We start from the raw sequence: 54,250 nt of genomic DNA, 5'->3' as shown, positions 1-54,250 counted from the left end.
AACTGCCCCTGCGGATTGACCAGCACTATGGAGGCTGAGTGATCAATGAGGTAATCCTTCTCCCCTTGATCGGCGATGGAGTAGATGAGGCCGAGGTTGCGCACGAAGGGGAACAGGTCAGCATGGGGGGCGGTGGCCGCCTTAAACTCGGGCTGAAAGAAGGCGACATAACTCTTCAGACGCTCCGGGGTATCCCGCTGGGGATCCGCCGAGATGAATACCACTTGGCTACGGGCATCCAGCGCCTTCAAATCGGGATAGATGGACCTCAGGTCAGCTAGCGTGGTGGGACAGACATCGGGGCAAAAGGTGTAGCCAACAAACAGGAAACTCCAATGTCCCTGCAGACTGGCTGGCGTGAAGGGCTGGCCATCAGCATCGGTCAGGGTGAAGGTACCGAGATCACGTCCGACCGGATAGTAGGTCGCCAGCTCAGGCTCTTGGGGTTTATGGATAAACCAGGCGGTGGAAACGCCCGCAACAAATACCAGCAACAACAGGGAAAAACGCCACTTAGCCATAGTCAATCCAGTGATCCGCCAACAAGACAACGAAGAGTACCATCAGGTGTGTGATGGAAAATTTGAAGCAGTGTATCGCAGTCTGTGCATCCGGCGAGAACTTGAGGCGCCAGGCCCAGTGTATAAATCGCAGGTTGAGGCAGACACTTCCGAGCAGATATCCCCACCCCGCCATGCCAACCACCCAGGGCAAGAGGCAGATCAGGGTAAGCAGCAGGGTATAGAGCAACACACAGGTCTTGGTAAACTCGATGCCATGGGTCACCGGCAACATAGGGATATTCGCTCGCGCATAGTCATCGCGCCGGTGAATGGCCAAGGCCCAAAAATGCGGGGGTGTCCAAGTAAAGATGATGGCCACCAGCAGCAGGGCATGGGGATCCAGTGCCCCCGTGACCGCCGTCCAGCCAAGCAGAGGAGGCATGGCTCCCGCCAAGCCGCCGATCACTATGTTCTGCGGTGTCGCCCTCTTGAGCCAGACAGTGTAGACCACGGCATACCCTATCAAGGAGCAGGCCGTCAGCCAGGCGGTGAGGCCATTGACCCCAAGCCAGAGAGTGGTGATACCGCCAGTGCACAGCAGGAGCGCGAAGGTCATCGCATGGTGTGTCTCTATCCGACCCCGCGCCACCGGCCTATGCTGGGTGCGAGCCATGCGCAAGTCGATGTGCCTGTCCAGCACATGATTGATTGCCGCCGCTCCTCCCGCCGCCAGTCCGATCCCGGTCAGCGCCAGAAGCACCCGACTCAGGCTCGGCACCTGACCCGTGAGATACATGCCCACCAACGCCGTCAGTAACAGGAGAGCAACCACCTTGGGTTTGGTAAGCATCAGATAATCTTGCCAACGCAACCAGGCCGTGGCGTACAACCCATGGGTTCGAATCATCTCACGTCTCCCTTATCCGGGCTGACTGGCGACCGAGTGCAAACCAGATGGTCACCATGGTGAGTAGCAACAAGGCGGCAACCCCATGATGGGCCAGTGCAACGGGCAGGGGCAGCAACAAACCAATGTTGCTCACCCCCAAGACTATTTGCAGCAATACCAGAGCTGCCAACACCAATCCCAAACCAACCAACCCCTCTCGGCCAATACGCCATGCCAGCAGCAGCAGGGTAAGCCCTGTAACGACGGCCCAACTCCTGTGGGTCAGCTGTATCGTCATGCGAGCACCATATGGCAATACGCCAAATTGATAACTGTCGCTAGGTGGCGGAACGGGATCGAAGGCCTGGATAAAATCGAGCCAGCGCCACCAGGGCCCATCGCACCAGGGCAGCTGATGGCAGGTGAGCGCCGCATAGTTGGCCGAAGTCCAGCCACCCAGTGCTATCTGCATTACCAACACCCCTAAACCAATTCGGGTCAGCCAGAGAGTGCGGAAGGGATAGAGGATCGGGATCACTGACTCGGTAGCCACTGACCAATGCCTCAAGTTAGCCAGCCAGAGCAACGCCAATATGGTCATCCCTCCTAGCAGATGGCCCATCACCACCAGAGGGAAGAGATTCATGGTTACCGTCAGCATACCAAGCGAGGCCTGTCCCAGTACCAAGCCAAATGTCAGGCAGGCTAGCAGTCGGCCCTGCCGTCGAAGGAAGGAGACCAGCACCATGGCCAAGATCACGAGACCAAGCATCCCGGCACAATAGCGATGGAGCATCTCATTCCAGGCAAGGTGTGGTTGTAGTGGAGTATCAGGAAAACGATGCTCGGCCAATGCAACTTCATGGCTCTGGCTGGGCACCATATGAAAGCCATAACATCCTGGCCAGTCCGGACAGCCGAGACCGGCCTCCGTCAGCCGGGTATAAGCACCGAGTACTACCACTACGGCAGCGAGCAACAAGGCACACAGACTGATCCAGCGCATATCCCCCCCAAGACCCTATGGGCCAGATGGTTTATTGTTCTTATCCTATTCTTGATAATTTCAATAGCTTGCGAAGGTCAGCCAGCATAGCCTCCCCGGCCGACAGTTCATCTCCCGAGGTAAGGGTAATGGGATAACGTAAGACCAGCTGTCCTCTGGGATCCGCGATATAGATGTAGCCCTGTGCCAGCCCGGTTTGATTCACCGCCGCCTTGATCAGTGGATCCAGACTCTCGCTGCCCAGGCGCATGGGAACCACCCGATCCCGCTCCTGACCCAGCGCTAGCCAGCTTTGGTGCAACAGATAGACACCCGCCTTGCAGCGAACATCACAAGTGGCATCTGTTGGCAATAACAGATGCCACCGGCCCTGTTGGGGCACCTGACCCTGTACCCACTCTCCCTGAGCTGTCGCCCCCCCCTGAAACCAGTGCTGGCTAAGCACCAGCCAAGCAATGGCAGGAGACGCCAAGAACACCAGCAGCAGCCCCAATAGTGGCATCACCTTCATTTCGCCTCCTTCTCTCTGTGCACATGTTCAGCCTCAACCTCGTGGGTTGTCTTGCACCACCACCAAGCAGTCAGTCCGATCAGGGTCAATGCCATGACAAACCACTGCACGGCATAACCTATGTGTCGGGATGGGGCCATCGGCATCTCAGGTTGGCGATGGATTAACTCAGGCCAGGCTCCTCCTTCCTCTAGCACCAGCACGAAGGGCAAAACTGGTTGGTGCCACTGCTTCGCCAACCAGGGGGTATCTATCGTCTGGAGCCGATGTGGCCACTCTTCCTCCGCGTTGCCGAGGTGCAGAGGGGGATGATAGGGGCGAGCCACCCGTCCTCGAACTCGGTACTCTCCTGCCGGTTGTGAAACAGCTGGTATAACCTGACGATCTTGTCCTTGGGGCAACCAACCCAAATCGACCAGCAATAACCCCTGTGCCGTAACCATAGGGCGTAAAACCTGGTAACCCGGCCGCCCTTGATAAACCTGGTTATCGAGGAAGAGGGTGACCCCTGGGGCAAATCCCCCTTCCATTGAGAGCTGATAGCCATACCTGTCCTCCTTGACCAACAGGTCCTGCAGACTCAGTTCGACTTGGCCACGCTGATGCATCTGGTCAAGCAACTGGCGCTTTTGCGCGGCACGAGTCAGCTGCCAGCTGCCGAGCCAGACCATGAGCAACGCCATGGCACAGGCCAGTACCAGTAGACCAACTCTTCCTTTTGCCCCTGCAAAGCCACCTATAATCACGTCATCGCCCGGAGAGTAACGACCATGATCATCAAGTTTTTCCTGTTATTGCTGCTCGCCATGGTACTGATTTCCCTGTTCAGGGCCCTGTTCCAACTGGTCAGGGGCCAGACTCACCTACCAGCGAGTCACTACCTGGGGCGCAGAGTGATCTTCTCAGTGCTGCTAGTCGCCTTGTTACTGCTAGCCATGCTGAGCGGCCTGTTGACCATTAACCCTTCACCTTTCTGAGCGCTCTCTAAAGGATATAGACGAAAACAAACAAGCAGAGCCAGACCACATCAACAAAATGCCAGTACCAGGCGCTAGCCAGAAAGGCAAAGTGTTGATGTGCATCGAAATGCCCTTTCATCACCCTGAGCCACATAATGGAAAGCATCAGAGAGCCTAGGAATACGTGCATCCCGTGAAAGCCGGTCAGCATAAAGAAGGTGTTGCCATAGATGCCGGACTTAAGCGTCAGCCCCATTTCTGTATAGGCATGGTGGTATTCGAATACCTGTAATGAAAGGAAAAGCAAACCAAGTAAGACTGTGCTGCCGAGCAGTACCTTGACCCGGCTCCTATGCCCCTGTTCCAGGGCCTGGTGGGCAAATTGCAACGTCACCGATGAACTGAGCAGCAATAGCGTATTGGCAAGCGGTAGTCCTTGCCAGGGCATCGCCTCGGTACGGATGCCAGCGGGCGTGGTAACCAGCGGCCATATCGCCTTGAAATCAGGCCAGAGAACCTCATGGGTGCTGAGGTGATGAAAATGCTCCCCGCCCAGCCAGGGAACCGACAGCACCCTGGCATAGAAAAGAGCGCCGAAGAAAGCGCCGAAGAACATCACCTCGGAGAAGATGAACCAACTCATTCCCTGACGAAAAGATCTGTCCATCTGCTCGCTGTAGAGCCCGCGCATGGATTCATTGATGACGTGGCCAAACCAGCCAAACAGCATGGTGATGATGGTCAGGATCCCCGCCAATAACAGCCACCCTCCCGGACTGCCATGACTGATCAAGGTACCGGCTCCGAATGCCATCAGGAACAGGCCCACAGCCCCCATGATGGGCCAAGGACTTTGCGCGGGCACATAGTAACTCGAACTATTCGCCATACTCGCCTCCGATACGGGGCTCGATGCCTCGTCATGTGAGATCCGTTCAGCCACTCTGACCGCCCTGACTCGTCGCCTTGGTCACGTCATACAAGGTGTATGAGAGTGTCAGGGTATGCATTTCGGCTGGCAGGGCCTGATCTATATAGAAGCGCAGCGGTAACTCCGCTTTCTCCCCGATGGCCAAGTGTTGTTGTTGAAAACAGAAACACTCTGTCTTGTGCAGATAACGGGCGCCCAGCCCGGGGGTCACTGAGGGCACGGCTTGCAAAACCCTGGCACTACCTGCCAGATTCTCGACCATGAAATGGGTACTGCTCAACTCGCCAGGATGTACCTCTATCCGTTGGACGACCGGGGCAAACTTACCCTCAAAGCCTGGGAAGGGATAGGCCACAAGTTCCAGCGTCACAGTGCGGGATCTGTCGACCTCTCCTGTGGCAGCCGCAGCCGCCACAGGCTCCGTCTTGCCATTAATCCCCGTGATCTGGCACAAAACGTCATACAAAGGCACCAGCGCATAGCCAAACCCGAACATCAGCAGAGTGATCAGCATCAGCTTGAGGGTGAGCTTTGCGTGCATCTCACTGCACCTCGGGTGGGGTGGTGAAGGTGTGATAGGGCGCTGGCGACGGCACTTCCCACTCCAGACCCTGGGCACCATCCCAAGGTTTGGCTGGTGCGGCGGCGCCACCTCGGATGCATTTGATCACCACGTAGAGAAAGATGAATTGGGACAGACCGAATGCAAATCCCCCCAGACTGACGATGCTGTTCACATCGGCAAATTGGATTGAATAATCAGGGATCCGCCGTGGCATGCCTGCCAGACCGAGGAAGTGCATCGGGAAGAACAAAACATTGACCGAGATGACGGAACACCAGAAATGCCACTGGCCGAGCCGCTCGTCATACATGTGCCCTGTCCATTTAGGGAGCCAGTAATACGCCGCAGCCATGATGGAGAAAATGGCTCCCGTCACCAGTACATAGTGAAAATGTGCCACCACGAAATAGGTGTCGTGATACTGAAAGTCCGCCGGTGTGATGGCCAGCATCAGCCCGGAGAATCCCCCCATGGTAAACAGCACTATGAAGGCAATGGCGAACAGCATGGGCACCTCAAAGCTGAGCGACCCGCGCCACATGGTAGCCACCCAGTTGAATACCTTCACACCTGTCGGCACCGAAATGAGCATGGTGCAATACATGACGAAGAGTTCGGCGAACACCGGCATGCCGGTGGTGAACATATGATGAGCCCACACCAGGAAGCTCAGCCCGGCGATCGAGGCGGTGGCATAGACCATGGAGCTATAGCCAAACAGTGGCTTGCGAGAGAAGGTGGGGACTATGGCAGAGATGATGCCGAAACTCGGCAATATCATGATGTAGACCTCGGGATGACCGAAGAACCAGAAAATGTGCTGGAACATGACGGGATCCCCGCCTCCGGCAGCATCGAAGAAACTGGTACCGAAGTATTTGTCGGTCAGCACCATGGTCACCACTCCGGCCAGCACGGGCATGACGGCGATCAATAAGAACGCTGTCACCAACCAGGTCCAGACGAACAGAGGAAGTTTCATCCAGGTCATGCCTGGCGCCCTCAGGTTACAGATAGTCACTATGACATTAATGGCCCCCATGATGGAGCTGATCCCCATGATGTGGATGGAAAAGACAAACAGGGCCGTGCTGTCAGGAGAGTAGTGGGTCGAGAGCGGTGCATAGAAGGTCCAACCGAAGTTGGGCCCACCTCCCTCTGTGAACAGCGACCCCAGCAGGATCAGAAAAGCGAATGGCAGTATCCAGAAGCTCCAGTTGTTCATGCGGGGCAGCGCCATGTCCGGTGCCCCGATCATCATTGGGATCATCCAGTTGGCCAGCCCGGTGAACGCAGGCATGACGGCGCCAAATACCATCACCAGGCCGTGAACCGTGGTCATCTGGTTGAAGAAGGCGGGTTCAACGAGCTGTAATCCCGGCTGAAACAGCTCGGCCCGGATCACCATGGCCATGGCTCCCCCGGTCAAAAACATGGTGAAACTAAACCAGAGATAGAGGGTTCCAATATCCTTGTGATTGGTTGTCAGCAACCAGCGCAGCAAGCCCCTGGGCTTGTAGCCATGTTCTGTCTGATGATCGACATCCGTGACGACACTCATCTTGCTCTCTCCTACCTGGATTTTTCCTTGAGGAAGGCATCTATATCCTTGGCCTGCACCTCATCGCCCTTGTTATTGCCCCAGGCGTTGCGCTCATAGGTGATCACGGCTGACAGCTCCTGCAGGCTTAGCTGGTTGGCAAAGGCCTGCATGGCCGTTCCTGGTTTGCCGTGCAACACTCGCTCCAAATGGTCTGCCTTGGGTCCCATGGCAATCGGACTGCCTTTAAGAGAGGGGAAGGCGCCCGGTACCCCCTCGCCATTGGCCTGGTGACAGGCGGCGCAGTGACCGATATAAATCTTCTCGCCAAGCTTCATCAATTCGTCCCGACTCATGGTCATGGCCAGCAGTTTCTGCTCCTGCTCTTTGGCCGCCAGCTGCTCGGTTCGGGTCTTGCTCAACCACTGATTAAACTCGTCCTCAGGCTTGGCGATCACCACTATGGGCATGAAACCATGTCCCTTGCCGCACAACTCGGCACATTGGCCGCGATAGATACCGGGTTCATCAATACGGGTCCATGCCTCGTTGATGAAGCCTGGGTTGGCATCCTTCTTCACCGCGAAAGCGGGCACCCACCAGGAGTGGATCACATCCTGAGAGGTGATGAGAAAACGTACCTTCTTGCCAGTGGGCAGCACCAGGGGGCGATCCACCTCGAGCAAATAGTTCTCCCCCTTGCTGCGCTTGCTGTCGATCTGCGCCTGGGGTGTCGCCAGCAAGCTGTAATACTCGACCTCGTCATCGAAGTAGCGATAGTGCCACTTCCATTGCGACCCCGTGACCTGCACCGTCAGGTCGGCATCCGCTGTGTCTTCCATCGCGATCAAGGTGCGGGTGGCCGGAATGGCCATGCCAATAAGGATAAGGAAAGGGATCAAGGTCCAGAGGATCTCGACCTTGGTACTCTCGTGAAAGTGGGCGGCTTTAGCGCCTTTATCCTGCCGGTGGTGCCAGATGGCCCAAAACATGACGCCGAAGACTATCAAGCCTATCAAGGCACAGATGATGAGAATGGTCATGTGCAGATCATAAACGTTGCGACTGACGGCGCTGACGCCTTCCGTCATGTTGAAGCGCATGCTATTGCCGAGCGCAACACCGCTCCAGACACATAGAAAGATTGAGAGAGTAATCAGGACTCTTTTCACTCTGCCCCCATTTTTAGCGCTGCCCTGTCGGGCATTTCTTCCCTGAGATTGGTCTTTGGTGCCAATCAACAGGTTAAGTAAAGCAGCAAATGAGGATGTGTGAAAAAAGTGTTAAAAAAGAATTTAAGAAAACAGGCGGGAATAACAAGGCCCCTCGACGGGGCCCGGGGCTACATCCAGTCGGCGTTGCGGATCACGCCAACTGCCAACCCCTCTATGGTGAGATGTTGGCTCGCCAGATCGACGGCGATAGGTTGCAGCTCTTCATTTTCGGGGAGCAGCCACACCTGGCTACCTTTGCGCTGGAAACGCTTGACGGTGACATCCTCATCAAGACGCGCCACGACTACTTGACCGTTGCGTACCTCTTGGGTCTTGTGTACTGCGAGCAGATCACCGTCCATGATACCTATGTTCTTCATACTCATGCCCTGCACGCGCAGCAGGAAGTCGGCTCTTGGGTGAAACAGGGCGGGATCGACTTGATAGTGACTCTCGATATGCTCCTGAGCCAGGATGGGTTCACCCGCGGCCACCTTACCGATGAGCGGTAGACCCTGATCTTCGTTCGCCGCCGCCTCAACATCGTCGAGCAAAAGACGAATGCCACGGGAAGTGCCAGGTAGTATCTCTATGGCTCCCTTCTTGGCCAAGGCTTTTAGATGCTCTTCAGCAGCATTGGCCGACTTGAAGCCGAGTTTCTGGGCGATCTCGGCGCGCGTCGGCGGCATGCCGGTCTCGCTCATGTTGGCCTTGATGAGATCCAGCACCTGAGCCTGGCGGGGAGTAAGGGGTTTCATAAGATTGGCACCTGTTTTTTTATACAGCACACTGGCAGTATATACAGTGTGTTGACCAAGGCAAGGTTCGACTGACAATTGTCGCACTCTCGACCTAAATAACCCGGTTCCCGCCCTCGGACGTGGACTCATCGTACCTCTCGGCGACAAGCACAACATGATTTGCTATGCTCACGCCGCCTTTTTTTGGAGAGCAGACGCATATGTCCCTTGGGCAGAGAATTTCCAGAGCCATACTGCAATGGCCGGTCAGTGGCTTGGTCAATCACAAGAGCCTGCCGGAAAACCCCATCACAGAGCTCGACCTGGACCCGGCCAGACCCATAGTCTATGCCCTGAAAACCAGTTCAATTACCGATCTGCTGACGCTTCAGCAGTGCTGTGAAGATCTCGGCCTGCCAGGCCCCTTCACTCCCCTTGCTTTGGGAGGAAAAACCGTCCCTCGTTACGTCTGCCTCGACCGGCCACCGCCTCTGTTTGGCGCACGCAGCAAGCCACTTCCCTTCCTGCAAGAGTTTCAGCAGTTGCTGGATCTGCACAAGCTTGATAGCGGGCTGGACGTGCAGATAGTGCCCATCACCCTGTTCTGGGGCCGTGCCCCGGGCCGTGAAGGAGAGGAAGCCTCCGGCTGGAACATCATCAGTAGCCTGGCGCCCAACCGGCTCAAGAAGGCGCTGATCGTGATCCTCAAGGGCCGGGAAAACCTGGTGCGCTTCTCGCCACCGCTCTCCCTGCGCCAGATGGCTGACAAACATGGAACTGATGAGGCCATCGCCCACAAGCTGGCGCGTGTCGCTCGCATCCACTTCAGTCGCCAGCAACTGGCTGCGACCGGCCCCAAGTTGCCTAATCGCACCCTGTTATTCAGACAGCTACTGGACTCCGGGGTCATCCAGCAAGCCATAGAGGAAGAGGCCGAGCGCGATAATATCAGCCTCGACAAGGCGCAGAAACGCGCCCATGACTACATGGATGAAATTGCCTCTGACTTCTCTTATCGGCTAATCCGGTTGGGGGAGAGCTTCCTCGGCTGGTTGTGGAACAAGCTCTACCGCGGCCTTTCGGTCAATGGCGCTGAAAAGGTGCGTCAACTGGCCCAGGAGGGTCATGAGATTGTCTACGTACCCTGCCATCGCAGTCACATGGACTATCTGCTGCTCTCCTATGTCATCTACCACCAGGGCATGGTGCCGCCTCATATCGCCGCCGGCATCAACCTCAACTTCTGGCCGGCGGGTCCCTTGTTCCGACGTGGCGGCGCCTTCTTCATTCGCCGTACCTTCAAGGGCAACCCCCTCTACAGCACAGTGTTCCGTGAATACCTCAATCTGCTGTTTGCCAAGGGCTATTCGGTGGAATTCTTCACTGAGGGCGGACGTTCGCGCACAGGTCGCCTGCTGCCCCCCAAGACAGGCATGCTGGCTATGACGCTGCAAGCCATGATGCGTGGCCTGGACAGGCCGGTGACCCTGGTGCCCGTCTATCTTGGCTACGAGCATGTGATGGAGGTAAATACCTACCATAACGAGCTCAAGGGCAGTCGCAAGGAGAAGGAGAGCTTCCTGCAAGTGCTGGGCATACTGCGCAAGCTGCGCAATTATGGTCGCGGCTTCGTCAACTTTGGCGAACCACTGACCCTCAATGGCTATCTCAACGAGCATGTGCCCGAATGGAAGGCTGACATTGGCCAGGAAGAACGCCCAGACTGGATGGCACCCACTGTCACCCAGCTGGCCGATTTACTGATGATCCGCATCAATGATGCCGCCGCGGTCAATGGTCTGACACTGAGCGCCTTGGCGCTGCTCGCCGCAGAGCGCCACGCCCTGACCCGCGACGAGTTGCAGGCCCAGCTCAATACCTATCTGGACCTGCTCAAACAGGTGCCCTACAGCGAGCACAGCACGCTGCCGGAAGCAGATGCCAAGGATTTGCTGGATCAGGCCATGGAGCTCAACAAGTTTCAGATCAGCGAAGACAAGCTGGGCCAGATCATCAGCCTGGACCGCTATCAGGCGATCCTGCTGACCTACTACCGCAACAATATCTTGCACCTGTTCGCCCTGCCCTCACTGGTGGCGGCGTTGATCGAGCGTTGCGAGGGGATCTCCCGCAACGAGATAGTGGCGCGCTGCATCGACATTTATCCCCTGCTCAAGACAGAGTTGTTCCTGCGCTATGAAGAGGAGGAGCTACCCGACTTGGTTGATGCCCTGCTGGCCGAGCTGCAGCGCCAGCAACTCATCGAAGTGCGCGATGGCGGTCACTGGGTCAATCTCGGCAACCAGATGCGCCTGCTGCTGCTGGCCGAGAGCATCCAGGAGACCCTGCAACGCTATGCCATAGTGCTGACTCGCATGCTGGCCCAGCCCAGCATAGAGGCTGAACAACTGGAGGCTGACGGCCTCATGATGGCTGAGCGACTCGGCACTTTGCATGGTATCAATGCCCCCGAGTTCTTCGACCAGAAGCTGTTCAGCACCCTGATCCATACCCTGCGCAGCGAAGGGTACCTGGACTCGGGCAGCAAACCCGATCTCGGTCGCTTCCAGGCTCTGGCCGACAACATACTGCCCCTACTCAGCAACAAGATCCGGCGCACCATACAGGCTGGCAATCAATAGCTCATCAAGCCAAGACCGCGCCATGCGAGTGAGCCGTCAATCGCTCCCCGCAACCACCAAAGGGCCGCATCATGCGGCCCTTTCTCTATTCGCCCCACCATGAACTGGCATCAACTTTCCACACCAATACGATAAAGGCCGCATAGCGCGGCCTTTATCGAGATCCATTCTCCTGGTTCTACAAGTAGTGCAACACCAGACCTGCAAACACCAAGGCACCGGCATAGTTGTTATTGAGGAATGCCTGGAAGCAGGCCTCGCGGTCACGTTCGCGAATAAGCCGCTGCTGGTAGACGAACAGGATGGCGGCGCCGAGCAGGCACCAGTAATAGCTGGCGCCAAGCATCATCATTTGCCCTACGCCCAGCAAGATCAGCAGGGTGGCCAGTTGCAGCAATCCGATGATCAACTTGTCGAAGCGGCCAAACAGGATGGCGCTCGACTTGATGCCGAGCCGCAGATCATCATCCCTGTCGACCATGGCGTACTGAGTGTCATAGGCGATGGTCCACAACAGGTTGGCCAGAAAGATGAGCCAGGCCACCGGCGGCAAGGCATCCGCCGCCGCCGCATAGGCCATGGGAATAGACCATGAGAAAGCCAGACCGAGCACCAGCTGGGGAATGGAGATGAAACGCTTCATGAAGGGGTAGCAGACAGCCAGCAGCAGACCGGCAAACGACAGACCTATGGTGAGTGCATTCTGGGTCAGCACCAGGACAAAGGAGAGTAGCGCCAACACGGCAAACAGCAACAGCGCCTCTTTTGGGCTCACCTTCCCCATGGGCAGAGGCCGGCCCGCCGTACGCTTCACATGGCCATCAAAATTGCGATCTGCGTAGTCGTTGATGACACATCCCGCCGAGCGCATGGAGAAGACCCCGATCACGAACACCAGCAAGGTTCCGAGATTGGGCAGGCCGCCTGCCGCCAACCAGAGCGCCCACAGGGTCGGCCAGAGCAGCAACAGAGTGCCGATCGGCTTGTCGAGCCGGGCCAGCTGGGCATAGGCCAGGCCACGCTCCTTGGTCAATACAATCACAGCAACTCCTTGTATAAATTCGGGAAGATCAAGGCCGATAGAGAGAAGCAGCCCGAGGGCTGACACTGACGCCTCCGATCATGGAATAACTGGTGGTATCTCCATCACGCCAGTGGTCGGAGCTATGATTGGCTCGAGCGTGCCAGCCCTGGCAACAACACCTCGTGCACCAGCAGAGGCCAGCCATTGAGATAGAGGCGTGAGCGCCGTCCCCAGACCGCGCTGGACTCACCCATCCCATCGACCAGCTCGAAGCGGGCCAGCTGCAGGCAATCCCGCGGAGCGGGGGCCGCCCCGAAGATACGCTCGCCCAGGGGTTGCTCACCCAGCTGGTCGAGTGCGGCCCCGGCCAGGGCCTCGTCGGCGAACAGGGTCCAGCCCAGCACGGCAGGCCCGCCATCCCCATGCAGGATCACCTCCCGCCGCAGTCCGGTTACGACACCGAGCAGAGCCTGTTCATCCGGCGTCAATGCCTGCTGGTGATGACCGAGCAGCTCCAGGGAGAAGTGATCATTATGGCGACGCAGGCGCGCCGTCATGGACCCGGTGTCGAACAACCAGGGCGCCAGCTCAGCTGGCGGCATGGCACTGGCTGGAGCCAGCCAGTCGCTAATCCGCATGAGGGGAACAGTCAGCTCGGATTTCACCGCATCACCATCCAGAGAGTTCCGTTATCAGGTTAAAATCCGGTTTATTATCCGTAAATCGATCGAAAAATGTAAGGAAATCCGTGCTTGACGCCCCAGCAGGCAACATCAAAAATGGGACACCTCACCAGTCTGAGTCCCCGACCATGCCCTATGCACTGAAACACGCTCGCCAGTTCGCCATTTTGCTGCTTGCCCTGCTGACCAGCCCGGCTTGGGCAGAAGAGTCCGCCGATGCCGCCGCCCAACAGGATGGGGTTGCCTACCATCCCCTTGAACCGGATATCATCACCAACTACCTGAGCGAGGGCAAGACCCTGGGCTATGTGCGGGTCACCGTCGAGCTGATGGCTGAAAACCACGGGAACCTCAAATTGCTGGAGACTCATGATCCCTTAATCCGCGACGCCATCATACGTCTGATGGGCAGCAAGACGGCCGAACAGATCAAGTCGCTCGCCAGTCGCGAAGAGCTGCGCAAAGAGTGCGAGGCCAAAGTCAATGAACTGCTGGTCCGTGAGACAGGCAAGAAAGCGGTCAAGGAGCTGATCTTCACCAAATTCCTCTACCAGTGACCCGCTACGAGCACACTGTATTAGTAATGCAAATCGATTAGAATACGGCGACACAACAGCCAAGGTGGTCGGATCGTATGGGTAACAAGACCCTGTGTGAATGGCGCCGCCAAGAGATCCCCTTCGATCTCAAGGCCCTGCGCAAGATAGTGCGCAAACCCAAGTTTATCTGTGGCAAATGCGCCCGCAGTGCCAATGACAAGAGCTACCTCTGTCAACCGCTGCGCCTCAAGGAGAAGTAGGACCACAGGCGCTGGCCTCGTCACAAGACCATTGCGATAAGGGTGTGTCTCCCGCGCACAGCCGCCTTACTGATCCGTCCAGCCCTGGCGCCCCTGCGCGAACAGCTTGCGCGCTTGAGCATCATTCGGGCAGACCCCGCGATACTCCTCACCTGAGCGACCGGCCAGATAGAGATGCTCGGGGCGGCAATACCAGGCCAGCCCCCTCTTGCGACCTTGCTCCCAGAGTGCTTCATCGACCTTGATACCGCACTGGGTCTGATGAAACTCGACCCTCTGTTCGGTAAACCCCAACTTGCCATCGGCCTCGCCAACCTGATCCCACAGCTTTTCACAGGGGTCATCCGAGTTGGAAACACAACCGCCAAGCAGGCTGGCGCAGAGTATGAGTAATAGGCGCATCTTCATCCTTGAGCGTCATTCGGGCTTTCATTCTAACGAGCAGATGTCCCGCCACCAAGCCCGCTTTGCGATAGCCAAACAAATCAGGCGGGCCCTTGGCCCGCCTGAACTTGTACTACTCGGTCTCATTGGTCGTCTAAGTCGTCATCAAACTGCCAACTGTCGTCGTCCAACTCCTCCAACTGCTCTTCCCAGGATTCCGGCTCCCAGTCATCGTCGAGCTCGTAATCCGGCTTGTGTCCACCCATGCTCGTTCTCCTTGGATAGTGCACCCGCCCTCAAAGTCTATCCAGAAAAATGGGGCTCGCCAGTCAAGGCAGGATCAAAGTTTGACCAGAGTGCGGCCCGCAATCCGGCCTGGTGTGATGGCTTGGGCAGCTTCCACCACCGGCTCCAGCCCGATCTCGGTGGCCGCCGATGAGAAGCAGCTGGCGAACAGATCCCGCGCCAGTCGCTACCACGCCAATTGGCGGCACACCAGTGGGCACAGCGCAATATTCCCCTTGCAACCGCATATGGCGCAGTATGAAGGCCATGACGCTGGTCGGCAGATCGAAACCGCCCGCCAGCATGGCTGGTGAGACTAGCGGTACCGATGCACATGACCTGGCGCTCAGCCAGCTAGGCCCGGCAGCCGACTCTCAGCCAGCCGGGTCAGAGTTGCCGTGGTCTGCCATCTTGATTGCCCAGTAGCAGTACCTTGAACATGGTTGCCTGTCGAGATGGTGGCGTCACCCGTCAGCTGCTTTGACGTTTCTGCAGTTGAAAATCCAGGGTCAGGGCGGCGCCCATGACAGGTTCGCCAGCCAGCTGGCGCAAGATAAGCTCGGCAGCCTCCTGCCCCATTTTGCGATAGGGGATCCGGACCGAGGTGAGCGCCGGATAGCAGGCGCGCGCCACATCCAGATCGTCGAATCCGGCGATGGCGAGCTTGCCAGGCACGCTCAGGTGACGACGCTGGCACTCGAACAACACCCCCGCCGCCAGCTCGTCGTTGACGCACACCAGTGCATCCAGCTCGGGCCAGCGCAACAAAAACTCCCCCAGCATGGCGGCCCCGGTGCTGAAACTCGGCAGCTCAGAGGTGTTGATGATGGCATCGGGGGAGAGGTAGTTGTCCAGCAGTGCCTTCTGCCAGCCCTGCATGCGCTGTTGCAGCATCCACTGTTCCTGGCGGGCACAAAGAAAGCCGATGTTGCGATAGCCGCGCTCGATGAGATGACGGGTCAGCTGATAACCGGCATCGAAGTTGGAGACCCCTACATTCATGTCGACAGGGTTGCGCGCCATGGCGCCCACCTCCACGACCGGCAGGCGGGATGCTTTCAGGCGGGCACGGATGGTCTCACCGGGATCGCCACCAAACAGCACAACAGCAGCCGGGTTATGCTGCAAAAAGCTGGTCAGCAGGCTCTCTTCCTGCTGCTTCAGGTGCTGGGCATCCCCCAGCATTATCTGGTAGCCCTCATCGAGCAGGGTCTGCTGCAGCCCGGCGATCACGTCGCCGCAACCGCGCTCGGTCAGGCTGGGCACTATCACCACTATGGTCTGGGAGGTGGCGGAAGCGAGCGCACCCGCCGCCCGGTTGGGAATGTAGCCGAGTTCATCCACGGCGGCGTCGATGCGCTCGCGCATCTTGTCTGACACCAGCTCGGGGGTGCGCAGGGCACGGGACACCGTCATGGCACCCACTCCGGCCAGCTGGGCCACATCGTTGAGGGTCACCCGACCCGTGCTACGGCGCTTCTTCGCTTCTGACATCCCTTCCCTTCCTCGACATACGGGTGCTCACTTTAAGGCAAAAGTGCGGCACTGACTATTTGCTCAAACCGGATTTTACCCCCTTTGAGCGAGTGACGGGGCAAGATGAATCCCACTCATGGCATAAATGATAGCGCTATCACAATTTCATGTTAGCGCTATCTGGTAGCGCTAACTTTCGGGATCAGGCTCACAGTTATCGCGGGGCAAGATCGCTAGATTGGCGCCATCTCATCCAGCCGGATCATTGCCATGCTGACTCAACTGCTGACCGAAGAGGTCATTTCCATCGAAACGGGAGCCCGCGACTGGCGTCATGCCATCGAGCTCGCCACCGCTCCCCTGCTGGCCAACGGCACCATAGAGCCCTCCTATGTGGCGGCGCTGTTTCGCTCCCACGAGGAGCTCGGCCCCTACTATGTGCTGGGCCCGGGTCTGGCCATGCCCCACGCCCGCCCGGAAGATGGCGTCAATCGTCTCGGCCTTGGGCTGACAGTGCTGAAAACCGGGGTCAATTTCGGCTCCGAGGGCAATGACCCGATCCGGCTGCTCATCACCCTGGCCGCCAGCGACAGCAACTCCCACGTGGAGACCATCGCCCAGCTGGCCGAGCTGTTCATGAACGAAGAGGACGTGGCGGCCATCATGGCGGCCGACACCAAAGACGACATTTTGCGCATTCTGGCACGTTACTGAGCGGCGCCCTGCGCCCGACAAAGGAAGAGACGATGAAAATTCTGGTTGTATGCGGACACGGCCTGGGCACCAGCCTGATGATGGAGATGAGCATCAAGAGCATCCTCAAGGAGCTGGCAGTCACTGCCGAAGTGGATCACAGGGATCTCGCCTCCGCCAGCAGCGAAACCGCCGAGATGTTCGTGGCTACCCGCGACATCGCCGAGCAGCTCATCAGCATGGGGGTCAACGGCCGGCTGGTGTCCCTGGACAACATGGTCGACAAGGCCGCCATGAAAGAGAAACTCTCCATCGCACTGCGCGAACTGGGCGCTCTCTGACCACCTGACTTCGCGGCCTGCGGGCCGCCTCTTCCATCTGATTGGAGCTGACCATGGAATTTTTCAATTTTCTGATGTTTGACGTGCTGTCCGAGCCGGCCGTGCTGGTCGGCCTGATCGCGCTCATCGGCCTGATTGCCCAGAAGAAACCGGTGACCGAGTGCATCAAGGGCACGGTCAAGACCATAATGGGCTTCGTCATCCTGGGGGCCGGTGCCACTCTGGTGGTGAACTCGCTGGGCGATTTTGCCACCATCTTCCAGCACGCCTTCGGCATCAAGGGCGTGGTTCCCAACAATGAAGCCATCGTCTCCATCGCCCAGCAGTCGTTCGGCAAAGAGATGGCGATGATCATGTTCTTCGCCATGCTGGTGAACATACTGATCGCCCGCCTCACCCCGTGGAAATTCATCTTCCTGACCGGCCACCACACCCTCTTCATGTCCATGATGGTGGCGGCGATCCTCTCCGCTGGCGGCATGAGCGGCATTCCGCTGATCGCGGTCGGCAGCCTGGTGGTTGGCGTGACCATGGTGCTGTTCCCGGCCCTCGCTCACCCCTACATGAAGCAGATCACCGGCTCGGACGAGGTGGCTCTCGGCCACTTCTCCACCATCTCCTATGTGCTGGCCGGCTGGATCGGCGCCAAGTTCGGCAACAAGGCCCACAGCAGTGAAGAGGTGCAGGTGCCCAAGAGCCTGCTGTTCCTGCGCGATACTCCTGTGGCCATCTCCTTCACCATGGGCATCATCTTCCTCATCACCTCCGCCTTTGCCGGGCCCGAGTTCGTCACCAGCGTTGCCAAGGGCAAGCACTGGTTCATGTTCTCCCTGATGCAGTCCATCACTTTCGCCGCCGGCGTCTACGTGATCTTGCAGGGGGTGCGCATGGTCATCGCCGAAATCGTGCCGGCCTTCAAGGGGATCTCCGACAAGCTGGTCCCGAACGCCAAACCTGCGCTCGACTGCCCCATCGTCTTCCCCTACGCCCCCAACGCCGTGCTGATCGGCTTCCTGTCGAGCTTCACCGCCGGTTTGGTGGGCATGGTGTTGCTCTACCTGCTGGGGCTCACCGTCATCATCCCTGGCGTGGTACCGCACTTCTTCGTCGGCGCGGCGGCCGGGGTGTTCGGCAACGCTACCGGTGGTCGCCGCGGTGCCCTGCTTGGTGCCTTCGCCAACGGGCTGCTGATCACCTTCCTGCCGGTGTTTCTGCTGCCTGTGCTGGGGGATCTCGGCTTTGCCAACACCACCTTCAGCGATGCCGACTTCGGTGTGGTGGGCATACTGCTCGGCCTGATAGTGCGCTAATCCTCAGCCCGCACGACAAACAAAAACGGAGCGCCATGCGCTCCGTTTTTTATGTCCGTCTGCCCGGATTCAGTCGTTCTCCAGGCTGGCGAGGCTGTGAGACAAGGTGCGCGCCAGCGCCCCCTGATTGCGCAGCACCACGGCGCGGGCCTGCTCGCCCATCTCCCGGCACCGGCTCTCGTCGGCCAGCAGCGCGCTCACCTGCTCCCCCAGCGCGGCGGCATCCATCACCAGGGCCGCGCCACCCTGGGCCACCAGCTGGCGGGTGATATCGCTAAAATTGAAGTAGGCGGGGCCGCTCAGGCAGGGTTTGCCGAGCGCCGCCGGCTCCAGCAGGTTGTGACCGCCGACCTTCACCAGACTGCCGCCGACGAAGGCCACATCGGCCGCCGCCAGCATCAGCGGCAACTCGCCCATGGTATCGCCGAGATAGACCTTGTCCGTCTCGCGGATCGGGTCGCCGCCGGTGCGCCGCACACAGCCGTAAGGAACGCACAGCTCGGCCACCCGATCGAAGCGCTCGGGGTGGCGCGGCACCAGGATCAGCAAGGCCCGGGGGTGACGTTGCAGCACTAGGTCAAACGCCGCCAATACCTGCTCATCCTCACCCTGATGGGTACTGGCGGCGATCCAGACCGGCCGATCTACGCCCAGGGCAAGGCGCAATGCATGTCCCTTGGCCTGCACCTCGTCACCCAGCTGGATATCGAATTTTATGGAACCGGTCACCGCCAGCCGCCCCCGACCTATGCCAAGCCGCGCAAAGCGATCCGCATCGTCCTGATGCTGGCAAAGCAGATGGGTCAGCGGTCGGCTGAGGGTATCGAACGCCCCCTGAAAACGGGCATAGCGCTGGCAGGAGCGTTCCGAGAGACGGGCATTGATGATGGTCACCGGCAGATGGCGCGCCTCGCAGGCCGCCAGCCAGTTCGGCCACAGCTCTGTCTCCATCACCCAGAGGGCGCGAGGCTGGATGCACTTGAGAAAAGCGGCCACCGCCCAGGGGTAATCGAGGGGGGCGTAGCGATGCACCACCAGATCGCCGAGCTTGGCCGCCTGCTCGGCGCCGGTGCGGGTGGTGGTGGTGAGCAGGATCGGCAAATCCGGCCGCTCGGCCTTGAGTGCACGGATGAAGGGACTGATGGCCAGGGTTTCACCCACGCTGACCGCATGGATCCAGAGCGGCGCCTCCTGCCCACTGGCCGGCGTCCGCCCCAGATGCTCGGCCCAGCGCGCACCAAAACCAGGCTTGCCTCTCTTCGGTTTGTAAAGCGCCAGCAGCGCCAGCGGCAAGCCCAGGTGGATCAGCAGGTTGTAGAGCAGCCGATAGCCCATGTTATTTCGGCTCCGACCGCTTGCTCGCACTGGCAACAAAATTCGGCGGATCGACCGGTTGCAATGCGATCAAGCGATCCGGCGACTCGCTGTACTCCAGGCGCTTGCCCGCCTCTATCACCTGTTCAGGCATCAGCTCGATCAGGCACTTTAGGTGGCCGAACTTGCAAGTGCGCTTGAAACAGGGGCGGCACTCGATGTCGGTGTGCACTATCTCGACCCTGTCCGCCAGCGGCGGCGTGTAGAGCGGCGAGGTAGAGCCATAGACGCCGATCAACGGCCGGTTGAGGGCGGCGGCTATGTGCATCAGGCCGGAGTCATTGGAGATGACCCGCCCGGCCAGCGCCATCAGATCGATCGCCTCATACAGGTTGGTCTTGCCCGCCAGCACGTGGCAGTTAGGGCGCGACAGCGGATTGATCCGCTCGCGTATGGTGTTGGCTACGGGCACATCCTTGCCGGAGCCGAAGATCCACACCTGCCAGCCCTCATCCAGATACTTCTGCGCCACCACGGCGTAGTGCCCTTCCGGCCAGCGCTTGGCCGGGCCGAACTCGGCCCCCGGACAGAGCACCAGCACGGGGCGAGCGACATTGAGCCCCAATCGCTCCAAGGCCTTGCCCTGATTAATCAGGTCAACGTTGAGCGAGGGGTGGGGAATGGCGGGAATATCGGCCCGACTCTTCATCTGCGCCTTGGGATAGGCCAGCGCCAGATAGGCTTCCACCATCAGCGGAAAGGCAGACTTGTTGCTGCGCATGTCGTTGAGCAGACCGAAGCGGTGCTCCCCCTTCCAGCCGGTGCGCACCGGTATCCTGGCGAACCAGGGGATCAGTGCCGACTTCATGGAGTTGGGCTGGATGATGGCCTGATCGTACTTCTCGGCAGCCAGCAGCTTGCCGAGCCGACGCCGCTCCCCCAACTTGAAGTCACCGTGGCCAAGGGGCATGGGCACCGCCTTGTCCACCTCGGGCATCCGCTCGAGCAGGGCGCCGCACCAGGCCGGCGCCATCACGTGCAGCTCACAATCCGGGTGGTTGGTCTTGATCGCCTTGTAGAGGCTCTGGGACATCACCATGTCGCCGACCCAGGAGGGGCCGATCACCAATATCTTCATGCTTGTTCTGTTCCTGCGTCTTGCAACATGCCGCTCACGAAGTCGTCGCCGGATACCCAGCTGAACACCTCATGAGCCTTGATGTGAGTCTGAAAATAGCTGTGCAGGCCATAGTGGTGATAACCATCTCGTCTGACGGTACGGCCCCACCAACGTTTAAGGCGCTTCTCCAGCCTGTCTTTGGCATGCAGATCGTGCATCGTCTCCATGGCAACCACTTTCTCCTTCTGCCGCGCCAACGACAGAGGGTGGCTGTAACAGTGCCAAGACCCCAGCCTGGAGTGTTCGCTGTGCCAAGGGGGCAAGGTGGTGCCCGCATGCTCGGGGCCATAAGGGAAATCATGGACCCGGCGCAGGTGATTCGCATAGAGCAGCACCCGGGCAGGGCAGTACCCGCTCTGCTGGATTGCCAGCGCCAGCGCCTGGGCGGTGGCGACATGATCCCCATGGGGATCTACCTCGGGGTGGGTCACCAAGACGCTGCTCGGCCTTACCCGCGCCAGCAGCGCCGCGAGATCCGCCACCAGCAACCGGCCACTGTTGGCTGCCTGCTCGTCCCCCGGCAACGACTGGGGATTCCAGCGTCGAAACGGCGCCGGCGTCAGCTCTGGCAACTGGGCATGGGCGACCAGGCTGTCCGGTTCGGCCACCAGCCTGGCCAGGCTGTCATTGAAGTAACCCAGACAGAACAGGCGAGCGGCACTGACTCCGGCCAGCAGCGGCGTAGTCACACTGTTCCAGGCTCGGATCGCCCCCTTGCGTGCCGAGGCGCTCGGCAAATCGCGGTCAAGGCCAGGAATGTACTGGCGATCCAGTCGGTTGAGCTTCTCCCCCGCACTCAGGGTCACTATCCAGCTGCGCTCGGCATGGTCACTGTAGAGACCAAAAGCGGCCAGCTCGGCATCGTCCGGATGGGGAGAGAGGATGAGCAGGGGGCCATCTTCCAGCGCCGGGTTGGCGAAGGCCAGCAGGCGGGCCTCTGCTTGCCAGCGACAATCCCGGCCCCGCAGTTGTATTTCGTCCAGGCGGGTCAAGCCAGTCAGATTGAGGAAGCGTCGGCCACGCTGATTTGCCTCGAAGAACTGCTCCTGACTCACCCCTTCTCCAACGATGCCGATGCACCCCTGGCGACGTTTGTGAGTCGCTTCGTAGCCAAATTCCAGCAACAGGGTGTGATTGGCGAGTTCGCCAGGGACGACGGCCTCCAACCGACCATCAGGTAGCACATTGACGGGGGAAACCCAGCTTGGGGCCAGGGGGTAACTGTGATCCAGGATCGTCATGATTTAATCCTCAATGAGGGCGAGGAAACGGCGGGCTATCTCGCCATCGTCGAATCGGTCAACCCAGTGGGGCAGGATCTGGACAGGGTCAGCCAGCGCTTCACGCATCTTGGCGGCCAGTGCGGCCTCATCATGAGCGGCCAACAAGCGGGTCTGCTCTTCGATCAGCACCTCGCGAATGCCACCCGGCACATCGGTAGCGACGGCCTGAGTGCCGCAGGCCAGGGCTTCAATAAGCACCAACCCTAGCCCCTCGGTTCTGGAGCTGAGTATGAAAGCTTCAGCCCCTGCCACCCAGGGATAGGGATTGGCTTGATGACCGAGCAGTATCACTCGCTCATCCAGTTCCAGCGTCTGTATCAGCCGCTCCAGCACGGTCCGTTCGCTGCCCTCCCCGATAATCACCAGCTTGCAGTCGAGTTCCGCCCGTTTGAACGCCCGCAGCAGCAGAGTCTGATCCTTCACCGGCACCAGACGCGCCACGTGAACCAGGAAGGGCACCGTAATGGGGGGATCTTGGGCAAGCTGCGCCAGCTGACGTACCCGTGCCAGGGGGACACCATTGTGGATCACCGTCTGGCGGGTCGGCCGGACCGAGAAGTGTGACAGCATCTGCTGCAGCACCTCGGCGATCCCCTGGGAAACGCAGATCACCTGCTTGTCCTGGAACAGCTTGGCGGCGAGCCAACCGCCGAATCGATAGTGGCGCAACTTGGAAGAAGGTCCCTCGACCAGTTGCCAGCAGCGTGGGTCATGCAAATCCCACAGCAACTCGAATGCCCCCTGGCCCCGGATCAGGATCTGATCGAAAGCACCATACTGCGACTCCCACTCGGCGATCCGCGCCTTGGCCAAGGCACTGGTGCGCCAGCCGGTCCACACAAAACCTGAGCCTGGCACCAGGTGTTTAAGCAGGCCCCGTCCCAGCAGATCGCAACTCGACCCCAGCAAGCCACGCCGGGCTTCCCGCTCGATGTCGCCGCCCGCATGCAGATGCACAGCAGGGTCCGGTGTCAGTCTGGCATCGCCACGCAGTACCCAGACATGCACTTCATGGCCCTGGGCTGCCATGGCGTTAGCCAGGGTAATAGTGGCCTGCTCTATCCCCCCGGCTTGCAAGCGACGCAATATGATGAGGATGCGTCTCATAGGGCCCTGTCCGCCCACCCTTGCGGGTAGCGGCGGCGCCAGCAGAGGGTGATCAGACCGCCGAGAATGATGTTGAACACGAAAGTGCCGGTACCAAACGACATGTAGGACTCAAAGTTGTTCACAATGATCCAGAAGACAAAGAAGCAGAAGCCAAACACCAACACATCGGTCGGCATCAGCTTCGCCCGCCACGCAAGCCAACAGTCACGACCGATGACAATGGCCAGGGCAAGCAGCATGAAGGAGCCAGCCAACCCATAGCTGAGCTGAATTTCAAGGAAATAGTTGTGCAGATGACCAAACTGCTGTTTGACCCAGTCGGGCAGCACGGCGGAATGGCTGATTACCCGGCTGCGAGCCTGGGATCCCCAACCAAACCAGGGGCGCTCAGCTATCTTGTTGGCGGCAACCTTCCAGGTGTTGGCACGTATTCCGACGCTGGTGTAGGGAATATTGTCCCAGTCGCCGTGCAGCAGTTGCTGGATGACAGGCGCTTCTTGCTGATATCGCTGCTCAACATGGGCGAGACCACGCTGACCCAAGGTGAAGAACAGCAGCGTAGTACCTGCGATCAGGAGGCCGAGCAGCCACCAGCGTGGACGCTTGAGCCAGACCCAGAATACCAAGGCCAGCAGCAGGGCCGCAAAAATCGCAATAAAAATGGCACGGGTCTGGGTCACCATAATCCCCAATACCGCCACACAAAGAACCCCTGACCAGAGTGGCAGCCGCCACCAGCGCTGTGGCCCCACCGATAACCAACGCTGGCTAAAGCAGAGGCAACCCAGCATCAGGGTACCGAAGTACATGGCAATATGCTGGGCGTTGCGGATGCCAAAATCGACTCGCAGCCCTGACAAGCCTTGTTGCCAAGTGGTCCAGTCGGCAGGCGACCCTAGCACAGTGGCCAGCAGTCCCAAGGCGGCGATGCCCCACAGCCAGAAGACATTGCGCAATCTGCCGGCCAGCAGCACGGCGGTGGCGAAGAAGAAGAAGATCTTAGTCAACCGATCGAGATGAGGGTTCGAGCTGGTGATGACGGTCGGTTCCAGCAGGCCCAATAGCCAAGGGATCAGCTGCACCAACAACGCCAGCCACACAAACTTGAAGTAGATGTCCAGCCCCATGCGTCTGTGGGAAGTCAGCATCAGCAGCAACGTCATGGCAAGAAAGCCTGCCTCCATCGCCTTGCCGACGCCACCAAACCAGATACGGCAGAGGGCATACAGCAGCAGGCAGGCTACCCCCAGCATCCTCAAATAGGGCGTTATTCCTGCTCCAGCGACACCGCTCCAGCGCACATCCATGTTTTTTATTATGTTGTTATTCAATTTATGGTGCTCGTTCTGCTAGTGACAGGGCCTCGAACTGCGGTAACACGCTCTCGGCGAGGAAAGCCTGGTAATAGTCGGCAGTAATAGTCACAGGAGAGGCATCCATCCGGGCGATGGCATCGGCCAGCGCGGCTTCATCCTGCAGTGGCACCAAGAAGGCAGCCAGCTCACCGGTCAAGATCTCTTTCGGACCTGACGGACAATCGACACTCACTATGGGAGTGCCGAGGAAGAGCGATTCGATCAACACCCTTGGCAAGCCTTCACCATCCGAGGTCAGGATCAACGCCTTGGCCTGCTTGATATAAGGGTAGGGATTGGTCTGATAGCCGGGCAGGATCACCTGCGCCTCAAGATCCAGCTCACGAATGAGCGTACGCAATCGTGCTTCCTCCTCCGGCTTGCCCTTGCCCAGCAGCAGCAAAGGAGTGCTGACGCCACTGGCTTTATAGGCACGCAACAGCCGATCATGACGCTTGCGATGCTCAAAGGTGCCTACGTTGATCAAGTATTCCCCCCTTGGTACCTCGGCGGGTTCGGCAGCCATGCGCACGAAGCCATCTCGCTCATAGGGGTTGTAGATGGCCAGGATCCGCTCAGGTTTGAGCTCGGCATCCTGCAACAAGCCATCTACCACCCCCTGGGAGCAACCAATCACCTTGCGACCATTGTAGAAACGCTGCAACTTGGCCTTTGCCTTCGCTTTGCTCTGGGGGGTATAGCGGGAAGCGAGCATGTTGCTCTTCACCCAGAACCAGAGGTTGGGGTGCCTGATATGGCGAGTGATCTTGTCGCAGGAGCAGGAGAGCACCACATGGGGATCCAGGCGACGAATGGCTCGGGCGATGAACCAGGCCTGCCCTTTTTCCAGCAGCACATTGGAGATGGCCTTGGTGACACCATTGACCAGCGCCAAGTTGATCACCTCGAGGCCGGGAGGAAGACGATGCTCGATCAGGTCACGCAATATGAAGACAGTCACCTGATGGCCGCGCTGGCGCAGCCCTTCCGCCGTATTGATGAGAGACTTCTGCGCGCCGCCACCATACAAATCTTCAATCACGAATACGAAACGCTTGGAGTTCATGCATCATCTCATCAAGAAATAACATCGGTAACCGAGTGGGTTGCCGGTCGACCCGCCCGCCATGACCAACACCCAGCGATGCTAGCTGACGGGTGAGTACTGTAGGGGTGAGTAACACCCTAGTCTGGGTGAATATTCATCCTGGCTGCCAATAAATTAATCGTAACAGCCATAAATCTGCACAACTCACGGTTAGCGAGCAAATCATATCCGGGGATTTTCCGTGACCCCCTGCGGCAAGTCAAACTTTGCCCACCAAACTTGAATCAGGATAGAATGGGGCTCACCTCCCTTTGCCGGTTATTTCCATGGAACAACAAGAAGCTGTCACCCTGGCGGTGGCCCTGACCACCTTTAACAGCATGCGCTGCCTGCCTATGGTGCTGGACAGCGTGCAAGGGCTGGCACAGCGTATCGTGATTGTCGACTCGGGCTCCACCGATGGCACCCGCGAGTACGCGGCCGAGCGCGGTTGCATCGTCATCGAACGCCCCTGGCCAGGTCCGCTCAAGCAGAAAGTCTTCGCCATGGAACAGTGCGCCCCGGCCAAGTGGATACTGCTGCTTGATTCTGACGAATCCCTCGAACCGGAGCTGAGAAGCGACATGGAGCGAGTGCTGCAAGAAGATGACCCCAGCATCAGTGCCTGGGAGTTCCAGCGCAAGATCTGGTTCCTCGGCGGCTGGCTGCATCACATGTATCAACCGGAATGGCGCCTGCGCCTGGTGCGCAGCGATCAGTGGCGAATGGAGGGCAAGATGGACCTCTATCACGACAAACTGGTCACTGATGGCAAGGTCGGCAAGCTCAAGGGCATCTGCCGCCATGACTCCTATGCCGACATCAAAGATGCCGTGATGCGTGCCCAGCGCTACGCCGAACGCGCCGTCGGCCGGGAAATGAAAGGAGGCCGCTGGTATGACTTCGCCTGGTGCATCGTCGATGTGCTATGGCGTCACGGCATTCGGCAGCGCGCCTTCCTCGATGGCAAACGCGGCCTCATCATGCTCGGCATTACCATGGCCTCCAAGCTGATCCGTCAGGCCTACTTCTGCCAGCAGCGCCTGCAGCCGCCCAAGAAAGATTGGGAAAACCCGGTCGTCTAACGCGACGCGCTTGACCAACACGTTATCATCAGGGCCCATAATGGGCCCTGAATCATTTGTGTCACCGGTCAGCTCGCCTGCCAGAGCGGCTTGCCCCATTGGGCAATGGCACTGGCCATGGTCTTGGGATCGAGCTGACTCATGTCCTCCGGATGGTCACTGTCCTCCGGCGGGCTGAAGGCCAGGTGGCGTCCCTCCTGGTTGAGCGGGCGCCAGCGCAGCGGCGTGGCAGAGCGATGGGCCGGGAAGAAGCCCACAGTCGGCACATCCAGGGCCGCCGCTATGTGCAGGGGGCCCGTGCTACCGGCCATGAACAGAGCGGCATTGGCCAGCACTTGGCAAAACTTTGGCAAGCCTTCATCCGAGCGATAGATCCAGCCATTGCCGCCATGGGCCAGCAATTCGGCCGCCAACTGCTCCGCCTTACTCTCCTCCCCCGGACCCGCGGTCAGTACACACTGCAGCTCGGGACAACCCTGGTTGAGTTTGATGATGAGCCGGGCGTACTGCTCGATGGAGAGGTTATTGGCCGAGCCACCACTGCCGGCATGAACCATCAACCAGGGGCGTGTCTCATCGAGACCAAGCTTGTGCGCCGTCTGGGTACGTACCTCGGCAAGAGATTGGCTATCGAAGCTCAGATAAGGCGCTTGTGGCTCAATCACTGTCGCCTGTTGATCGGTCAGGAAGTGACGGATCAAGTCGAGATTGTACTCATACTCCGGCTTCTGGGAGCGGGAGCGGCGTTGCACCAGCCGCTGGTTGTAGAGCACCTGGGCCAGCTTGGTCGCCGGTGCCAGCCGATAAGGGATATGGGCTTTCCACACCAACTTGGCGTTACGGGTATTGGAAAAGAGGCAGATGGAGGCATCGAAGGCGGCCGCCTTGACACGTGCCAGCAGGGCACGTTGTTGCTCCTTGTCGGCGTGAGCGCCCGGATCCAGGATCACCTCGTCAATCCAGGGGCAAAGCCGGGCCAGCGGCGCCGTGTAGCCTGGAACCAGGGCAGTCACATGGCAATTCATGGAGTGCTTGAGCATGGCGAAACTTGGCCAGGCCAGCATGAAGTCACCAATCTTGTCATTGCGAACGACCAGAATGCGTTTCATAAGAGATCCCTTTGCTCCCCACCATCAAGAGGGGGAGGCTGAATGCGCGATGGGGGTATTCTTGCCTGATGCACTGCTATTCTCAAGCGACGACCTTATAATGCGACCAATTTTCCGGTTGCAGGACGCCAATACATGAGCACCAGGGTTATCTATCCGGGGACTTTTGATCCCATCACCAATGGCCACACCGATCTGGTAGGTCGTGCCGCCCAGCTGTTTGACGAGGTCGTGGTCGGCGTGGCCAACAGTCCCAGCAAGCGACCACTGTTCGATCTGGCCGAGCGGGTCGCTCTCGCCCGCGAGGTCACGTCTCATCTGGGCAACGTCACTGTGGTCGGTTTCTCCGGCTTGCTGGTCAATTTTGCCCGGGAGCAACATGCCAATGTGCTGATCCGTGGCTTGCGTGCTGTTTCCGACTTCGAATACGAATTCCAGCTAGCCAACATGAATCGGCGGCTAATGCCCGAGCTGGAGAGCGTCTTTCTGACCCCGGCCGAGGAGAACTCCTTCATCTCCTCCAGCCTGGTGAAAGAAGTCGCCCTGCACGGCGGTGACATTCACCAATTTGTCGATCCCAGAGTCTGTCTGGCGATCGCCGCCAAACTCGCCAAGCCATGAACCACGGGCGCATCAAACCAAGACTCATCGAAAAAGAGCAGGCCTTGGCCTGCTCTTTTTCATTTGGCCCGGTTAAACCGCACCCGACTGGATAACGCCAGGGTATCGAGCCACTCATAGCGGCGCCGATACATGGCCCGCTTCTTCGAGGCTATCTCTTCCAATGGCTTGCGCCCGACCGGCATCAGGCTAACGAAGTTATCATCCAGCTCCTGCGCCCCAAACTCCTGCCACAGCTCGTCATAGTCCGCCTGCAAGTTTGCCTTCTGCTTGCTGCTGTAGCGTTTGGCCTGAAACACATGGGCTCGCTTACGCACCGCATCGACTCGCACAGCCCCCATTGCCTCGGCCAACCCGAGCACCAGTATCACCACCAGTGACTTGGGCCTCAGACCATGACCCTCCTTGGTCAAGTCGCGCACCCTCTCCTGTGCCTGGGCAACCCCGGGTTCGGGGCCCTGCACCGAGCCAATCACCAGACGCAGGGCGTCGGGTTGTCCGGCAAAAGAGAAGGCGCAGCTATAGAGTCGCTGCCCCTGCTCATCAATAATGGAAACCACCAACTCGGCCTCGCGCCTGAAGGTACCATCGTGACGCAATACGATGCGGTAGCCACTCTGGGGATAAAGACCCAGCTCAATTCCCTCAGCCAGATAGAGGGGGGCAATCAGCTCGGGATAGTAATGTTGCAACAAGCGGTAGTGTTCGACCAGCATGGCGGCCCGCTGGCGGGCATTGGATCGGGCAAAGCGATAGGGACGCAGCGGCTTGTCGAGCAGTTCGGGGTACTGAATTGGCAGCGCCTTGAGCTGGTCGCTGCAAAACAGTTCGAATACCTGGGCCATGGACCTGCGATAGAGCAGACTGCGCAGCACAAACTTGCCACGCTTGAAGAACAAGCGACTGCCTCCATCCGGGTAGAGGTAACGCGCCATGGCGAGTGCGCCATAATGGGGTTGACGGGAGAGTTGCTCCCAACCGAACGAGTTGCTCGTCATATCCTGCTCCTGCCGCCTGAATGGGGGGCGATCCTAGGAGTGACGAGCGCTCACTGCAATCGGCTGGCAACACTTGCTTACAACTTACCCAAATAAGTCTCTTGTCAGTATTGGCAGTGGCTGCAAAACACCGTGGTACGCTGGCCGATACGGATCTCGGTCAGCGGCAACTGGCATTGATAGCAAGGCTGGCCGCCCCGGCCATAGACCTGCAACTGCTGCACGAAATAGCCTGGCTTGCCATCGGCACTGGTGAAATCCTTGAGGGTGGTACCACCCTGGTGGATCGCCTCGGCCAATACTCGCTTGATCTCGGCCACCAGGGTCCCCAACCGCTCGCCACTCACCTCGCCTGCCGCCCGCTTGGGGTTAATACCAGCGGCAAACAACGCCTCATTGGCGTAGATGTTGCCAACACCGACCACCACATGGTTATCCATCAGGAAGGTCTTGATCGCTATGCTGCGCCCCTTGGCCCGGCCCTGCAGATACTCGGCATTGAAGGCCTCGGTGAGCGGTTCCGGGCCCAGCTTGGCGAGCAGGGCATGGGCCTCGGCGGGCTCGCGGGTCCACAGCAGCGCCCCGAAACGGCGTGGGTCGTTGAGGCGCAACAGCTTGCCATTGGCCAGCTCGATATCCACATGGTCGTGTTTCTCGGCCGGGGTGCCGATGTTGAGCACCCGCAGGCTGCCGGACATCCCCAGATGCAGGATGGCGGTGCCAAAGTCAGTCTCCAGCAGCAGGTATTTGGCGCGGCGACTGACCCTGCGGATAGTGAGATTGACCAGTTCCTGGATCTCACCCGGAATGGGCCAGCGCAGACGACCATCGCGCACCACCACGCGGGTCACTTCGATGCCGGTAAGCCAGGGGGAGATGCCCTGGCGGCTGACTTCAACTTCGGGTAACTCGGGCATCTTATCCTCGCAGACTCAGGGTGTGGGTTTGAGCAGGGCGCGATACTGCTCTGTGCTAAGCGTCAGCCAGCGATCCTGGCCCAGGCGAACGGCATAACGGCCATTATCCTGATAAAGCGCCAGGCTCAGAGGCTCCCCCTGCCCGGCCAGCCAGAGTCTGAACTCGACCGGGGTACCACGCAGCGGTTCACTCGGCAACAACTGCCAGCCTTGCCACTGCTCAACTTGGCGGCTCAGAGCTGCGTTGTCTAGCCCCAGATCCGGCACAGTGCGCCAGCCTTGCCCCATTCGCTCCAGGGTCCAGCTCGGTCCTTGCCAAGTCAGCACCACGGCGCCCTCCGGCAACAAGCCATGCAAACGCTGGGCGCTGTTCGCTTGTTGGGCCTGCTCAAGGCGATGCAGCAGCACTATCACCACCAATACCGCTATGATGATGACGTTGTTCCAGCCTTTACGGCTCAGTTTTACCATGACAAGCCTCCGTTCGAGTCGGCAGTGTACTGAATTTGAGCCATAAAAAAACCCGGCACGAAGCCGGGTTTTTGAGACAAATTCAAGTGGTTACTTGATTTTGCCTTCTTTGTAGATCACATGCTGACGAATAACGGGATCAAATTTCTTGATCTCCATTTTTTCGGGCATGGTGCGCTTGTTCTTGGTAGTGGTATAGAAGTGACCAGTACCGGCGCTGGAGTTCAGACGAATTTTATCGCGAATACCTTTAGCCATGATCTAATTCCTTATACCTTAACGCCGCTGGCACGCAGTTCAGCCAGAACCACTTCAACGCCGCGCTTGTCGATGATACGCATGCCTTTTGCGGATACGCGCAGGCTCACGAAGCGTTTTTCACCCTCAACCCAAAAACGGTGAGTGTGCAGGTTCGGCAGGAAACGACGCTTGGTAGCGTTGTTAGCGTGCGAACGGTTGTTACCAACTGCCGGGCGCTTGCCGGTTACTTGGCATACTCTAGACATGTCAGTCTCTCCAAATCTTACTTCATTGCTCGAGCAAATATCTGCCCCGCTGGCCTTCGATTGCGGGGCAAACAGAAGGCGGCATTTTATACAGCATCCGTGATCAAAGATCAACTAATACAGAGCCAGAGCCCGGTTATAACCAACCACGCTCTGCAAAAGAAACCGTGATGCCGTCACCGATCACCAAGTGATCCAGCACTCTGATATCGATCAGGGCCAAGGCGGCCATGATACGATCTGTGATCTGACGGTCGGCCCTGCTGGGCTCGGCCACGCCAGACGGGTGATTATGCGCCAGAATCACGGCCGCTGCATTATGTTTGAGTGCTATCTGCACGATTTCTCTGGGCCAGACGCTCGCCGAATCCAGGGTGCCGTAGAAAAGTTCGACAAACTTGATCACCCTATGCTGATTGTCGAGCAGCAGCAACGCAAACACTTCCCGCGGCCTGTCCCGCAGCTGGGCCTGCAAATAGTCCCGGGTCAGCTGGGGCGAGGTGAGCGCATCCCCCCGTTGCAGCTGCTCGGCCAGATGACGTTTACTCATCTCCAGCACCGCCTGCAATTGGGCATATTTTGCCGGCCCCAGGCCATGGGCGGCGCAAAAAGCCTGCTGATCTGCACCGAGCAGGGCCCGCAGTGAACCAAACTCCCGCAATAATTGCCGGGCCAGATCCACGGCGCTCAGGCCGTTGACGCCGGTGCGCAGGAAGATGGCAAGCAATTCGGCATCGGACAGACCCACCGCCCCCTGCAGCAGCAATTTTTCGCGGGGACGCTCTCCCGCCGGCCATTCCTTGATACTCATATGTTTCCCAATTAAATCTACTGACAGAAAACATAGCAAAGATTGACGAGAGCCTGACCACAAGTCACCCATGACAGCCTCTGTCGTCACCCTCAGGCTGTGCTATCTTAGCCGACCAGTCAGAACGAGCCGGAAGCAAAGCAGATGAGATTGGCCGACAAACGCATCCTGTTGGGTGTCAGCGGTGGTATCGCCGCCTATAAAAGCGCCGAATTGGTGCGCCGTCTGAAAGAGCAGGGTGCCGAGGTGCGGGTGGTGATGACCCGTTCCGCCAAGGAATTTATTACCCCGTTGACCCTGCAGGCGGTCTCCGGTAATCCTGTCGCCGATAGTCTGCTGGATCCCGCAGCCGAAGCTGGCATGGGCCATATCGAGCTGGCCAAATGGGCGGATCTGGTACTTATCGCCCCCGCCAGCGCCAATCTGATGGCACGCATGGCCGCTGGCATGGCCGACGAACTGCTGACCACTCTCTGCCTGGCAACCCCCGCCCAGGTGGTTGTCGCCCCCGCCATGAATCAGCAGATGTATCTCAACGCGGCCACTCAGGCCAATCTCCAGACCCTCGCCAGCCGCGGCATTCTGCTATGGGGACCGGATTCCGGTAGCCAGGCCTGTGGCGACGTGGGCCCCGGTCGCATGCTGGATCCTCTCGACCTGGTCGAGCGCTGCTGCCAGCAGTTAACCGCCGCCCCCCTGCTCGCCGGCGTCAGACTATTGCTCACTGCCGGACCGACTCGCGAGGCACTGGATCCGGTGCGCTTTATCAGCAACCACAGCTCCGGCAAGATGGGTTACGCCATCGCCCGCGCCGCCCGTGAAGCGGGGGCCGACGTGACGCTGGTCAGCGGCCCGGTCGCCCTGGCTGCCCCTCAAGGGGTGGCGCGAGTCGATGTGGAGAGCGCCCTGCAGATGCATCAGGCGGTGATGAACCGGGTCGACGAGTGCGATCTCTTCATCGGCTGCGCCGCCGTGGCCGACTATCGTCCCACCCAGGTCGCCAGCCAGAAGATCAAGAAAACCGGTGACAATGACCAGATGGTGCTGACCTTGGTCAAGAATCCCGACATCATCGCTGAAGTGGGGGCGCTGCCGAACAAACCCTTCACGGTCGGATTTGCCGCCGAAACCGTGGATGTGGAACAATATGCCCTCGGTAAATTGCAGCGAAAGCGGCTGGACATGATAGCCGCCAACGATGTATCCCAGTCCGGGCAAGGCTTCAACGCCGATGACAACGCCCTTACCGTCTTCTGGCAAGGGGGTCAAGCTACCCTGCCACTGGCCGATAAGCTGACGCTGGCTCGTCATCTTGTCGCCCTTATTGCGCGCCACTATCGACCCTGAGTCCCCAAACTTGGGGCCATTCCAACTGACGAAAGATCCATGAACACACAAATAGAACTGAAAATCCTGGATGCCCGCATCGGCACCGAATTCCCCCTGCCTGCCTACGCCACGCCGGGCTCGGCCGGCATGGATCTGCGCGCCCTGCTCAACCAGGCCATCACCCTGGCACCAGGTGAAACCACGCTCGTCCCCACCGGCCTTGCCATCCATATTCAGGATCCGGGCTTGTGCGCCACTATATTGCCCCGCTCCGGTCTGGGTCATAAGCACGGCATAGTGCTCGGCAATCTGGTCGGCCTCATCGACTCCGACTACCAGGGTCAGCTGATGATCTCGGTCTGGAACCGTGGCAGTGACAGCTTCACCGTTCAGCCAGGTGAGCGCATCGCCCAGCTAGTGATCATGCCCGTGGTGCAAGCCAGCTTCCAGCTCGTTGAAGAGTTTGATCAGAGCGAACGGGGTGAAGGTGGGTTTGGTTCTTCTGGTCGTAAATAACAAGACCCAGCGCAGCCCTGGCTGCGTGGCTAATAACAGAATCAAGCCATTGTTTTTTTTAGGGGAATCCATGGCAAGCAGTAATCAGAAACAGAGTCGGCGCGACCAGATCCTGCAGGCGCTGGCCCATATGCTGGAAACCAGCCCGGGTCAGCGTATCACCACGGCCCGACTCGCGGCCGAGGTTGGCGTTTCGGAAGCGGCCCTCTATCGTCACTTTCCCAGCAAAGCACGGATGTTTGAGGGACTGATCGACTTTATCGAGGATTCCCTGCTGTCACGGGTCAACATGATCCTGGCCGACGAGAAAGACACCATGACCCGCTGCCATCACATCTTGCAGCTGCTGTTGGTGTTTGCGGAGCGCAACCCCGGTATCACCCGTATCCTCAACGGCGATGCGCTGCTGGGTGAGCATGACAGGCTGCGGGATCGCATCAGCATCTTGTTTGACAAGCTGGAGACCCAGCTCAAGCAGGTGCTACGCGAGAAGCGGTTGCGAGAAGGCCAGGGGTTCCAGCTCGACGAAACCATGTTGGCCAATCTGCTGCTGGCCTATGCCGAGGGGCGGATCAGCCAGTTTGTCCGCTCCGAGTTCAAGCTCAAACCGACTGCAGATTTTGAAGACCAATGGCAGTTTATTCGCAGCCAGCTGCTGCAGAGTTGACCCCAAATAGACGAGGAGGCACTTGGCCTCCTCCGTTTTTTATGGCAAAAATTAACATCTCACGAACCACAACGACCCAAACTGTCGCAATGCGCTGTTATAGTCCGTGGTTTTGATTAATTCGCCCAACAGGAAGTGTTATGGAACCCGAAATGCTCACCAGTGCTCAGACTTGGCTCGTCAACAATCAGGGACTGCTGCTCGAGTATGGTGTCAATATCACCGCAGCACTGATCACCCTGCTGCTCGGTTATATTGCCACCAACCTCATCAGTGGTGGTGTCGAGAAGGTCATGAAGGCCCGCAACCTCGACGCCACTATCACCCACTTCGTCGGCAGCGTACTCAAGTACGGCCTTCTGGTATTCGTGGTGCTCGCCGCCTTGGGTCGTGTCGGGGTCCAGACCACCTCCTTCATCGCCATCATTGGTGCCGCCGGTCTGGCCATAGGCCTGGCGCTGCAAGGCTCACTCTCCAACTTCGCCGCCGGTTTCCTGCTGATTATCTTCCGCCCCATCAAGTCCGGGGAATTCATCGAAGTGGCAGGGACTTCTGGTGTGGTGCAATCGGTACAGCTGTTCACCACCACGCTCACTTCCGCTGACAACAAGATGGTAGTGGTGCCCAATTCCGCCATCCTCAACGGCAACATCATCAACTACTCGCGCATGGACACCCGTCGGGTCGACATGACCTTCGGCATCGGCTACGGCTCTGACTTGCGCAAAGCCAAGTTGGTACTGGAGCGTCTGGTCAACGAAGAGCCACGCATCCTGAAAGAGCCGGCGGTCACTATTGCCGTTGCCGCTCTGCTCGACTCCTCGGTCAGCATAGTAGTGCGCCCCTGGGTCAAGACCGGCGACTACTGGGGTGTCTGGTTTGACTTCCACGAGCGGGTGAAGCTCGCCTTCGACGCCGAAGGCATCGAGATCCCCTTCCCGCAGATGGCATTGCACATGCACAAGCCGCAAGCCTGATTGGCTGGCAACAAAAAAGCCGCTCATTGAGCGGCTTTTTTGTTGGGCAATGCTGCGCCGCTGTCGACTCAGATGCCGTACTGAGCACGGTAGGCTCGCATCGCAGTCAACTGTTCGGCCAGTTCCGGCTGCTCGGCCTGCTTCTCTTCCAGATACTTGATCAGATCGCTCATCTGGATGATGGCGATGATGTGGGCACCGTAGTCGCGCTCTACCTCCTGAATGGCGGAGAGCTCGCCCTTGCCCTTCTCCTGACGGTCCAGGGCGATCAGCACGCCAGCCAGGGATGCACCGTTTGCCTGGATGAGATCCATGGATTCGCGGATGGCGGTACCGGCGGTGATGACATCATCCACCAGCATGATGCGGCCCTTGAGCGGGCTGCCCACCAGATTGCCGCCCTCGCCGTGATCCTTGGCCTCCTTGCGGTTGAAGCACCAAGGCACATCCACATCATGCTGCTCGACCAGCTGCACCGCGGTGGCGGAAGCAATCGGGATCCCCTTGTAGGCCGGACCAAACAATACATCGAACTCGATGCCGGCATCCATCAGGGCGGCCGCATAGAAGCGGCCGAGGCGGGCCAGATCGCGGCCGCTGTTGAACAGACCGGCGTTGAAGAAATAGGGGCTCTTGCGACCGGATTTCAGGGTGAACTCACCGAATTTGAGGACCTGTTTCTCCAGGGCGAACTCGATAAATTGACGCTGGTAGGCTTTCATTCTGGCTCCTTGCGGGTGTCGTCTTTGCACATTATCGGGATAAAAATCGGGCACATAAAAAACGCGGCCAATGCCGCGTTTTCAAAATCAGGAGAGCGACTGCTTCTGCAGCGCGATGATGTCGTCGATGCCGCCCTTGGCGAGGGCCAGCATGGTCAGCAGCTCCTCGTGGGTGAAGGGTTCACCCTCGGCGGTGCCCTGCACCTCTATGATGCGACCATCCTCGGTCATCACCACGTTCATGTCGGTCTCGGCGGCGGAGTCTTCGAGATACTCCAGATCGCAGATGGCTTCCCCTTTGAAGATGCCGACGGAAACAGCCGCGATCATGTGCTTGAGCGGGCTCTTCTTGATCATGCCCTGGGCCACCATCCAGTTCAGCGCGTCCACCAGCGCCACGCAGGCACCGGTGATGGCCGCGGTACGGGTGCCACCGTCAGCCTGCAGCACGTCGCAATCGACGGTGATGGAGTGCTCACCCAGTGCAGTCAGGTCCACGGCAGCGCGCAGGGAGCGGGCGATCAGGCGGGAGATTTCCAGGGTGCGGCCACTCTGCTTGCCGGCGGCGGCTTCACGGTTCATGCGCGAATGGGTAGAACGCGGCAGCATGCCGTATTCAGCGGTAACCCAGCCCTGGCCCTTGCCTTTCAGGAAGCGAGGCACGCTGGTATCGACGCTGGCGGTGCAGAGCACGCGAGTGCTGCCGAACTCCACCAGCACCGAGCCTTCTGCGTGTTTGGTGAAGTTGCGGGTGATGGTAACCGGACGCACTTGTGCGGCACTGCGATCGCTGGGACGTGACATGGAACTGACCTCTGGGCTGGCTCAAATTGGCGAAGGAGTATAAGCGATTGCGCCCCAAATATCAGCCGCTAAGAAACCGTCATGCTTGGTCGCGAACCATCATCTCAACGGTGAGGAGCCGCATCGAAACCGGCGTCCATCACCTACAAGAGCCGGGGCCGTGGCGGACCGGGGCCCCGCCACAGCCGGAACAGGTTCTAAGAGCCATCGCTGTGGCTGACGGAACAAGCCTGGCTGAGTATACTGGCCGCACACTTCATCAAGCCCGGAACAATCAATGATTCACAGCATGACCGCCTACGCCCGCAAGGAATTCAAGGGCGACTGGGGCACAGCCGTTTGGGAAATTCGTTCGGTCAACCAGCGCTATCTGGAAACCTACATCCGTCTGCCGGAGCAGCTGCGCAGCCTGGAGCCGGTCCTGCGTGAGCGTTTCCGTGCCAAGCTGCAGCGCGGCAAGGTGGAGTGCAACCTGCGTTTCGAGGCCGCTCAGGCTGCCGCCAGCCAGCTGCACATCAATGAAGATCTGGCCAGGCTCATCATCGACAGTGCCAACTGGGTAATGAAAGAGGCCGGTCAAGGCCAGCTCAACCCGGTCGACGTACTGCGCTGGCCCGGTGTCATGGCCGCCGCCGAGCAGGATATGGACGCGGTCGCCACCGAGCTGCTCGGTGGTTTCGATCAGACCATGGAAGATTTTCTTGCCTCCCGCGCCAGCGAAGGAAGCAACCTCAAGGCGCTGATCCAGCAGCGTCTGGATGGCATCCAGGTGGAAGTGAAGAAGGTTCGGGTGCATCTGCCCTTGATCCTCGAGTGGCAGCGCCAGAAGCTCACCGATCGCCTGGCCGAGGCCAAGGTGGAGCTGGATCCGGCCCGCATCGAGCAGGAAATCGTGCTGCTCGCCCAGAAAATCGACGTGGCCGAAGAGCTGGATCGCCTGGAGATGCATATCAGCGAAACCATCAAGATCATGAAGAAGGGGGGCGCCTGTGGCCGTCGCCTCGACTTCATGATGCAGGAGTTCAACCGCGAGTCGAACACGCTCGGCTCCAAGTCCATCAACGCCGAAGTGACCCAATCCGCGGTCGAGCTGAAAGTGCTGATAGAACAGATGCGCGAGCAGATCCAAAATATTGAATAACAGTTCACGTCATAGCACTCAATATCAAAAACCCTTATAGCCCGCACAGTTGCGGGCTATTTCGTTTGCATGGCATCTCATTCCATATCATAGTGTTTCACAGAATCAGTGTACCCATGGGTGTACCTAAAGCGGTTTTGGTACATCGCTTTGGGTACACCCCCCTTATCAATGGCTCAGGCGGAACGATGGCCAAGTTTCAAGACAAGCAGATACGGGCATGGATCAAGGATGGAGAACGGTTTGAGGGACGCTCAGACGGCAACGGGCTCTATCTGAGATATCGAGCAGGGGACAGAGTCCCCACATGGCGTTTCAGGTATAAGCTCGCGGGAAAATCGCGGGTGATGAACATGGGCTCCTATGGTGACCTGTCGCTTGCCAAGGCACGGGAAACCGCCCGCCAGCTGGCTGCCCGTGTGGCACTTGGGCATGACGTGGCCGGTGAGAAGCAGGAGCGCAAGGCCGAAGCCCTTGAGAAGATGGAGGCGGAGAGGAACGCGCTGAGGGTATCGGCATTGGCCGCCGAGTATTTCGAGCGCCAAATCCTTGGCCGCTGGAAGCATCCTGACATCTTGCGCCGCCGTATCGACAAAGACATAAACCCTAACATCGGCCACCTGAAGGTGGAGGATGTGAAGCCGCGCCACATAGATGACATGCTGCAAAAGATCGTTGCCCGTGGTGCGCCGACCATCGCCAACGATGTGTTGCGATGGACGCGCCGGATATTCGATTACGCCATCAAGCGCCACATGCTTGAGGTGAACCCCGTCAATGCCTTTGAAATCGCCGATGCTGGCGGACAGGAAAAAAGCCGCGACCGCTGGTTAACCCGTGACGAGCTGATCCGGTTCTTTCAGGCCATGCGCACGGCCAAGGGGTTCAGCCGAGAGAACGAGCTGACCATGAAGCTCATTCTTGCCCTGTGTTGCCGCAAAATGGAGCTGTGCGGTGCACAGTGGGCCGAATTTGACTTGGAGGCGGCGGTCTGGCACTTGCCCGCCGAGCGGGTGAAGAATGGCGACGCCATCGACATCCCGTTACCCCCCCCGGCAGTGGAATGGTTGCAGGAACTGCACCGCATTTCGAGCGGTAGCCGCTGGGTGCTGCCCGCCCGCAAGATGCAGCACCGCATGATCCCGCATATTCAGGAAAGCACTCTGCCGGTTGCCCTGGCTAAGGTGAAGCGCGAAATGCCGGGCGTGGCGAACTTCACCATCCACGACTTTCGCCGAACTGGACGCACACATTTGGCGGAGCTGGGGGTCGATCCTGTCGTGGCCGAACGCTGCCTTAACCACCGAATCAGAGGCGTGGAAGGCATTTACAACCGCCACCAGTATTTTGATGAGCGCCGGGCAGGGTTGGTGCTCTGGGGGGAACTGTTGGTGTCACTGGAGTTGGGCGTCAAAGACAAAGTAGCCCCCATCTGAAATACAAAAAATGAAGGTTAACGACTTTGCTGGGTCTATCTCGACGGAGAGAAAAGCGGGATGCCTTGCCCGCCTGACCCGGCAATCCATACAAGGTGAGCGTACAGAGGCAACGCCATGACGAATAAAAATCAAACCCCACCCAAAATACCACCATTGATCCCGCTGGAATATTGCAGTCCGGAACGGGCCGCCAAGCTATTGGGGTGTGATGTTGAGGATATATTTCACTGGGTAGCGACAGAGGCAATAAAATTATTTGCAGAGTTCAGTCTATATAAAGTTGATAATCTAGATGTTGATTATTTTTCTGATCACGAATGGTATGAAGATTTTTCAAACAATGAAGGCGTTTATTTTAGCTTCAATGGTCCAAGTGTAAGCGGTGAAAAACCTTACTCGCCTTGTATTCACCGATTTGAACCAGATGACTCTTCGAAAGAACATGAAAGTTATATCTCTGGGCTTTGGCATCTTGAATATGATCTTAATTCTGCAACATATGTGCAATCCAGAATAAAGGAAGAAACGCCGTACAATCTAACCATTGTTTTTCAAGAATATAATGATTCCGTTCCTTTTAAACAGTACGCGACACTTCATCATGTCTTAGTGTCTGATATGCCTGATCGTTTACGAATAAGACGAGATGATATATTAAAAATTCAGAAGCACATCATTTCTGGTGAGGTGATGAAGAGAACATCCAATAGGCCAATGCCTGAAAAGAAAAGCCCTCCCGCCGATATTGGCCCCCACCCTACAGCAGAGCGCAAAGCCGCCACCCGGGAAAGAGTATGGGCTGCCGCGATCTATGCCCGCGAACAGTGGCCAGACGACTGCAAGACTGCTAGCGCCTGGGCATCGACCATCGACAATCACTCACTCAAGCTATTCGATGCGGACAAGGCTCCCTTAAGCCAAGAAATAATGGCACGCATGTTGGGTAAGGCAATGAAGGAGGGGATACCCTACAAAAAAAGTTAACCTAGCTTACTGGCCGGTAGCTTCTACCGGCCGGGAGGTAGCGCCTACCGGACAATGAAAATCCGCATTTCTGTGTTGTGATTGCCCTTGCTACGAAAAGAAACGTAATGGAGCAATCACAGCATGAAGACAAAAACCGCTATTGAGTTACCGCAAGAAGGGTTTATTCGGGCAGGCACCCTGGCCAAGGTATTGGGCGTCGCCGTGGTCACGGTTTGGCGTTGGTCGGCCAAAGGCACATTTCCACAACCGGTCAAATTATCCATGCGGGTCACCGCTTGGCGGGCCGAAGAAGTGAGGGCGTGGATGAATGCCCAAAGGGCGGCATAGGGAATATGGATCAAAAAGAAAGGGCCATTCCGCAACACGGAACAGCCCAAATAAATATCCACCGCTCGATCATATCAGCAGCCTCACCGATGAGCCAGCCAGAGAAGCGCAGTTGATCGTGCTCTAAGCCCAAGAGCTGCCCGCGTCAGAACGGCAGCCTAAGGAATAATTCCCATGTACCAAAAACAACAAGGGTGCCACGCCCAGGGCGAAGCCTTGCCAAAAATCCTCGATTGGGTCGCCAGAATAATATTGCATGACACGATCCGACAGGGTACGCTCTCATCCGTTGGGGCTACTAACCCCAACAGTACTACTTCCGACAGCGGTCACCCGCAGCCGACAATTAGCGGTTTTTTTGTGCCTGCCATTTGGGCTACTACCCCAGGCAATTGCACAGATGAACTTCACATTCACGCCGATCACGGCGGGAGTGTACCCGCTTTTGCGGTATGGTTGAGAGGCCCCAATAAGCCCGCAAGGGTGAATAAGGCCCGCCTTCTGTCGGAGGTAGTTGACGCCATGCCGCATCCCCATTTGCAGCATGGCCGACTCACTAAACCGACAGAGAGTACAGGCCATGATCTACACCTTCCTGATCCAGCATTCCCGTACCTGCCGTTTGGCAGACCTACGCCGTATCCGCACCATTTCCGCCGTTGCCAACAACGAAGCACAAGCTCGTTCTGCGCTGGCCGGTCTACCCCTGGTGTTTTTGTCCCGCACCCCGAGCAAGGGGGTTGCAGCATGAAACAGCCCATTCGATCCCGTCAGGTTATCCAAGCTCAGGCTCTGTTTGAGCAAGCCGCCCTGTTCACTTCTGCGCTGTGCCACGCCTGCGACGCCAATACTGAAACAATGCTCTATTTGGAGCTCTCTGAGCTGCTGCGACCCTTACAAATACAGCTTGATGAGCTGGAGGTTGGGTGCGTGCGGACACCGCTAGCGGCGCCTTCTGAGCGGATCAATCGCTATGTCACCATGCTGCTCAAAGTGATTGAGGGAAATCAATCTCACACCGAGCCCTGTGAGCTCAGCGTATTGCTTGCACCGGTCATGGCCGAGTTTGAAGCTGTTGAGCTGGCCCAGCTCAGGGAGGGTGTATGACCTATTACGCCTGGGCTCCAGCAGCCCAACAACCCACGTTCATTGGCCCAGCCAACCCCAAGACCGGCAAACGTTCACAAGCGGGTAGCCTGAGCGCCTTTGCCTGCAGTCAGCAGCGTGATGCCTTCATTGCCAGCACCAACGGTATGGCGAGGGTCGTTACTGCCACACAGGCCCGCCAGCTAAAGGCTGGTTTGGACGAGCGGGCTTTCAACCAGTTGGTGGTCTTGTCGGTGGGGGATGAAGAGTGAGCACACACGAGATGAACGAGATGAGTGAACTGGTGCGCCGGGTGGCGCTGGCCTTTGTGGCCGAATGCGGGCCCTACTTCCTGAGTGAGGGGCACCAGCGGGCGCCCAATATCGCCCTGCCGCTGACGCTGGAGAAGCTGTCGGAGACGCTGCACAACATGGTGGTGGAGCAGGCTGGCTCGGTGTACGGGGAGGCGTTCTCCCTGACCGTGCTGTGCAACAGTCTGGATGGGGACGCGCTGAGCGACACCGGGTTTAGCCTGGTGTGCGCCCTGTTGGAGGAGGTGTGCGACGACCTGCGGCAGATGCTCGCCGAGGGGAAAGATCTCGAGGTGGAAATTGCCCGGATGCGCCGCGAACGGGAAGCGGGGGCCACATCATGAGCACGATCAGCAAGCAGGAGGGCGCTGGCCCCCATCTGGTGACGGATGTGAAGACCGCCGCCAACGGACATTGGCCGGAGGTGCTGGCCAGCTTGGGGGTCGTGGTGCCACCGCGCAAGCAGCATGGGCCTTGCCCAGTTTGTGGTGGTAAAGACCGTTTTAGGTTCGATGACAAAGGGGGAGACGGGAGATGGATCTGCGGTCAGGGTGGTTGTGACAAGGCCGGGGACGGGTTGGATCTGGTGGTGCGCGTCACCGGTCAGCCAGTCGCGCAGGCCGCCCGTCTGGTGGCGGGGGCGCTGGGGCTTTCCCATGTTGCCATAGATCCCGCCGAGCGGGAGCGACTGCGCCAACAGCAACAGGCCCGTGCCGAGCAAGAGCAACAGCGGGTGGCGCTACAGCGCCGCAAGGCTGCCAGCAAGGCCGCCCGCATCATGGCGGACTGTCAGCAGGGGGTGAGCCCCTACCTGGAGGGTAAAGGGCTGCAGGGCGTGGCGGTGGCGCTCTCCCAGCGTGTGATCGCGGTGGGTGAGCTGACCTTCCCGCCCGGTTCCCTGGTGGTGCCGCTCTATGCCGACATCGGCGGCGAGCTGGTGAACGTTCAACTTATCGACGAGCAGGGGCGCAAGAGCTATCTGGCGGGCGGGCAGATGGCCGGGGCCTGCCACCGGATTGCGGGGAGCGAGTGGGTGGCAGTCTGTGAGGGCTACGCCACCGGCCTGAGTATTCACCTTGCCACCGGGGCGAGCGTCTATTGCGCCATGAATGCGGGCAATCTGCTGGCGGTGGCGCAACGGGTGCGGGGGATGGATGACCCCTTGCAACCGTGCCGGGTGATCCTCTGCGCCGACAACGACGCCAACACCCCGGGCAACCCCGGCAAGAGCAAGGCCGAGCAGGCCGCCAGCGCCATCGGTGCCAGGGTGGCGCTGCCGCCCGAGGCGGGCGATTGGAACGACTACCACCAAGCCCACGGGCTGACTGCAGTAAGGAATCAGATCATGGGCCAGATTGAGCAGAGCCAACACCCGTACACCGACCCGTACTCTGACCAGCACCAAGAGCGGCAAGAGCAAGGCGCCAGCCAGGAAGAAGGGGGTCGGGCCGAGGTGATACCGCTGCGGGCAAGGCAGAGTAACCAGGGGGTGGAGATCGGCAAGATGGCGGCCAGCCAACGCGCCGAACTGCTGGCGGAGCGCTTGGGGGATGTCGCCGTTAACATGGTGGCCGCCGCCGTGTACCGCTACACCGGCAGCCTGTGGGAGCATCTGCCAGATGGCGTGCTGATCCGTGAGATGGGGGCGATCTTCACCGAACATGGCGCGACATACAGCAGCAAGTTATTGAGTGGCGCCGTCGATACCATGAAGGTGATGCTCCCGCTGATGGCCACGACCCGGGACGACCTGATCGGCTTTGCCAACGGGGTCTACGACATGACCGCCCGCGCGTTTCGGCCCCATTCGCCCGCCGATGGCCTGCTGAGTCATAACGGGATCACCTATGGAGAACCGCAACCAGGGGAGACGCTGGAGGAGTGCGCCCCCCACTTCACTAAGTGGCTGACCCATGCCGCCGACAGTGACGCCACCAAGATGGAGCACATCAAGGCGGCCCTGTTCATGGTGTTGGCGAACCGCTACGACTGGCAGCTATTCCTTGAGGTCACGGGTGAAGGGGGGAGCGGCAAATCGGTGATGGCGAACCTGTGCGAATTGCTGGTCGGTAGTCGCAACGTGGGCAGCAGCTCGATGAAGCGGCTGGAGAGTGATTTCGGCCTTGAGAGTGTATGGGACAAGCGCTTGATCCTGCTGCCAGACCAGCCCCGCTACATCGGCGACGGCGCCACCCTCAAGGCGATCACCGGCGGTGATGAGGTGTCGATTAACCAGAAGGGGAAGGCGATGTTCAGCGCCAAAGTGCGGGCCGTGGTGCTGGCGACCAACAACGCCGCCATGGTGATGACCGAACGCAATGGCGGCATGTCGCGGCGCCGGGTGATCTTCGCCTTCAACAAGGTGGTGGCCGAGGCCGACAGAGATCCCCAACTGGGGGAGAAGATCGCCGCCGAACTGCCGGTGATCATCCGCCACCTGCTGGCCCGGTTTGCTGACCCCGAGGAGGCCAAAGCCCTGCTGCTGGCACAGCGTAACTCTGCCGACGCCATCGCGGTCAAGCGGGCGGCGGATCCCCTGTTTGACCTGTGCGCCATGATGAAATTCATTGATGTGCCCAATGGGCTGCGCATGGGTGGCAAAACGGACATCGTTCGTAATCCGCGCCGCTTCTTCTACCACGCCTATCTGCATTATCTGGAGTATCAAGGCCTAGATCGACCGCAGTCAGTTAATGCGGTCAGCCGGGCACTTAAGCAGATGGCGAAAGAGCTTGGCGGCGAGTACAGAACGAGAACCAGCAACGGCACCGTCACCAACATTGTGTTGACCGATGAGGTAGAGGAATTCATGCCCAAGGCGGTGATCGTAGAGCCATAAACGCCTGCCAGAAGGAACAAGGGGTCGCCAGGGTGCGGCCCTTTTTTTATCCGGTGGTTTGGGTGATGACTTAAGCCGCAAAAAAAAACACTTCCAACACTTCCAATTCCTCTGAAAGCCTTGCTGTACAAGGGATATAGATATGGAAGTATTTTTTTAAATACTTCCAAATAGTTCCAATGATTCCAACCTCGTAGGGGTCACCTGCTTAGTTAATTGTTTCACTCATGTTTCTGGTCGGATGTGTTGTGGTGAGGCGGTATAGCCCATTTTGGAGGAATTCAGGAACGATTTGGAGGCGTTTGGAGGCAGGAAAAAACATACTTCCACCGCTGTAAGCCACGTCATTACTGACCTGTAGCAATGTGGAAGCATTGGAGCTATTTTCTAAACTTCCATGGTGCACCCTGCTCTGAGCGGTATTTTTGCCATGATTGTTGCTCGCATGTAACAACACTACCAACCCATCGGCAGGGGAACCTTTTCTTTCCTGGCTGGCCTCTTTGGTCTGTGGCGGGGTGGTCGGCCCGGCGGCAGGCTCGATCATCGTTAACCGCTGAATCGGCCTATCCCTCAATCCCGTTGAAACCTCCCCCCGCCAGTGTGCCAGCGCCGCACACACTGGCCGCTGCTCGTCTCCCTGCGTAAACCGTTGCAACCTCTATAAAGTAACCAACAGCAGGAGAGCATGATGACCCATTCAGTGTTCATTGAGCGTAAACGGCTGACCGTGTTGATCGGCTGTCGCTACGACACGATTGACCGCATGGTTGAACGGGGCGATCTGCCCCGCCCGATCCGTCTGGGCCGAAATGGCCGTTACCGCTTTATCCGGGCTGAGATTGAGCCCGCCTTGAAACGGCACGGGATCGATCTGGCCAAGCTGGAAGCGGCCCATGCCATGGCCACCACCTGAGCATGCACATGGTCAACATACCGACCAACCCTATTCCTGATGGAGAAACACCATGACCAAGCAACTTAACCACGGCGCGATTTGCGGCCGAATTTTTGCTCACATGCTCAACCATCCGGCAAAGCCCAAAGTGTCCGAGCAACAAGAAGTAATCTTGCTGGATATGCTGGACGGCCTGACCCTGGAAGACCTGCGTAAATACGCAGGCAAGGCAGACGAGTTGGTAAAACTGCCCCTCAGCCCGCGCGATGAACAGCAATTGCTGCTCTTGTCGGGGGCGTTGGGGCTGCTGACCCTCGGACAGACCGGGGTGATGAACTTCGCCACCAAGAGCAATAGCCCACTGCAAACCGCTCTGGCCCACCTGACCGAAACCGACTGCTAAGGAGTCACACAATGGAACCCACCCAGACCACCGAATCTCATAACAACGGCGAGATCACCCTGCAGCAGGCCATCGACCAAGCACGGGCCGCACGGGCGGCCTTTGATGAATGGGATCAAGGCGAGCGCCAGCGCCTGCTAGAGATATCCCCGGCCAGAGAGAAGGAGTTGCTGGATGAACTGGCACGATTGTCTGAGCTGAGAATGACCGGAAGGGCCAGTGGATCTCTATCGGCAAAAGAATATCGCGACCTCATCAGCCGGACTGGCGAGATCCAGATCGAGCTGGACGACATCGCGTTGTTCAAGAAACAGGAACTGATGATCGGGCATGTGCAGCAGGGCAAGGGCTGGCCGCTCTATTGTGATGAGGTGAGATCCCGTACTCGCATCGTTGCCTTGCTGTTCAAGAACGCCCAGGCGTCATTCAAGCAGCGAGCAGAAGAACTGCTCGGCGAGCTGTGTCAGCACCTTGCGCAACTGCACCGGTATGAATCTATTCTCGATAATGCATGCCGTAACGAGGTCTCGCTGGGGTTTGATACCCAAGTCGCCTACCAGTTTACCCTTGGCGCACAACCAGCCATTCGACCATCGGAAGCGTTCATCAAGAGCGTGGTGGCACAACTGGAGAGCCGCGATGGAGTGAGCTGGGAAGGGGATGAAGAGGCGCTGAGTGCCGTCATGAATCGCCCGCCGATTGTTAGGCTGTCCAAGTCCTGGGGCAGCCCTTCTTCGCGCCATTCACTGAATCACCAGATCAAGCTAGCCAAAGCCGAACTTGAGCGGCTACAGCAAGAAGAACTTCAACGGATCCGGACTGCTGCTGCGCGTGAAGTCTGAAACCGATGAAGCCACCGGGAGCGGTGGCTTCATGTTTTCTGCATCTGGTCGTGAGGCTTTCCCCGCATAGAGATCGCGTTGAATCACTCCTGGTCATCCCATCCCGTAGCCATGGCTCTGCCTGGGTATCAGCTCCATCACCGCTTCCGGTAACTGCTGGCGTAACTCTTTGCGGAGCTTGCTGAGCAGGATAGGAAGTCGCTCTGCACGCTCAACCCGCGCCTTCAGGGCCTTCTCCCGATCCTGGCTTTCCTCCAGCCTACGTCTTGCGAGCGCCAGCTTGGCCTCCGCCTCTGTCAGAGGTTCCCGTTGCTGTTCGGTGAGTTGCACCGCCCAAGCCTGAAGCTGCTGTTCCTGGCCGGCCACAGCACTCTCGCGAGCTTTCAGCGCGGCCTCCTGTTCTGCCAGGTGAGCCTGGATGTTCTTCGAATCGTCCTCAATCTTGAGGATGTTTTCGCTGACAAAAATCCGACGTTCCGCCACGATCTTCGCGGCTTCGCCCTGCCTGCCCATCTGCACAGTGATCCCCTCGGCAAAGGCCCGGTCGCGTACCCTGTCCAGCTCTGCCCTGTCGTAAAGCCGCTGCTTGCGTAGGAGACCGACCTCGCGTCCCTCGATGTGCAGCATGACCCTGGCTTGCTGCTGCTTTGATAACACGGCCTCTGCCTTCGCCGCCCGCTCTGCCACGAGGATAGCCTGCTGGGCCGCTTGCTGGGCTTTCCACTCGCGTCTTGTCAGCCGCTGGCGCTTTGGCCCGATCCGGGCCAGTCCGAAATCCCGGCCAAGCTCTAGATACAACCGATCCTGCCAAGCCCTCATGGCCTCATTGTGAGCCCGCTGCTGGAGTGCCTTCTGGTCACCATTGCGCTTGGCTTTTGCGGCTGCCGCTCTACCAGGATGCAGCGCATTGAAGTCCTGCCCGAACTCTGGCACTGCATAAAAGTGGAGGTGGGGATGCGATTCATCCTGGTGCACCACCACCGACTTGAGGGCCGAACCGTACGTCTTCCTGAGCCAGATCAAAGCCTGCGCCTTGAACGCTGACCACTCCTGCCCATCCTTCGGATAGGAGAGGATGCCTGCGAGCAGCACCGGCGCATCTGAACGCAGTTTCCTCCCCAACCCATCCTTGGCCTGAGCTCCCCAGGCTTCAGCCAATACAACAGCCTCTTTCGGCGAGCAGCCAAAGACGCGGATGGGCTCCTTCGCCATCAACACATGCTTGCAATGTGCAGGCACTCGTTCGGCCTCGCTCGCGATGTCATGCACGCTCCAGCCCCCTTTTTGAGGTTTCCGTGCATACGCTTCCACATGCCCAAACTGATACATACCTCACCCCTTCCTCTGCTGTCCCATGACAGCCCTCACCACCAAGCTATCCAACCGAGTCAATTTAGTGTTGGGAATTTTTTTTGGTGTGGTTGTAAGGCAGTTGCGTACGCAAAGTAACCGACTGTTACGTATCCCCTGCCCCACTTCGTAGCGCGGGTGATACGTGTCGGCCCTGCGGGGCCAAAGCCCAAGATAGAAGGTGGTTCGTGCTGGCCTCGACCGCACATACCAGCCGAGCATTTGCACCTGCGCCTTGACAGCTATCAGCGGCCTTCACCAAACCGCCTGAGAGCCTCGCAGCTGCATTGCCTTGGCTGGCAGCATCCATGGCCTCGGGCAGTTCATCACTCTCTCACCAAGAGCGGCAGATAGCGGCTGGCGCAGCCTGCCGACCCTGTCAGCACCCAGCGCGCGCAGTTGAAGCCCCGCCTCGCCTGCGCGCTTTGTGTGTGGAAAATCACTCACCTGACAGATCGGGCTGAAGCCGCACCAGTACTGGCGGGAACTAGGGGTTATGGGGGTGAATTAATCCTTCAGAATCCTTCAGAATCCTTCACTTTCTTGCAAGCCGTGATCGCGCCCTAGGCACCCAATCACCCCGGCATGGGATTTGGGCCATTTTTGGCCATGGTTATTGGGGTTTTGACTGATTTAGCAAGTATCCTATTCGAGGATTGCGACAACATCATGCCCCTGTGGGATGAGGTGATTCCCTCACCCACCTTGCCCTGGTAACTGACCACCTCCTGCCGGAGAGGCCATAAGAGCCGCTAGGGCTTGCCTTGATGAGTGCCCTAATCTGGACAATCAGGAGGACTCCGCCACCCTTCGCCAGGTCCGCCAACTCTTCACCGCCTACCAGTAAAGCCGCTTTGCCGACTAAGACGACCCGAATCACCAACCGGTAAAAATGGTTGGGTATCGTAAAAAAACTAATTTTGGCTGTAATGAAGAAGTCTTGTTCTACGTATTACCAGAAGGAAGGAGATAAATGACACAAGGAAGAAATTATAAGAAGGCAGCCAAGTTGGCGTTAAATAAAGGGGGGGGGGTATTAAGAGTCCCCAGCGCAGGGGTCAGTGAGGGTTTATAATTGTATATTTTGTCATAGCCTAGAAGGTTGACTATTTATTTTTTATTTTCAACATGTCATCAAGCCCTGCATTGCTCTCTGGGCTTTGGTCTTTTAAGCTTTGAAAATTTTCGTCTGCTTTTTTTAAACGGTCTCGACTTGCTGAATAACTAGCACTTGCTAATGCACGCTCATCAGCAGATAAAATTGTATATTCTTTTTTTATTTTGTCTTTTTCTTCTTGATCTAAAAGAGGATCCGATAATTGTTCAATGCATTTCTTTTTATATTTTTCATTGAGGGTGTGCAGTTGTCTCTCAGCCCGAGTTGTACTCACAAATGTTAGAAAAACACCAAGATAATGGGCGATTATAAATCCTACACCTGGAAGACTAACTAAGATAGAAGTCTTAATATCTGTAATATCTAGATCTAGACCAAAAAAGGTCAATGATTGTGTCTTTACCATCGCCAAGTTTAAGAGACCAATGGCACCATAGGAAAACAAGTTCGCGACGTATACTGGAGCAGAGCCTTTATTTTTTTCCATTTAACGCTACGCCCTCTCTAATCGCAGACATAGCCAGCCGGTAAAACTCTTTGTCATTAGTGACATCTACAGATGTTGAAACAGATGAACCATCCGCTCTAAATACCTCAACTATGACTTTGTGTGGAGGTAACAATTTGTCGAGAAACCAGTCAAAAAAGAGCCTAAAGAGTCCATATGCAAGTGGCAACAATAGGAGGAAAACAGACCAAAACATAGCTGTGCTAGCGTTCATCAATCTCCCTCCTTCAGTAGAATTTGCTGTGAAACGGTATGCTATGGCTTGCTAGTCTATAGTGTCGTGTACTTTAGCAACAATGTATGCTTTGTCCAGAGATAAGAGATCCTCCTTCAGTAAGAGGTTTACACGAAAAGCTGAGCTAAAAAGCTTAGGTTCACGGCCTTGTAAGACCCGCTCCATGAACTCATCATCTTTGATAGAAGTATTATAGGTCTCACCTTCATAGTCGATCCGCCAAGAGGATGTCTTGTCTTTATGCATAGTCAAAAAAGTTATAATTGCATCTTCTATTATACGAGAGGCACTAGAGTCCTCTACGGGGACTCGCTTATATCTAAAATCAGCAGATGTTTCGTCATTAATGTTTAATAGTTCTTCTCCGGTGCTCTCTTTAATGATCTTAAATGAATCAATTCCCTCTTTGCGCAATGGATTGTACGCTAATCGTGATAGAGATTTCCTTATTGATGGCGACGCTAATAGAGCGCGATAATAAGATGGGACATTAAATGACTCGCCTTCCAAGTGAACTTTACAGTCACCATCTTGTGTAAAGGATAATTTTTTTATTTGACGACCCTTCAATTTCTTTATTGTTGAAATCAAACTAGCCGCGCCTGCGGTTGAGCTTAAACCTATAATACTTAAAAGTTCAAGATACTCACCTGGTTGTTGAGCAACATCTATGATGAATTCGAAAGATCCCTCCCTAAATGGCTTGGCTTTTATTGATAAATTATCAGCCGTCCCATTTAGTTTTACATTTATCTCAGAGAGCAGATTGCTTATACCAAGCAGTGATTCAGCAAGAACATCAACATCGATTTTATGTTCTTTGAGTGATTCGCCATCATATTTAAAAATAAGGTTTTCGCTATTCACAATATATCTCCATTGGACAATGGAGTAATGTTATCGAAGACCTATAGATGAGGCCACAATTGTTTTTACTATCTGCAGTTGAGATCAACATATTTATATATATAGCCACTAATACTAACGCTGTGTTTCACATAAACAATGTGTAGCAACTGCTTATCAGTGGATAGAGTCTCCTACCTCATACCGCAAGTACTGCCTCACCAACCCCGTTACACCACTGCCCCGTTTTCGTCGATTCGGCAAACAGACATCCCCTCCCCTGATTGCAGCCGTTACCTCTATATCCGCGTTGCGTCAGGCCGATGGCCTAGGCTTTTTAGAGCGCAGTGATGGAGTACTGTTGAGGGGCTAGACCTGTCGGAAGGGTCTGAACTCTGCGAGCACCCTGCTTAACTGTGTACCCAAGGGTGTACCCAAATCATGGAACCTCTGCCATAAACCCACTCACAGCAAGGTATTGACGCATTCATTCAACAAGCAGTAGGAGCATACACATGCCAACTCCATGTTATATCAGCATCGAAGGTAAAACCCAGGGCAACATCACCGCCGGAGCCTTCACCTCTGACTCCGTCGGCAACATCTTCGTACAAGGTCACGAAGACGAAATGCTGGTGCAAGAGTTCAATCACCAGGTAACCGTACCGACTGACCCGCAATCCGGTCAGCCTGCTGGTCAGCGTGTCCACAAGCCGTTCAAGTTCACTGTTGCGCTGAACAAAGCCGTGCCGCTGATGTACAACTCCCTGGCTTCCGGCGAGATGCTGCCGAAAGTGACCTTGAAGTGGTACCGCACCTCCGTTGAAGGCAAGCAGGAGCACTTCTTCTCTACCGTGCTGACCGATGCCACCATCGTTGACATCGACTGCCAGATGCCGCATTGCCAAGACCCGGCAAAGTCTGACTTCACCCAGCTTATCCAGGTCTCTCTGGCCTACCGCAAGATTGACTGGGAGCACACTGTTGCTGGCACCTCTGGTGCTGACGACTGGCGTGCGCCTATCGAGGCCTAAGCCTCCCTTTCTTACTTTGGTATTCCTTGTAGTCAATCTTGTACTGTCTGGCTGGTGTCTAACCGGCCTATCAGCCCGTGCTTTCTCCGGTCGCCCTTTGGCTGCCGGAGCTTTTATGTTTTGCCATCCCCCTGTTCTGAGGCTCGAGGCGGAGTGATAGCAAAGCACACAAGAGGTTTGAATTATGTGTCCCTCCATTGCACTGCTCGGTGACATTGGCACCGACCACGACGGCTTTCCGCCGACCCCGGTGATAGCCGCGAGCCCTGATGTCTTCCTCGATGGTAAGCCTGTCGCACGGCAGGGTGACCCGTTAGCACCCCACGACAAGCCCAATAATCCACCCCACCCGCGCAGCATTGCCGGTGGTGTGGGCTCGGTGTTGGTGAATGGCAAGCCTATCGCTGTCACCGGCACAGCGGTGGATTGTGGTGGCGTGGTGATTGGCTCGGGCAGCGGGCAAGCAGGATAAGGAACAAGGTCATGGCACAGAGCACAGGATTACAATTCACCGTCAAGGTTGGCACACTGGCTGACAGCACCTTTGCGGTCGCGAGCTTCAAACTTGATGAGGGCTTGAACAGCCCGTTTAGCCTCAAACTGGAGGTGGCCAGCGCTCAGCCCGATATCGATTTCGGTGCTGTGTTGGACCAGCCCTGTGAGCTGCTGGTGTGGTACCACGGCGAGCTGCAGCGCCGGGTATGTGGCGTTGTGAGCGAGTTTGCCCAAGGGGACAGCGGCTTTCGCCGCACCCGTTACAGCCTTGAGGTCAAACCTGCGCTGTGGCGATTGGGATTGCGCCAGAACTCCCGCATCTTCCAGGCACAGAAGCCTGATGAAATCCTCTCCATTTTGCTGCAAGAACACGGCATCACCGATTACGCCTTTGCCCTGAAAAACGAACATGCCCAGCGGGAATACTGCGTCCAGTACCGCGAAACCGACCTCGATTTTGTTAACCGTTTGGCCGCAGAAGAGGGGCTGTTCTACTTCCACGAGTTTGAAGCAGGCAAACACCGCATCGTGTTTGCCGACGACGCGGCAGCACTGACTGCTGGCCCCGAGCTCTTCTTCAACCTTGGTAATCGCTCACTGGAACAGGGCGCCTATGTTCGCCAGTTCCACTACCGCGAGGCGGTGCGACCGAGCGATGTGGAGCTCAAAGACTACAGCTTCAAGACCCCGGCTTACGGCCTCGCCCAGAAGAAAATGGGGACAGAGCTTTCGCATCAACGCGACACTTACCAGCATTTTGACTATCCGGGCCGCTACAAGCAGGACGGCAGCGGCAAGGCATTTGCCCAGCACCGGCTCGATGCGCTGCGCAATGACGCGGTTGCGGGCAGTGGCAAGTCCAACAGCGCGGTGTTGCTGCCGGGTCAGCACTTCTCACTCACCGAACACCCCAATGGCAGCCTCAACACCGACTGGCAAATCGTCCATATCCGCCACACCGGTGAACAACCCCAGGCGCTGGAAGAGGAGGGCGGCAGCGGCCCGACCGTCTACCACAACGAATTCGGCGTAGTG

63 protein-coding genes (1 of these 63 cut by a window edge) are annotated in these 54,250 nt (G+C 57.8%); 28 read left to right on the top strand and 35 right to left on the bottom strand.

All coding sequences use genetic code 11. From position 1 onward, the window contains the following. The 5 genes in view from ACSMDR_RS10860 to ACSMDR_RS10840 are tightly spaced (at most 40 nt apart) and all read right to left on the bottom strand, a layout consistent with a single transcriptional unit that may run on beyond the window. Window positions 1-521 carry the 5' portion of an SCO family protein gene (locus ACSMDR_RS10860; protein WP_005894081.1) on the bottom strand. 106 nt of this gene lie to the left of the window's left edge, so 521 of the gene's 627 nt are visible here — the first part of the coding sequence; it begins with the start codon at window positions 519-521; its stop codon lies beyond the left edge, outside the window. Continuing rightward, a complete protein-coding gene (gene cyoE, locus ACSMDR_RS10855; protein WP_005894079.1) occupies window positions 514-1,410 on the bottom strand; it encodes a heme o synthase in 897 nt (298 codons plus the stop codon). The genes ACSMDR_RS10860 and cyoE overlap by 8 nt, the downstream gene beginning before the upstream one ends. Window position 1,411: 1 nt before the next feature. Continuing rightward, the gene (locus ACSMDR_RS10850) at window positions 1,412-2,398 is read right to left on the bottom strand and encodes a COX15/CtaA family protein (protein ID WP_005894077.1); all 987 of its coding nucleotides are present in this window, start codon (window positions 2,396-2,398) and stop codon (window positions 1,412-1,414) included. Window positions 2,399-2,438: 40 nt separating this feature from the next. Further along, window positions 2,439-2,909, bottom strand: coding sequence for a redox-active disulfide-containing membrane protein (locus ACSMDR_RS10845; RefSeq protein WP_436468282.1), 471 nt, complete (start codon window positions 2,907-2,909; stop codon window positions 2,439-2,441). Continuing rightward, window positions 2,906-3,592, bottom strand: a complete 687-nt coding sequence (locus ACSMDR_RS10840) for an SURF1 family protein (RefSeq protein WP_436468281.1) — start codon at window positions 3,590-3,592, stop codon at window positions 2,906-2,908. The genes ACSMDR_RS10845 and ACSMDR_RS10840 overlap by 4 nt, the downstream gene beginning before the upstream one ends. A gap of 87 nt (window positions 3,593-3,679) precedes the next feature. Between ACSMDR_RS10840 and ACSMDR_RS10835 the strand changes: the two genes are divergently transcribed. Continuing rightward, window positions 3,680-3,886: a DUF2909 family protein gene (locus ACSMDR_RS10835; protein WP_436468280.1), complete on the top strand. Its 207-nt coding sequence runs from the start codon at window positions 3,680-3,682 to the stop codon at window positions 3,884-3,886. Between the two features lie 7 nt (window positions 3,887-3,893). Here ACSMDR_RS10835 and ACSMDR_RS10830 read toward each other — a convergent pair whose 3' ends face one another. The 5 genes from ACSMDR_RS10830 to lexA form a co-directional block, all read right to left on the bottom strand. Further along, window positions 3,894-4,811, bottom strand: coding sequence for a cytochrome c oxidase subunit 3 (locus ACSMDR_RS10830; protein ID WP_436468279.1), 918 nt, complete (start codon window positions 4,809-4,811; stop codon window positions 3,894-3,896). Further along, window positions 4,804-5,340 carry a cytochrome c oxidase assembly protein gene (locus tag ACSMDR_RS10825; RefSeq protein WP_436468278.1) on the bottom strand — a complete coding sequence of 179 codons (537 nt, stop codon included), beginning with the start codon at window positions 5,338-5,340 and terminating at the stop codon, window positions 4,804-4,806. Before ACSMDR_RS10825 ends, ACSMDR_RS10830 begins: the two co-directional genes overlap by 8 nt. Before the next feature lies 1 nt (window position 5,341). Next, window positions 5,342-6,925, bottom strand: a complete 1,584-nt coding sequence (gene ctaD / locus ACSMDR_RS10820; RefSeq protein ID WP_436468277.1) for a cytochrome c oxidase subunit I — start codon at window positions 6,923-6,925, stop codon at window positions 5,342-5,344. 11 nt (window positions 6,926-6,936) lie between these two features. Then, window positions 6,937-8,007: a cytochrome c oxidase subunit II gene (gene coxB, locus ACSMDR_RS10815; RefSeq protein ID WP_436469308.1), complete on the bottom strand. Its 1,071-nt coding sequence runs from the start codon at window positions 8,005-8,007 to the stop codon at window positions 6,937-6,939. 239 nt (window positions 8,008-8,246) lie between these two features. Further along, window positions 8,247-8,876, bottom strand: a complete 630-nt coding sequence (gene lexA, locus ACSMDR_RS10810; RefSeq protein ID WP_005894059.1) for a transcriptional repressor LexA — start codon at window positions 8,874-8,876, stop codon at window positions 8,247-8,249. Window positions 8,877-9,079: 203 nt separating this feature from the next. Here lexA and plsB point away from each other — a divergent pair, with 203 nt between their 5' ends. Further along, window positions 9,080-11,500 (top strand): glycerol-3-phosphate 1-O-acyltransferase PlsB, encoded by a 2,421-nt coding sequence (plsB, locus tag ACSMDR_RS10805; protein WP_436468276.1) that lies wholly within the window; start codon window positions 9,080-9,082, stop codon window positions 11,498-11,500. A gap of 178 nt (window positions 11,501-11,678) precedes the next feature. Here the strand turns inward: plsB and ubiA are convergent, their stop codons facing one another. Both ubiA and ACSMDR_RS10795 read right to left on the bottom strand, forming a co-directional pair. After that, on the bottom strand, window positions 11,679-12,542 hold the full coding sequence (gene ubiA, locus ACSMDR_RS10800) for a 4-hydroxybenzoate octaprenyltransferase (protein ID WP_436468275.1): 864 nt from the start codon (window positions 12,540-12,542) through the stop codon (window positions 11,679-11,681). A 122-nt stretch (window positions 12,543-12,664) separates the two neighbouring features. After that, entirely contained in the window at window positions 12,665-13,189 is a 525-nt protein-coding gene (locus ACSMDR_RS10795; RefSeq protein WP_436468274.1) for a chorismate--pyruvate lyase family protein, read from the bottom strand. A gap of 146 nt (window positions 13,190-13,335) precedes the next feature. On the opposite strand from ACSMDR_RS10795, the gene ACSMDR_RS10790 reads away from it, so the two are divergent. Both ACSMDR_RS10790 and ACSMDR_RS10785 read left to right on the top strand, forming a co-directional pair. Continuing rightward, entirely contained in the window at window positions 13,336-13,764 is a 429-nt protein-coding gene (locus ACSMDR_RS10790) for a flagellar basal body-associated protein FliL (protein WP_040318902.1), read from the top strand. 77 nt (window positions 13,765-13,841) lie between these two features. Then, window positions 13,842-14,006: a hypothetical protein gene (locus tag ACSMDR_RS10785; RefSeq protein WP_005894048.1), complete on the top strand. Its 165-nt coding sequence runs from the start codon at window positions 13,842-13,844 to the stop codon at window positions 14,004-14,006. A 66-nt stretch (window positions 14,007-14,072) separates the two neighbouring features. On the opposite strand, the gene ACSMDR_RS10780 is transcribed toward ACSMDR_RS10785, so the two are convergent. The 3 genes from ACSMDR_RS10780 to ACSMDR_RS10770 form a co-directional block, all read right to left on the bottom strand. Next, complete coding sequence (locus tag ACSMDR_RS10780; RefSeq protein ID WP_005894046.1) at window positions 14,073-14,408, bottom strand: DUF2799 domain-containing protein; 336 nt, start codon at window positions 14,406-14,408, stop codon at window positions 14,073-14,075. A 125-nt stretch (window positions 14,409-14,533) separates the two neighbouring features. After that, on the bottom strand, window positions 14,534-14,656 hold the full coding sequence (locus ACSMDR_RS10775) for a hypothetical protein (RefSeq protein WP_152435948.1): 123 nt from the start codon (window positions 14,654-14,656) through the stop codon (window positions 14,534-14,536). A gap of 490 nt (window positions 14,657-15,146) precedes the next feature. Continuing rightward, entirely contained in the window at window positions 15,147-16,169 is a 1,023-nt protein-coding gene (locus tag ACSMDR_RS10770; protein ID WP_436468273.1) for a LacI family DNA-binding transcriptional regulator, read from the bottom strand. A 252-nt stretch (window positions 16,170-16,421) separates the two neighbouring features. Here ACSMDR_RS10770 and ACSMDR_RS10765 point away from each other — a divergent pair, with 252 nt between their 5' ends. From ACSMDR_RS10765 to ulaA, 3 genes are read left to right on the top strand one after another with little or no spacing between them, the layout of a single operon-like run. Beyond that, window positions 16,422-16,865, top strand: coding sequence for a PTS sugar transporter subunit IIA (locus ACSMDR_RS10765; RefSeq protein ID WP_005894035.1), 444 nt, complete (start codon window positions 16,422-16,424; stop codon window positions 16,863-16,865). A gap of 32 nt (window positions 16,866-16,897) precedes the next feature. Beyond that, window positions 16,898-17,185 (top strand): PTS sugar transporter subunit IIB, encoded by a 288-nt coding sequence (locus tag ACSMDR_RS10760; RefSeq protein ID WP_436468272.1) that lies wholly within the window; start codon window positions 16,898-16,900, stop codon window positions 17,183-17,185. Window positions 17,186-17,238: 53 nt separating this feature from the next. After that, entirely contained in the window at window positions 17,239-18,495 is a 1,257-nt protein-coding gene (gene ulaA, locus ACSMDR_RS10755; protein ID WP_005894031.1) for a PTS ascorbate transporter subunit IIC, read from the top strand. Between the two features lie 69 nt (window positions 18,496-18,564). Here the strand turns inward: ulaA and waaA are convergent, their stop codons facing one another. Genes waaA through ACSMDR_RS10725 form a run of 6 tightly spaced genes read right to left on the bottom strand, consistent with a single transcriptional unit; the run spans window position 18,565 to window position 25,803 of the window. Further along, entirely contained in the window at window positions 18,565-19,830 is a 1,266-nt protein-coding gene (waaA, locus tag ACSMDR_RS10750; RefSeq protein WP_436468271.1) for a lipid IV(A) 3-deoxy-D-manno-octulosonic acid transferase, read from the bottom strand. Between the two features lies 1 nt (window position 19,831). Continuing rightward, window positions 19,832-20,947, bottom strand: a complete 1,116-nt coding sequence (gene waaF, locus ACSMDR_RS10745; RefSeq protein WP_436468270.1) for a lipopolysaccharide heptosyltransferase II — start codon at window positions 20,945-20,947, stop codon at window positions 19,832-19,834. Further along, entirely contained in the window at window positions 20,944-22,230 is a 1,287-nt protein-coding gene (locus tag ACSMDR_RS10740) for a PIG-L deacetylase family protein (RefSeq protein WP_436468269.1), read from the bottom strand. Before ACSMDR_RS10740 ends, waaF begins: the two co-directional genes overlap by 4 nt. A gap of 3 nt (window positions 22,231-22,233) precedes the next feature. Next, window positions 22,234-23,379 (bottom strand): glycosyltransferase, encoded by a 1,146-nt coding sequence (locus tag ACSMDR_RS10735; RefSeq protein WP_436468268.1) that lies wholly within the window; start codon window positions 23,377-23,379, stop codon window positions 22,234-22,236. Then, on the bottom strand, window positions 23,376-24,713 hold the full coding sequence (locus ACSMDR_RS10730) for an O-antigen ligase family protein (RefSeq protein WP_436468267.1): 1,338 nt from the start codon (window positions 24,711-24,713) through the stop codon (window positions 23,376-23,378). The genes ACSMDR_RS10735 and ACSMDR_RS10730 overlap by 4 nt, the downstream gene beginning before the upstream one ends. 1 nt (window position 24,714) lies before the next feature. After that, a complete protein-coding gene (locus tag ACSMDR_RS10725; RefSeq protein WP_005894021.1) occupies window positions 24,715-25,803 on the bottom strand; it encodes a glycosyltransferase in 1,089 nt (362 codons plus the stop codon). Between the two features lie 308 nt (window positions 25,804-26,111). On the opposite strand from ACSMDR_RS10725, the gene ACSMDR_RS10720 reads away from it, so the two are divergent. Further along, a complete protein-coding gene (locus ACSMDR_RS10720) occupies window positions 26,112-26,909 on the top strand; it encodes a glycosyltransferase family 2 protein (protein WP_436468266.1) in 798 nt (265 codons plus the stop codon). A gap of 68 nt (window positions 26,910-26,977) precedes the next feature. Here ACSMDR_RS10720 and ACSMDR_RS10715 read toward each other — a convergent pair whose 3' ends face one another. After that, window positions 26,978-28,018 (bottom strand): glycosyltransferase family 9 protein, encoded by a 1,041-nt coding sequence (locus ACSMDR_RS10715; RefSeq protein ID WP_436468265.1) that lies wholly within the window; start codon window positions 28,016-28,018, stop codon window positions 26,978-26,980. Window positions 28,019-28,153: 135 nt separating this feature from the next. Here ACSMDR_RS10715 and coaD point away from each other — a divergent pair, with 135 nt between their 5' ends. Continuing rightward, the gene (coaD, locus tag ACSMDR_RS10710; RefSeq protein ID WP_436468264.1) at window positions 28,154-28,639 is read left to right on the top strand and encodes a pantetheine-phosphate adenylyltransferase; all 486 of its coding nucleotides are present in this window, start codon (window positions 28,154-28,156) and stop codon (window positions 28,637-28,639) included. A 59-nt stretch (window positions 28,640-28,698) separates the two neighbouring features. Here coaD and ACSMDR_RS10705 read toward each other — a convergent pair whose 3' ends face one another. From ACSMDR_RS10705 to radC, 6 genes are all read right to left on the bottom strand, one after another. Further along, on the bottom strand, window positions 28,699-29,574 hold the full coding sequence (locus ACSMDR_RS10705) for a VirK/YbjX family protein (RefSeq protein WP_436469307.1): 876 nt from the start codon (window positions 29,572-29,574) through the stop codon (window positions 28,699-28,701). Between the two features lie 167 nt (window positions 29,575-29,741). Beyond that, window positions 29,742-30,554, bottom strand: coding sequence for a bifunctional DNA-formamidopyrimidine glycosylase/DNA-(apurinic or apyrimidinic site) lyase (mutM, locus tag ACSMDR_RS10700; RefSeq protein ID WP_436468263.1), 813 nt, complete (start codon window positions 30,552-30,554; stop codon window positions 29,742-29,744). Between the two features lie 15 nt (window positions 30,555-30,569). Then, window positions 30,570-31,025, bottom strand: coding sequence for a hypothetical protein (locus tag ACSMDR_RS10695; protein WP_436468262.1), 456 nt, complete (start codon window positions 31,023-31,025; stop codon window positions 30,570-30,572). 90 nt (window positions 31,026-31,115) lie between these two features. Beyond that, window positions 31,116-31,283, bottom strand: coding sequence for a 50S ribosomal protein L33 (gene rpmG / locus ACSMDR_RS10690; protein WP_005323752.1), 168 nt, complete (start codon window positions 31,281-31,283; stop codon window positions 31,116-31,118). 11 nt (window positions 31,284-31,294) lie between these two features. Then, complete coding sequence (gene rpmB / locus ACSMDR_RS10685) at window positions 31,295-31,531, bottom strand: 50S ribosomal protein L28 (RefSeq protein ID WP_005321271.1); 237 nt, start codon at window positions 31,529-31,531, stop codon at window positions 31,295-31,297. A gap of 136 nt (window positions 31,532-31,667) precedes the next feature. Then, the gene (radC, locus tag ACSMDR_RS10680; RefSeq protein WP_436468261.1) at window positions 31,668-32,342 is read right to left on the bottom strand and encodes a RadC family protein; all 675 of its coding nucleotides are present in this window, start codon (window positions 32,340-32,342) and stop codon (window positions 31,668-31,670) included. 144 nt (window positions 32,343-32,486) lie between these two features. Here radC and coaBC point away from each other — a divergent pair, with 144 nt between their 5' ends. The 4 genes from coaBC (at window position 32,487) to ACSMDR_RS10660 (ending at window position 35,831) form a co-directional block, all read left to right on the top strand. Further along, a complete protein-coding gene (coaBC, locus tag ACSMDR_RS10675; RefSeq protein WP_436468260.1) occupies window positions 32,487-33,689 on the top strand; it encodes a bifunctional phosphopantothenoylcysteine decarboxylase/phosphopantothenate--cysteine ligase CoaBC in 1,203 nt (400 codons plus the stop codon). 39 nt (window positions 33,690-33,728) lie between these two features. Further along, window positions 33,729-34,187 (top strand): dUTP diphosphatase, encoded by a 459-nt coding sequence (gene dut, locus ACSMDR_RS10670; RefSeq protein WP_436468259.1) that lies wholly within the window; start codon window positions 33,729-33,731, stop codon window positions 34,185-34,187. 70 nt (window positions 34,188-34,257) lie between these two features. Beyond that, window positions 34,258-34,854 carry a nucleoid occlusion factor SlmA gene (gene slmA, locus ACSMDR_RS10665; RefSeq protein ID WP_042042770.1) on the top strand — a complete coding sequence of 199 codons (597 nt, stop codon included), beginning with the start codon at window positions 34,258-34,260 and terminating at the stop codon, window positions 34,852-34,854. 140 nt (window positions 34,855-34,994) lie between these two features. After that, the gene (locus ACSMDR_RS10660; RefSeq protein WP_005900557.1) at window positions 34,995-35,831 is read left to right on the top strand and encodes a mechanosensitive ion channel domain-containing protein; all 837 of its coding nucleotides are present in this window, start codon (window positions 34,995-34,997) and stop codon (window positions 35,829-35,831) included. A gap of 68 nt (window positions 35,832-35,899) precedes the next feature. Here ACSMDR_RS10660 and pyrE read toward each other — a convergent pair whose 3' ends face one another. Further along, window positions 35,900-36,553: an orotate phosphoribosyltransferase gene (gene pyrE, locus ACSMDR_RS10655; protein ID WP_436468258.1), complete on the bottom strand. Its 654-nt coding sequence runs from the start codon at window positions 36,551-36,553 to the stop codon at window positions 35,900-35,902. An 87-nt stretch (window positions 36,554-36,640) separates the two neighbouring features. Further along, window positions 36,641-37,357, bottom strand: coding sequence for a ribonuclease PH (rph, locus tag ACSMDR_RS10650; protein ID WP_005900560.1), 717 nt, complete (start codon window positions 37,355-37,357; stop codon window positions 36,641-36,643). A gap of 277 nt (window positions 37,358-37,634) precedes the next feature. Between rph and ACSMDR_RS10645 the strand changes: the two genes are divergently transcribed. From ACSMDR_RS10645 to ACSMDR_RS10605, 9 genes are all read left to right on the top strand, one after another. Then, on the top strand, window positions 37,635-38,498 hold the full coding sequence (locus ACSMDR_RS10645; protein WP_436468257.1) for a YicC/YloC family endoribonuclease: 864 nt from the start codon (window positions 37,635-37,637) through the stop codon (window positions 38,496-38,498). Window positions 38,499-38,686: 188 nt separating this feature from the next. After that, complete coding sequence (locus ACSMDR_RS10640; protein WP_264098274.1) at window positions 38,687-39,934, top strand: tyrosine-type recombinase/integrase; 1,248 nt, start codon at window positions 38,687-38,689, stop codon at window positions 39,932-39,934. Window positions 39,935-40,051: 117 nt separating this feature from the next. Continuing rightward, entirely contained in the window at window positions 40,052-40,921 is an 870-nt protein-coding gene (locus ACSMDR_RS10635) for a hypothetical protein (protein ID WP_436468256.1), read from the top strand. Window positions 40,922-41,044: 123 nt separating this feature from the next. Further along, complete coding sequence (locus ACSMDR_RS10630) at window positions 41,045-41,251, top strand: helix-turn-helix transcriptional regulator (protein WP_264098749.1); 207 nt, start codon at window positions 41,045-41,047, stop codon at window positions 41,249-41,251. Between the two features lie 580 nt (window positions 41,252-41,831). Then, entirely contained in the window at window positions 41,832-42,002 is a 171-nt protein-coding gene (locus ACSMDR_RS10625; RefSeq protein WP_163127379.1) for a hypothetical protein, read from the top strand. After that, on the top strand, window positions 41,999-42,358 hold the full coding sequence (locus ACSMDR_RS10620; protein WP_042864957.1) for a hypothetical protein: 360 nt from the start codon (window positions 41,999-42,001) through the stop codon (window positions 42,356-42,358). The genes ACSMDR_RS10625 and ACSMDR_RS10620 overlap by 4 nt, the downstream gene beginning before the upstream one ends. Further along, window positions 42,355-42,609 (top strand): hypothetical protein, encoded by a 255-nt coding sequence (locus ACSMDR_RS10615; protein ID WP_128273315.1) that lies wholly within the window; start codon window positions 42,355-42,357, stop codon window positions 42,607-42,609. The genes ACSMDR_RS10620 and ACSMDR_RS10615 overlap by 4 nt, the downstream gene beginning before the upstream one ends. Next, the gene (locus ACSMDR_RS10610; protein ID WP_264098750.1) at window positions 42,606-42,992 is read left to right on the top strand and encodes a hypothetical protein; all 387 of its coding nucleotides are present in this window, start codon (window positions 42,606-42,608) and stop codon (window positions 42,990-42,992) included. The genes ACSMDR_RS10615 and ACSMDR_RS10610 overlap by 4 nt, the downstream gene beginning before the upstream one ends. Continuing rightward, on the top strand, window positions 42,989-45,487 hold the full coding sequence (locus ACSMDR_RS10605) for a toprim domain-containing protein (protein ID WP_264098751.1): 2,499 nt from the start codon (window positions 42,989-42,991) through the stop codon (window positions 45,485-45,487). The genes ACSMDR_RS10610 and ACSMDR_RS10605 overlap by 4 nt, the downstream gene beginning before the upstream one ends. A gap of 208 nt (window positions 45,488-45,695) precedes the next feature. Here ACSMDR_RS10605 and ACSMDR_RS10600 read toward each other — a convergent pair whose 3' ends face one another. After that, window positions 45,696-46,034 carry a hypothetical protein gene (locus ACSMDR_RS10600; RefSeq protein WP_264098752.1) on the bottom strand — a complete coding sequence of 113 codons (339 nt, stop codon included), beginning with the start codon at window positions 46,032-46,034 and terminating at the stop codon, window positions 45,696-45,698. Between the two features lie 144 nt (window positions 46,035-46,178). Here ACSMDR_RS10600 and ACSMDR_RS10595 point away from each other — a divergent pair, with 144 nt between their 5' ends. The 3 genes from ACSMDR_RS10595 to ACSMDR_RS10585 are packed head-to-tail and all read left to right on the top strand — an operon-like array spanning window position 46,179 to window position 47,630. After that, window positions 46,179-46,403: a helix-turn-helix transcriptional regulator gene (locus tag ACSMDR_RS10595; protein WP_264098753.1), complete on the top strand. Its 225-nt coding sequence runs from the start codon at window positions 46,179-46,181 to the stop codon at window positions 46,401-46,403. 52 nt (window positions 46,404-46,455) lie between these two features. After that, window positions 46,456-46,788 carry a hypothetical protein gene (locus ACSMDR_RS10590; protein ID WP_436468255.1) on the top strand — a complete coding sequence of 111 codons (333 nt, stop codon included), beginning with the start codon at window positions 46,456-46,458 and terminating at the stop codon, window positions 46,786-46,788. Window positions 46,789-46,799: 11 nt separating this feature from the next. Beyond that, complete coding sequence (locus ACSMDR_RS10585; protein ID WP_264098755.1) at window positions 46,800-47,630, top strand: hypothetical protein; 831 nt, start codon at window positions 46,800-46,802, stop codon at window positions 47,628-47,630. A 93-nt stretch (window positions 47,631-47,723) separates the two neighbouring features. Here the strand turns inward: ACSMDR_RS10585 and ACSMDR_RS10580 are convergent, their stop codons facing one another. From ACSMDR_RS10580 to ACSMDR_RS10565, 4 genes are all read right to left on the bottom strand, one after another. Continuing rightward, window positions 47,724-48,959 (bottom strand): plasmid recombination protein, encoded by a 1,236-nt coding sequence (locus ACSMDR_RS10580; protein WP_436468254.1) that lies wholly within the window; start codon window positions 48,957-48,959, stop codon window positions 47,724-47,726. A gap of 1,127 nt (window positions 48,960-50,086) precedes the next feature. Further along, window positions 50,087-50,584, bottom strand: coding sequence for a hypothetical protein (locus ACSMDR_RS10575; protein WP_436468253.1), 498 nt, complete (start codon window positions 50,582-50,584; stop codon window positions 50,087-50,089). Further along, window positions 50,571-50,819, bottom strand: coding sequence for a hypothetical protein (locus tag ACSMDR_RS10570; protein ID WP_436468252.1), 249 nt, complete (start codon window positions 50,817-50,819; stop codon window positions 50,571-50,573). Before ACSMDR_RS10570 ends, ACSMDR_RS10575 begins: the two co-directional genes overlap by 14 nt. A gap of 51 nt (window positions 50,820-50,870) precedes the next feature. Beyond that, window positions 50,871-51,707, bottom strand: a complete 837-nt coding sequence (locus tag ACSMDR_RS10565; protein ID WP_436468251.1) for an LAPAL motif-containing putative phage structural protein — start codon at window positions 51,705-51,707, stop codon at window positions 50,871-50,873. Window positions 51,708-52,201: 494 nt separating this feature from the next. Here ACSMDR_RS10565 and hcp1 point away from each other — a divergent pair, with 494 nt between their 5' ends. From hcp1 to tssI, 3 genes are all read left to right on the top strand, one after another. Next, complete coding sequence (gene hcp1 / locus ACSMDR_RS10560; RefSeq protein WP_042019066.1) at window positions 52,202-52,720, top strand: type VI secretion system effector Hcp1; 519 nt, start codon at window positions 52,202-52,204, stop codon at window positions 52,718-52,720. 184 nt (window positions 52,721-52,904) lie between these two features. After that, the gene (locus ACSMDR_RS10555; RefSeq protein ID WP_021141173.1) at window positions 52,905-53,192 is read left to right on the top strand and encodes a type VI secretion system PAAR protein; all 288 of its coding nucleotides are present in this window, start codon (window positions 52,905-52,907) and stop codon (window positions 53,190-53,192) included. A gap of 11 nt (window positions 53,193-53,203) precedes the next feature. After that, window positions 53,204-54,250, top strand: a 1,047-nt coding sequence (gene tssI / locus ACSMDR_RS10550) for a type VI secretion system tip protein TssI/VgrG (RefSeq protein WP_436468250.1), incomplete at its 3' end; no start/stop codon positions are given.

The sequence above is a fragment of the Aeromonas molluscorum genome (genome assembly GCF_051376105.1).
Taxonomy (GTDB): domain Bacteria; phylum Pseudomonadota; class Gammaproteobacteria; order Enterobacterales; family Aeromonadaceae; genus Aeromonas; species Aeromonas molluscorum.
Note: the sequence above shows the minus strand (reverse complement) of the source record. Positions and strands in the feature narration are given on the sequence as shown.

Bases quoted from the DNA above. Each gene is read 5' to 3' on its own strand.
- ACSMDR_RS10595 (WP_264098753.1), top strand. From the start codon at position 46,179: ATGACCCATTCAGTGTTCATTGAGCGTAAACGGCTGACCGTGTTGATC.
- waaA (WP_436468271.1), bottom strand. From the start codon at position 19,830: ATGGGCTATCGGCTGCTCTACAACCTGCTGATCCACCTGGGCTTGCCG.
- ACSMDR_RS10840 (WP_436468281.1), bottom strand. From the start codon at position 3,592: ATGGCGTTGCTCATGGTCTGGCTCGGCAGCTGGCAGCTGACTCGTGCC.
- ACSMDR_RS10850 (WP_005894077.1), bottom strand. From the start codon at position 2,398: ATGCGCTGGATCAGTCTGTGTGCCTTGTTGCTCGCTGCCGTAGTGGTA.
- ACSMDR_RS10825 (WP_436468278.1), bottom strand. From the start codon at position 5,340: ATGCACGCAAAGCTCACCCTCAAGCTGATGCTGATCACTCTGCTGATG.
- lexA (WP_005894059.1), bottom strand. From the start codon at position 8,876: ATGAAACCCCTTACTCCCCGCCAGGCTCAGGTGCTGGATCTCATCAAG.
- radC (WP_436468261.1), bottom strand. From the start codon at position 32,342: ATGAGTATCAAGGAATGGCCGGCGGGAGAGCGTCCCCGCGAAAAATTG.
- ACSMDR_RS10645 (WP_436468257.1), top strand. From the start codon at position 37,635: ATGATTCACAGCATGACCGCCTACGCCCGCAAGGAATTCAAGGGCGAC.
- rpmG (WP_005323752.1), bottom strand. From the start codon at position 31,283: ATGGCTAAAGGTATTCGCGATAAAATTCGTCTGAACTCCAGCGCCGGT.
- ACSMDR_RS10600 (WP_264098752.1), bottom strand. From the start codon at position 46,034: ATGATCGAGCCTGCCGCCGGGCCGACCACCCCGCCACAGACCAAAGAG.
- ACSMDR_RS10770 (WP_436468273.1), bottom strand. From the start codon at position 16,169: ATGTCAGAAGCGAAGAAGCGCCGTAGCACGGGTCGGGTGACCCTCAAC.
- ACSMDR_RS10630 (WP_264098749.1), top strand. From the start codon at position 41,045: ATGAAGACAAAAACCGCTATTGAGTTACCGCAAGAAGGGTTTATTCGG.
- ACSMDR_RS10555 (WP_021141173.1), top strand. From the start codon at position 52,905: ATGTGTCCCTCCATTGCACTGCTCGGTGACATTGGCACCGACCACGAC.
- ACSMDR_RS10720 (WP_436468266.1), top strand. From the start codon at position 26,112: ATGGAACAACAAGAAGCTGTCACCCTGGCGGTGGCCCTGACCACCTTT.
- ACSMDR_RS10845 (WP_436468282.1), bottom strand. From the start codon at position 2,909: ATGAAGGTGATGCCACTATTGGGGCTGCTGCTGGTGTTCTTGGCGTCT.
- ACSMDR_RS10660 (WP_005900557.1), top strand. From the start codon at position 34,995: ATGGAACCCGAAATGCTCACCAGTGCTCAGACTTGGCTCGTCAACAAT.
- rph (WP_005900560.1), bottom strand. From the start codon at position 37,357: ATGTCACGTCCCAGCGATCGCAGTGCCGCACAAGTGCGTCCGGTTACC.
- ACSMDR_RS10620 (WP_042864957.1), top strand. From the start codon at position 41,999: ATGAAACAGCCCATTCGATCCCGTCAGGTTATCCAAGCTCAGGCTCTG.
- ACSMDR_RS10760 (WP_436468272.1), top strand. From the start codon at position 16,898: ATGAAAATTCTGGTTGTATGCGGACACGGCCTGGGCACCAGCCTGATG.
- ACSMDR_RS10740 (WP_436468269.1), bottom strand. From the start codon at position 22,230: ATGACGATCCTGGATCACAGTTACCCCCTGGCCCCAAGCTGGGTTTCC.
- ACSMDR_RS10575 (WP_436468253.1), bottom strand. From the start codon at position 50,584: ATGGAAAAAAATAAAGGCTCTGCTCCAGTATACGTCGCGAACTTGTTT.
- ACSMDR_RS10580 (WP_436468254.1), bottom strand. From the start codon at position 48,959: ATGTATCAGTTTGGGCATGTGGAAGCGTATGCACGGAAACCTCAAAAA.
- mutM (WP_436468263.1), bottom strand. From the start codon at position 30,554: ATGCCCGAGTTACCCGAAGTTGAAGTCAGCCGCCAGGGCATCTCCCCC.
- ctaD (WP_436468277.1), bottom strand. From the start codon at position 6,925: ATGAGTGTCGTCACGGATGTCGATCATCAGACAGAACATGGCTACAAG.
- ACSMDR_RS10640 (WP_264098274.1), top strand. From the start codon at position 38,687: ATGGCCAAGTTTCAAGACAAGCAGATACGGGCATGGATCAAGGATGGA.
- ACSMDR_RS10735 (WP_436468268.1), bottom strand. From the start codon at position 23,379: ATGAGACGCATCCTCATCATATTGCGTCGCTTGCAAGCCGGGGGGATA.
- coxB (WP_436469308.1), bottom strand. From the start codon at position 8,007: ATGCGCTTCAACATGACGGAAGGCGTCAGCGCCGTCAGTCGCAACGTT.
- ACSMDR_RS10625 (WP_163127379.1), top strand. From the start codon at position 41,832: ATGATCTACACCTTCCTGATCCAGCATTCCCGTACCTGCCGTTTGGCA.
- ACSMDR_RS10765 (WP_005894035.1), top strand. From the start codon at position 16,422: ATGCTGACTCAACTGCTGACCGAAGAGGTCATTTCCATCGAAACGGGA.
- ACSMDR_RS10790 (WP_040318902.1), top strand. From the start codon at position 13,336: ATGCCCTATGCACTGAAACACGCTCGCCAGTTCGCCATTTTGCTGCTT.
- ACSMDR_RS10590 (WP_436468255.1), top strand. From the start codon at position 46,456: ATGACCAAGCAACTTAACCACGGCGCGATTTGCGGCCGAATTTTTGCT.
- plsB (WP_436468276.1), top strand. From the start codon at position 9,080: ATGTCCCTTGGGCAGAGAATTTCCAGAGCCATACTGCAATGGCCGGTC.
- ACSMDR_RS10615 (WP_128273315.1), top strand. From the start codon at position 42,355: ATGACCTATTACGCCTGGGCTCCAGCAGCCCAACAACCCACGTTCATT.
- hcp1 (WP_042019066.1), top strand. From the start codon at position 52,202: ATGCCAACTCCATGTTATATCAGCATCGAAGGTAAAACCCAGGGCAAC.
- ulaA (WP_005894031.1), top strand. From the start codon at position 17,239: ATGGAATTTTTCAATTTTCTGATGTTTGACGTGCTGTCCGAGCCGGCC.
- rpmB (WP_005321271.1), bottom strand. From the start codon at position 31,531: ATGTCTAGAGTATGCCAAGTAACCGGCAAGCGCCCGGCAGTTGGTAAC.
- ACSMDR_RS10695 (WP_436468262.1), bottom strand. From the start codon at position 31,025: ATGGTAAAACTGAGCCGTAAAGGCTGGAACAACGTCATCATCATAGCG.
- ACSMDR_RS10585 (WP_264098755.1), top strand. From the start codon at position 46,800: ATGGAACCCACCCAGACCACCGAATCTCATAACAACGGCGAGATCACC.
- ACSMDR_RS10725 (WP_005894021.1), bottom strand. From the start codon at position 25,803: ATGAACTCCAAGCGTTTCGTATTCGTGATTGAAGATTTGTATGGTGGC.
- ACSMDR_RS10635 (WP_436468256.1), top strand. From the start codon at position 40,052: ATGACGAATAAAAATCAAACCCCACCCAAAATACCACCATTGATCCCG.
- ACSMDR_RS10835 (WP_436468280.1), top strand. From the start codon at position 3,680: ATGATCATCAAGTTTTTCCTGTTATTGCTGCTCGCCATGGTACTGATT.
- ACSMDR_RS10705 (WP_436469307.1), bottom strand. From the start codon at position 29,574: ATGGCGCGTTACCTCTACCCGGATGGAGGCAGTCGCTTGTTCTTCAAG.
- coaD (WP_436468264.1), top strand. From the start codon at position 28,154: ATGAGCACCAGGGTTATCTATCCGGGGACTTTTGATCCCATCACCAAT.
- ACSMDR_RS10570 (WP_436468252.1), bottom strand. From the start codon at position 50,819: ATGAACGCTAGCACAGCTATGTTTTGGTCTGTTTTCCTCCTATTGTTG.
- coaBC (WP_436468260.1), top strand. From the start codon at position 32,487: ATGAGATTGGCCGACAAACGCATCCTGTTGGGTGTCAGCGGTGGTATC.
- pyrE (WP_436468258.1), bottom strand. From the start codon at position 36,553: ATGAAAGCCTACCAGCGTCAATTTATCGAGTTCGCCCTGGAGAAACAG.
- ACSMDR_RS10775 (WP_152435948.1), bottom strand. From the start codon at position 14,656: ATGGGTGGACACAAGCCGGATTACGAGCTCGACGATGACTGGGAGCCG.
- waaF (WP_436468270.1), bottom strand. From the start codon at position 20,947: ATGAAGATATTGGTGATCGGCCCCTCCTGGGTCGGCGACATGGTGATG.
- ACSMDR_RS10605 (WP_264098751.1), top strand. From the start codon at position 42,989: ATGAGCACGATCAGCAAGCAGGAGGGCGCTGGCCCCCATCTGGTGACG.
- dut (WP_436468259.1), top strand. From the start codon at position 33,729: ATGAACACACAAATAGAACTGAAAATCCTGGATGCCCGCATCGGCACC.
- ACSMDR_RS10715 (WP_436468265.1), bottom strand. From the start codon at position 28,018: ATGAAACGCATTCTGGTCGTTCGCAATGACAAGATTGGTGACTTCATG.
- ACSMDR_RS10785 (WP_005894048.1), top strand. From the start codon at position 13,842: ATGGGTAACAAGACCCTGTGTGAATGGCGCCGCCAAGAGATCCCCTTC.
- cyoE (WP_005894079.1), bottom strand. From the start codon at position 1,410: ATGATTCGAACCCATGGGTTGTACGCCACGGCCTGGTTGCGTTGGCAA.
- slmA (WP_042042770.1), top strand. From the start codon at position 34,258: ATGGCAAGCAGTAATCAGAAACAGAGTCGGCGCGACCAGATCCTGCAG.
- ACSMDR_RS10780 (WP_005894046.1), bottom strand. From the start codon at position 14,408: ATGCGCCTATTACTCATACTCTGCGCCAGCCTGCTTGGCGGTTGTGTT.